This is a genomic window from Sandarakinorhabdus glacialis, assembly GCF_014643455.1.
Taxonomy (GTDB): domain Bacteria; phylum Pseudomonadota; class Alphaproteobacteria; order Sphingomonadales; family Sphingomonadaceae; genus Sandarakinorhabdus; species Sandarakinorhabdus glacialis.
In genome coordinates this window covers 1-54,195 of record NZ_BMJM01000010.1, presented here as the reverse complement: position 1 = coordinate 54,195, position 54,195 = coordinate 1, and the positions used below count along the sequence as shown (strand labels likewise).

At 66.8% G+C, this 54,195-nt stretch carries 58 protein-coding genes (1 of these 58 only partly in view); 27 read left to right on the top strand and 31 right to left on the bottom strand.

The window, feature by feature from the left end:
* From IEW98_RS13080 to IEW98_RS13065, 4 genes are all read left to right on the top strand, one after another.
* Window positions 1-514 carry the 3' end of an aminotransferase class V-fold PLP-dependent enzyme gene (locus tag IEW98_RS13080; protein WP_188763515.1) on the top strand. The gene continues 707 nt to the left of window position 1, outside the view, so only the last 514 of its 1,221 coding nucleotides appear in the window; its start codon lies off the left edge, out of view; its stop codon occupies window positions 512-514.
* Window positions 511-966: a DUF59 domain-containing protein gene (locus tag IEW98_RS13075; RefSeq protein WP_371870778.1), complete on the top strand. Its 456-nt coding sequence runs from the start codon at window positions 511-513 to the stop codon at window positions 964-966. Before IEW98_RS13080 ends, IEW98_RS13075 begins: the two co-directional genes overlap by 4 nt.
* The gene (locus IEW98_RS13070; RefSeq protein WP_188763436.1) at window positions 966-1,328 is read left to right on the top strand and encodes a HesB/IscA family protein; all 363 of its coding nucleotides are present in this window, start codon (window positions 966-968) and stop codon (window positions 1,326-1,328) included. Before IEW98_RS13075 ends, IEW98_RS13070 begins: the two co-directional genes overlap by 1 nt.
* A 183-nt stretch (window positions 1,329-1,511) precedes the next feature.
* Entirely contained in the window at window positions 1,512-1,787 is a 276-nt protein-coding gene (locus tag IEW98_RS13065) for a hypothetical protein (RefSeq protein WP_243450757.1), read from the top strand.
* 188 nt (window positions 1,788-1,975) lie between these two features.
* Here the strand turns inward: IEW98_RS13065 and IEW98_RS13060 are convergent, their stop codons facing one another.
* Entirely contained in the window at window positions 1,976-2,524 is a 549-nt protein-coding gene (locus IEW98_RS13060) for a SixA phosphatase family protein (RefSeq protein ID WP_188763432.1), read from the bottom strand.
* The gene (locus tag IEW98_RS13055) at window positions 2,521-5,265 is read right to left on the bottom strand and encodes an ATP-dependent DNA helicase (RefSeq protein WP_188763430.1); all 2,745 of its coding nucleotides are present in this window, start codon (window positions 5,263-5,265) and stop codon (window positions 2,521-2,523) included. The genes IEW98_RS13060 and IEW98_RS13055 overlap by 4 nt, the downstream gene beginning before the upstream one ends.
* A 155-nt stretch (window positions 5,266-5,420) precedes the next feature.
* Between IEW98_RS13055 and IEW98_RS13050 the strand changes: the two genes are divergently transcribed.
* The gene (locus IEW98_RS13050; protein WP_188763428.1) at window positions 5,421-7,004 is read left to right on the top strand and encodes a lysine--tRNA ligase; all 1,584 of its coding nucleotides are present in this window, start codon (window positions 5,421-5,423) and stop codon (window positions 7,002-7,004) included.
* Window positions 7,004-7,756 carry a hypothetical protein gene (locus IEW98_RS13045; RefSeq protein ID WP_188763426.1) on the top strand — a complete coding sequence of 251 codons (753 nt, stop codon included), beginning with the start codon at window positions 7,004-7,006 and terminating at the stop codon, window positions 7,754-7,756. Before IEW98_RS13050 ends, IEW98_RS13045 begins: the two co-directional genes overlap by 1 nt.
* 276 nt (window positions 7,757-8,032) lie before the next feature.
* On the opposite strand, the gene IEW98_RS13040 is transcribed toward IEW98_RS13045, so the two are convergent.
* Window positions 8,033-9,865, bottom strand: a complete 1,833-nt coding sequence (locus IEW98_RS13040) for a DUF885 domain-containing protein (RefSeq protein ID WP_188763424.1) — start codon at window positions 9,863-9,865, stop codon at window positions 8,033-8,035.
* Between the two features lie 161 nt (window positions 9,866-10,026).
* A complete protein-coding gene (locus tag IEW98_RS13035) occupies window positions 10,027-11,295 on the bottom strand; it encodes a metal-dependent hydrolase family protein (RefSeq protein ID WP_188763422.1) in 1,269 nt (422 codons plus the stop codon).
* A 213-nt stretch (window positions 11,296-11,508) separates the two neighbouring features.
* On the opposite strand from IEW98_RS13035, the gene IEW98_RS13030 reads away from it, so the two are divergent.
* From IEW98_RS13030 to IEW98_RS13015, 4 genes are all read left to right on the top strand, one after another.
* Window positions 11,509-12,825: an MFS transporter gene (locus IEW98_RS13030; RefSeq protein WP_188763420.1), complete on the top strand. Its 1,317-nt coding sequence runs from the start codon at window positions 11,509-11,511 to the stop codon at window positions 12,823-12,825.
* A gap of 65 nt (window positions 12,826-12,890) precedes the next feature.
* Window positions 12,891-13,223: a YMGG-like glycine zipper-containing protein gene (locus IEW98_RS13025; RefSeq protein ID WP_188763418.1), complete on the top strand. Its 333-nt coding sequence runs from the start codon at window positions 12,891-12,893 to the stop codon at window positions 13,221-13,223.
* Between the two features lie 127 nt (window positions 13,224-13,350).
* Window positions 13,351-13,965 carry a glutathione S-transferase family protein gene (locus tag IEW98_RS13020; protein WP_188763416.1) on the top strand — a complete coding sequence of 205 codons (615 nt, stop codon included), beginning with the start codon at window positions 13,351-13,353 and terminating at the stop codon, window positions 13,963-13,965.
* Window positions 13,966-13,984: 19 nt separating this feature from the next.
* Entirely contained in the window at window positions 13,985-14,563 is a 579-nt protein-coding gene (locus IEW98_RS13015; protein ID WP_188763415.1) for a class I SAM-dependent methyltransferase, read from the top strand.
* Between the two features lie 139 nt (window positions 14,564-14,702).
* Here IEW98_RS13015 and IEW98_RS13010 read toward each other — a convergent pair whose 3' ends face one another.
* Genes IEW98_RS13010 through IEW98_RS13000 form a run of 3 tightly spaced genes read right to left on the bottom strand, consistent with a single transcriptional unit; the run spans window position 14,703 to window position 16,809 of the window.
* On the bottom strand, window positions 14,703-15,371 hold the full coding sequence (locus tag IEW98_RS13010; RefSeq protein WP_188763413.1) for a TPM domain-containing protein: 669 nt from the start codon (window positions 15,369-15,371) through the stop codon (window positions 14,703-14,705).
* Entirely contained in the window at window positions 15,371-16,204 is an 834-nt protein-coding gene (locus tag IEW98_RS13005) for a TPM domain-containing protein (RefSeq protein ID WP_188763411.1), read from the bottom strand. The genes IEW98_RS13010 and IEW98_RS13005 overlap by 1 nt, the downstream gene beginning before the upstream one ends.
* A 5-nt stretch (window positions 16,205-16,209) precedes the next feature.
* Window positions 16,210-16,809: a LemA family protein gene (locus tag IEW98_RS13000; protein ID WP_188763409.1), complete on the bottom strand. Its 600-nt coding sequence runs from the start codon at window positions 16,807-16,809 to the stop codon at window positions 16,210-16,212.
* A gap of 141 nt (window positions 16,810-16,950) precedes the next feature.
* Here IEW98_RS13000 and mscL point away from each other — a divergent pair, with 141 nt between their 5' ends.
* From mscL to IEW98_RS12980, 4 genes are read left to right on the top strand one after another with little or no spacing between them, the layout of a single operon-like run.
* Window positions 16,951-17,382, top strand: coding sequence for a large conductance mechanosensitive channel protein MscL (gene mscL / locus IEW98_RS12995; protein WP_188763407.1), 432 nt, complete (start codon window positions 16,951-16,953; stop codon window positions 17,380-17,382).
* A gap of 16 nt (window positions 17,383-17,398) precedes the next feature.
* Entirely contained in the window at window positions 17,399-17,983 is a 585-nt protein-coding gene (locus IEW98_RS12990) for a hypothetical protein (protein WP_188763405.1), read from the top strand.
* A 19-nt stretch (window positions 17,984-18,002) separates the two neighbouring features.
* Complete coding sequence (locus IEW98_RS12985; RefSeq protein ID WP_188763404.1) at window positions 18,003-18,443, top strand: META domain-containing protein; 441 nt, start codon at window positions 18,003-18,005, stop codon at window positions 18,441-18,443.
* The gene (locus tag IEW98_RS12980) at window positions 18,444-18,863 is read left to right on the top strand and encodes an META domain-containing protein (protein ID WP_188763402.1); all 420 of its coding nucleotides are present in this window, start codon (window positions 18,444-18,446) and stop codon (window positions 18,861-18,863) included. It begins immediately after the preceding gene.
* An 80-nt stretch (window positions 18,864-18,943) separates the two neighbouring features.
* Here IEW98_RS12980 and IEW98_RS12975 read toward each other — a convergent pair whose 3' ends face one another.
* On the bottom strand, window positions 18,944-19,477 hold the full coding sequence (locus IEW98_RS12975) for an SH3 domain-containing protein (protein ID WP_188763400.1): 534 nt from the start codon (window positions 19,475-19,477) through the stop codon (window positions 18,944-18,946).
* A 46-nt stretch (window positions 19,478-19,523) separates the two neighbouring features.
* Here IEW98_RS12975 and IEW98_RS12970 point away from each other — a divergent pair, with 46 nt between their 5' ends.
* Complete coding sequence (locus IEW98_RS12970; RefSeq protein ID WP_188763398.1) at window positions 19,524-20,531, top strand: 2-hydroxyacid dehydrogenase; 1,008 nt, start codon at window positions 19,524-19,526, stop codon at window positions 20,529-20,531.
* A gap of 234 nt (window positions 20,532-20,765) precedes the next feature.
* Here the strand turns inward: IEW98_RS12970 and IEW98_RS12965 are convergent, their stop codons facing one another.
* A complete protein-coding gene (locus IEW98_RS12965) occupies window positions 20,766-22,184 on the bottom strand; it encodes an NAD(P)H-dependent flavin oxidoreductase (RefSeq protein ID WP_188763513.1) in 1,419 nt (472 codons plus the stop codon).
* Window positions 22,185-22,352: 168 nt separating this feature from the next.
* Between IEW98_RS12965 and IEW98_RS12960 the strand changes: the two genes are divergently transcribed.
* Together IEW98_RS12960 and IEW98_RS12955 are read left to right on the top strand one after the other, a co-directional pair.
* On the top strand, window positions 22,353-23,882 hold the full coding sequence (locus IEW98_RS12960; RefSeq protein WP_188763396.1) for a phospholipase D-like domain-containing protein: 1,530 nt from the start codon (window positions 22,353-22,355) through the stop codon (window positions 23,880-23,882).
* Window positions 23,883-23,926: 44 nt separating this feature from the next.
* The gene (locus IEW98_RS12955; RefSeq protein WP_188763394.1) at window positions 23,927-24,562 is read left to right on the top strand and encodes a CAP domain-containing protein; all 636 of its coding nucleotides are present in this window, start codon (window positions 23,927-23,929) and stop codon (window positions 24,560-24,562) included.
* A 191-nt stretch (window positions 24,563-24,753) separates the two neighbouring features.
* Here the strand turns inward: IEW98_RS12955 and pnp are convergent, their stop codons facing one another.
* From pnp to IEW98_RS12910, 9 genes are all read right to left on the bottom strand, one after another.
* Entirely contained in the window at window positions 24,754-27,123 is a 2,370-nt protein-coding gene (gene pnp, locus IEW98_RS12950; RefSeq protein ID WP_188763392.1) for a polyribonucleotide nucleotidyltransferase, read from the bottom strand.
* Between the two features lie 187 nt (window positions 27,124-27,310).
* Window positions 27,311-27,580, bottom strand: a complete 270-nt coding sequence (rpsO, locus tag IEW98_RS12945; protein WP_188763390.1) for a 30S ribosomal protein S15 — start codon at window positions 27,578-27,580, stop codon at window positions 27,311-27,313.
* Window positions 27,581-27,595: 15 nt separating this feature from the next.
* Window positions 27,596-28,498 carry a tRNA pseudouridine(55) synthase TruB gene (gene truB / locus IEW98_RS12940; RefSeq protein ID WP_188763388.1) on the bottom strand — a complete coding sequence of 301 codons (903 nt, stop codon included), beginning with the start codon at window positions 28,496-28,498 and terminating at the stop codon, window positions 27,596-27,598.
* An 85-nt stretch (window positions 28,499-28,583) separates the two neighbouring features.
* Window positions 28,584-28,877, bottom strand: coding sequence for a nucleotidyltransferase family protein (locus IEW98_RS12935; protein ID WP_188763386.1), 294 nt, complete (start codon window positions 28,875-28,877; stop codon window positions 28,584-28,586).
* A 34-nt stretch (window positions 28,878-28,911) separates the two neighbouring features.
* Entirely contained in the window at window positions 28,912-29,214 is a 303-nt protein-coding gene (locus tag IEW98_RS12930; RefSeq protein WP_188763384.1) for a hypothetical protein, read from the bottom strand.
* On the bottom strand, window positions 29,211-29,753 hold the full coding sequence (locus tag IEW98_RS12925; protein ID WP_243450756.1) for a GNAT family N-acetyltransferase: 543 nt from the start codon (window positions 29,751-29,753) through the stop codon (window positions 29,211-29,213). Before IEW98_RS12925 ends, IEW98_RS12930 begins: the two co-directional genes overlap by 4 nt.
* The gene (gene rbfA, locus IEW98_RS12920) at window positions 29,743-30,198 is read right to left on the bottom strand and encodes a 30S ribosome-binding factor RbfA (RefSeq protein ID WP_188763382.1); all 456 of its coding nucleotides are present in this window, start codon (window positions 30,196-30,198) and stop codon (window positions 29,743-29,745) included. The genes IEW98_RS12925 and rbfA overlap by 11 nt, the downstream gene beginning before the upstream one ends.
* 40 nt (window positions 30,199-30,238) lie before the next feature.
* Window positions 30,239-31,015, bottom strand: a complete 777-nt coding sequence (locus IEW98_RS12915) for a YkgJ family cysteine cluster protein (protein WP_188763380.1) — start codon at window positions 31,013-31,015, stop codon at window positions 30,239-30,241.
* Window positions 31,005-31,502 carry a YkgJ family cysteine cluster protein gene (locus IEW98_RS12910; RefSeq protein WP_188763378.1) on the bottom strand — a complete coding sequence of 166 codons (498 nt, stop codon included), beginning with the start codon at window positions 31,500-31,502 and terminating at the stop codon, window positions 31,005-31,007. The genes IEW98_RS12915 and IEW98_RS12910 overlap by 11 nt, the downstream gene beginning before the upstream one ends.
* Between IEW98_RS12910 and IEW98_RS16800 the strand changes: the two genes are divergently transcribed.
* Window positions 31,496-31,618 carry a hypothetical protein gene (locus IEW98_RS16800; protein ID WP_279380376.1) on the top strand — a complete coding sequence of 41 codons (123 nt, stop codon included), beginning with the start codon at window positions 31,496-31,498 and terminating at the stop codon, window positions 31,616-31,618. The two genes, IEW98_RS12910 and IEW98_RS16800, sit on opposite strands and share 7 nt — an antisense overlap.
* Window positions 31,619-31,843: 225 nt before the next feature.
* Here IEW98_RS16800 and infB read toward each other — a convergent pair whose 3' ends face one another.
* Genes infB through IEW98_RS12890 form a run of 4 tightly spaced genes read right to left on the bottom strand, consistent with a single transcriptional unit; the run spans window position 31,844 to window position 37,552 of the window.
* Window positions 31,844-34,615 carry a translation initiation factor IF-2 gene (gene infB, locus IEW98_RS12905; RefSeq protein WP_243450755.1) on the bottom strand — a complete coding sequence of 924 codons (2,772 nt, stop codon included), beginning with the start codon at window positions 34,613-34,615 and terminating at the stop codon, window positions 31,844-31,846.
* Between the two features lie 10 nt (window positions 34,616-34,625).
* Entirely contained in the window at window positions 34,626-35,411 is a 786-nt protein-coding gene (locus IEW98_RS12900; protein WP_188763376.1) for a DUF448 domain-containing protein, read from the bottom strand.
* A complete protein-coding gene (gene nusA, locus IEW98_RS12895) occupies window positions 35,398-36,957 on the bottom strand; it encodes a transcription termination factor NusA (protein WP_188763374.1) in 1,560 nt (519 codons plus the stop codon). The genes IEW98_RS12900 and nusA overlap by 14 nt, the downstream gene beginning before the upstream one ends.
* 4 nt (window positions 36,958-36,961) lie before the next feature.
* A complete protein-coding gene (locus tag IEW98_RS12890) occupies window positions 36,962-37,552 on the bottom strand; it encodes an LSm family protein (RefSeq protein WP_243450754.1) in 591 nt (196 codons plus the stop codon).
* A gap of 247 nt (window positions 37,553-37,799) precedes the next feature.
* On the opposite strand from IEW98_RS12890, the gene IEW98_RS12885 reads away from it, so the two are divergent.
* Together IEW98_RS12885 and IEW98_RS12880 are read left to right on the top strand one after the other, a co-directional pair.
* Entirely contained in the window at window positions 37,800-38,321 is a 522-nt protein-coding gene (locus IEW98_RS12885) for a hypothetical protein (protein WP_188763373.1), read from the top strand.
* 115 nt (window positions 38,322-38,436) lie between these two features.
* Window positions 38,437-38,892, top strand: a complete 456-nt coding sequence (locus IEW98_RS12880) for a hypothetical protein (RefSeq protein ID WP_188763372.1) — start codon at window positions 38,437-38,439, stop codon at window positions 38,890-38,892.
* Here IEW98_RS12880 and IEW98_RS12875 read toward each other — a convergent pair.
* Window positions 38,889-39,791, bottom strand: a complete 903-nt coding sequence (locus tag IEW98_RS12875; protein ID WP_188763371.1) for a tyrosine recombinase — start codon at window positions 39,789-39,791, stop codon at window positions 38,889-38,891. The genes IEW98_RS12880 and IEW98_RS12875 overlap by 4 nt on opposite strands.
* 29 nt (window positions 39,792-39,820) lie before the next feature.
* A complete protein-coding gene (locus tag IEW98_RS12870) occupies window positions 39,821-41,659 on the bottom strand; it encodes a hypothetical protein (RefSeq protein WP_188763370.1) in 1,839 nt (612 codons plus the stop codon).
* A 164-nt stretch (window positions 41,660-41,823) separates the two neighbouring features.
* Here IEW98_RS12870 and IEW98_RS12865 point away from each other — a divergent pair, with 164 nt between their 5' ends.
* A complete protein-coding gene (locus tag IEW98_RS12865; RefSeq protein ID WP_188763369.1) occupies window positions 41,824-42,390 on the top strand; it encodes a shikimate kinase in 567 nt (188 codons plus the stop codon).
* Window positions 42,387-43,490, top strand: a complete 1,104-nt coding sequence (gene aroB, locus IEW98_RS12860; protein WP_188763368.1) for a 3-dehydroquinate synthase — start codon at window positions 42,387-42,389, stop codon at window positions 43,488-43,490. The genes IEW98_RS12865 and aroB overlap by 4 nt, the downstream gene beginning before the upstream one ends.
* A gap of 84 nt (window positions 43,491-43,574) precedes the next feature.
* Here aroB and IEW98_RS12855 read toward each other — a convergent pair whose 3' ends face one another.
* Window positions 43,575-44,528 carry an alpha/beta hydrolase family protein gene (locus IEW98_RS12855; protein WP_188763367.1) on the bottom strand — a complete coding sequence of 318 codons (954 nt, stop codon included), beginning with the start codon at window positions 44,526-44,528 and terminating at the stop codon, window positions 43,575-43,577.
* A 27-nt stretch (window positions 44,529-44,555) separates the two neighbouring features.
* Window positions 44,556-46,169: an alkaline phosphatase D family protein gene (locus IEW98_RS12850; RefSeq protein ID WP_188763366.1), complete on the bottom strand. Its 1,614-nt coding sequence runs from the start codon at window positions 46,167-46,169 to the stop codon at window positions 44,556-44,558.
* Window positions 46,170-46,245: 76 nt separating this feature from the next.
* Here IEW98_RS12850 and IEW98_RS12845 point away from each other — a divergent pair, with 76 nt between their 5' ends.
* On the top strand, window positions 46,246-46,407 hold the full coding sequence (locus tag IEW98_RS12845; RefSeq protein ID WP_207792572.1) for a DUF2256 domain-containing protein: 162 nt from the start codon (window positions 46,246-46,248) through the stop codon (window positions 46,405-46,407).
* 24 nt (window positions 46,408-46,431) lie between these two features.
* A complete protein-coding gene (locus tag IEW98_RS12840) occupies window positions 46,432-47,208 on the top strand; it encodes a class II aldolase/adducin family protein (RefSeq protein ID WP_188763364.1) in 777 nt (258 codons plus the stop codon).
* Between the two features lie 62 nt (window positions 47,209-47,270).
* On the opposite strand, the gene IEW98_RS12835 is transcribed toward IEW98_RS12840, so the two are convergent.
* From IEW98_RS12835 to IEW98_RS12825, 3 genes are all read right to left on the bottom strand, one after another.
* Complete coding sequence (locus IEW98_RS12835; protein WP_188763363.1) at window positions 47,271-47,660, bottom strand: DUF2501 domain-containing protein; 390 nt, start codon at window positions 47,658-47,660, stop codon at window positions 47,271-47,273.
* A gap of 133 nt (window positions 47,661-47,793) precedes the next feature.
* Window positions 47,794-48,441 (bottom strand): immunity protein Imm33 domain-containing protein, encoded by a 648-nt coding sequence (locus tag IEW98_RS12830; protein WP_188763362.1) that lies wholly within the window; start codon window positions 48,439-48,441, stop codon window positions 47,794-47,796.
* Window positions 48,442-48,492: 51 nt separating this feature from the next.
* Window positions 48,493-48,870, bottom strand: coding sequence for a DUF423 domain-containing protein (locus IEW98_RS12825; RefSeq protein ID WP_188763361.1), 378 nt, complete (start codon window positions 48,868-48,870; stop codon window positions 48,493-48,495).
* 321 nt (window positions 48,871-49,191) lie between these two features.
* On the opposite strand from IEW98_RS12825, the gene IEW98_RS12820 reads away from it, so the two are divergent.
* Genes IEW98_RS12820 through IEW98_RS12810 form a run of 3 tightly spaced genes read left to right on the top strand, consistent with a single transcriptional unit; the run spans window position 49,192 to window position 51,550 of the window.
* Window positions 49,192-49,980 (top strand): exodeoxyribonuclease III, encoded by a 789-nt coding sequence (locus IEW98_RS12820; RefSeq protein ID WP_188763508.1) that lies wholly within the window; start codon window positions 49,192-49,194, stop codon window positions 49,978-49,980.
* 2 nt (window positions 49,981-49,982) lie between these two features.
* Window positions 49,983-51,050, top strand: coding sequence for a GTP cyclohydrolase II (ribA, locus tag IEW98_RS12815; RefSeq protein ID WP_188763360.1), 1,068 nt, complete (start codon window positions 49,983-49,985; stop codon window positions 51,048-51,050).
* A complete protein-coding gene (locus IEW98_RS12810; protein WP_188763359.1) occupies window positions 51,047-51,550 on the top strand; it encodes a L,D-transpeptidase family protein in 504 nt (167 codons plus the stop codon). Before ribA ends, IEW98_RS12810 begins: the two co-directional genes overlap by 4 nt.
* A 336-nt stretch (window positions 51,551-51,886) precedes the next feature.
* On the opposite strand, the gene IEW98_RS12805 is transcribed toward IEW98_RS12810, so the two are convergent.
* Both IEW98_RS12805 and IEW98_RS12800 read right to left on the bottom strand, forming a co-directional pair.
* Window positions 51,887-53,293 carry a sensor histidine kinase gene (locus IEW98_RS12805; protein ID WP_188763358.1) on the bottom strand — a complete coding sequence of 469 codons (1,407 nt, stop codon included), beginning with the start codon at window positions 53,291-53,293 and terminating at the stop codon, window positions 51,887-51,889.
* Window positions 53,286-53,960 (bottom strand): winged helix-turn-helix domain-containing protein, encoded by a 675-nt coding sequence (locus tag IEW98_RS12800; RefSeq protein WP_188763357.1) that lies wholly within the window; start codon window positions 53,958-53,960, stop codon window positions 53,286-53,288. Before IEW98_RS12800 ends, IEW98_RS12805 begins: the two co-directional genes overlap by 8 nt.
* Between the last annotated feature and the right edge of the window lie 235 nt (window positions 53,961-54,195).

Sequence of the window (54,195 nt, the reverse complement as noted above, 5' to 3'; positions counted from 1 at the left end):
TGCCGACCTGCTTGACTCGATGCCGCCCTGGCAGGGCGGCGGGGCGATGATCGAGACGGTGAGTTTCGAGAAGACGACCTATGCGCCGCCGCCGCAGCGGTTCGAGGCCGGGACGCCGCATATCACCGGGGTTATGGGGCTGGCGGCCGCGATCGACTATGTGCAAGCTATTGGGATTGAAGCGATTTCTGCGCATGAGGCGACTTTGGTCAAGGCGGCGCGGGCGGCGTTGTCGCGGATCAATTCGGTGACCTTGTTCGGGCCGGACGATTCGGCGGGCATTCTTTCGTTCGCGATCGAGGGGGTGCATCCTCATGACATCGGCACCATATTGGATGAAAGCGGCGTTGCCATTCGCGCCGGGCATCATTGTGCACAGCCGTTGATGAATGTGCTTGGTGTGCCGGCGACGGCGCGGGCAAGTTTCGGTGTTTACAACGACTTGGACGATGTGGCGCGGTTGGCGGCGGGTGTCGAGCGGGTCACGCGGATCTTTGGGACGGGAAGTAAGTGATGAGCGAGCGCAGCTTTTCGGTCGAGGAAGTCAGCGAGGCGGCGCCGGTGGACAAGGCGCCGCCGCTGCGGGCGATGGCCGAGCGGAATCCGGATTACCTCGAGGGGTTCTTGGCCAAGGCGCCCGAGGTGACGCCGGCCGATGCGCCGGGGGGCGAGCTTTATGACGAGGTCATCTTGGCTTTGCGGCAGATCTTCGATCCGGAAATTCCTGTGAATATTTATGACCTTGGCCTGATTTACGGGGTCGAGATCGACAATGGCCATGCCAATGTGACGATGACGTTGACGACGCCGCACTGCCCGGTGGCGGAGACGATGCCGGGCGAGGTCGAACTGCGGGTGATGAGTGTTCCGGGGATTGCTTCGGCCGAGGTCAATCTGGTCTGGGATCCGGCTTGGGATCCGAGCAAGATGAGCGACGAGGCCAAGCTCGAAATGGGAATGTTGTGATGGAACAAGCAGTTACGGCTCGCCGTCCGCGTCCGGCGCCGATTACGGTGAGCGATGATGCGGCGCGCCGGATTGCCGAGATCATCGCCAAGGCGCCGGGCACGCCGGCCGGGGTGCGGCTGACGACGCCCAAGCGTGGGTGCTCGGGACTGGCGTACAGCCTTGATTATGTTGACGCGGGCAAGCCGGGCGACGAGGCGGTGGCGACGCCGGGCGGAACCTTGTTCATCGATGGCGGGTCGCTGATGTATCTGATCGGCAGCCGGATGGACTGGAAGGAAGACGATTTCGCTGCCGGGTTTGTTTTCGAGAATCCCAATTCCAAGGGGAGTTGTGGTTGCGGTGAGAGTTTCACCGTCTGAGGGCGATTTGCGGGGATTTCGGAGGCGTTCCGGGCTAGTCGGCGGCCCGGTTGGAGATGGTCGGCGGGTTATTTTTACCCTTGAACCGGGCTTTTCAGGTATTTGGCGGGGATGTCGGCGGACATTGCCGCGTTTGGGGCGCCGTTTGGGCTGGGTTCAGGCCCGCGGTGTATGGATGTTTGCATGAAATTCTGGGTTTTGCCTTTGGGGCTTTTGCTGGCCGGGTGCTTGAGCACGGTGGCGACGATCGTGACCGCGCCGGTCAAGATTGTCGGTGCCGGGATCAATGTTGCGGTGGATTCGGTGACGACGACGCAGAACGAGTCGGATGAGGATCGCGGGCGCGCGGCGCGCAAGCGGGACGAGGCCGAGGCCAAGGCGGCGAAGGCTGCCGAGAAGCAGGCGCGGAAGGACGCGCAGGAGCGGTTGAAGCGGGATATGGAGATGGCGCCTTATTAGGGGGCGTGTTGGGTTGGGCGGCAGACTCACCCACCCCCGGCCCCTCCCTTGAAGAAGGGAGGGGGGCAGGAAGCAGGGACCCTCCCCCGACCCCTCCCTGAAGAGGGAGGGGGGAAGTGGAGTAAGATACCCCTCCCGGGCCGCGCAAGGGCGCGTCTCTCGACCTCACCCGCAGGGGGAGAGGTGATTTATTCGTCGGGGCCTAAGGTCGGGTCGAGGTCCCTGGGTCGGATGAAGTGGGAGAGGACGGCTTGGCCGCCGTCGATTTTCGACCAGGTGTCGATATCGAGGTCGAGGCGGGCGAGGGTGGCGGTGGGGTATTTGATTTCGGCTTCGTGGCGGTTGCGGCTGCCGGGGGGGACGAGTTCGAGGAGGAGGTCCTCGAGGCCGGGGTTGTGGCCGATCAGCATGGCGTGCTGGTGGTGGTCGGCGAAGCCGGCGATGAGTTCGGTGAGGGTGGCCGACGACGCCAGATAGATGCGGGTTTCGTAGATCGGGGCAAGGCGGGCGCGCATGCCGGTTTCGACGCCGTCGATGGTCTGGCGGACGCGGACCGCCGGCGAGGCGGCGACATGATCGAAATCGGGCATCTCGGCTTTTTCCTGCGCCTTGCGCAGCCATTTGCCGATGGTGGCGGCGGCAGTCCGGCCGCGGGCGTTGAGCGGGCGGTCGAAATCGCGCAGCAGCGGGTCGTCGTAGCCCGATTTGGCATGGCGCAGCAGTGTCAGCGTTTTCACTCGCGCTCCCCGGAAGCGTTCGGACTGTCGGTATTCGCCACTTCAATGGTGGGCGCTGACGGATTCGTAAAGCCGTGTTGGACGATCTTCACCGCCTCATCGAGGCTGACTCGGTCGATCGGGGTACCGGGGGGAAAGGCGGCGAGCAGCCGGGTCGGGACCGCCGGGCCGATGAGGACGAAGGTGCCGCGGTCGTCGGCGCGGCGGATGAGGCGGCCGAAGGCCTGGGCGAGGCGGCCCATGGTGACGCGGTCGTCGTGGAGGGTGCCGCCATTTGCCGCGCGCCTTGCGGCGTGGAGGACGGTGGGGCGCGGCCAAGGGACGCCTTCCATGACGACGAGGCGGAGCGAGGCGCCGGGGACGTCGACGCCATCGCGGAGCGCATCGGTGCCGAGCAGCGAGGCGCGGGGTTCGGCGCGAAAAATGTCGACAAGGGTGCCGGTTTCGATCGGGTCGACGTGCTGGGCGTAGAGCGGCAGGCCGGCGCGGGCGAGGGGATCGGCGATGCGGGCGTGGACGGCTTTCAATCGGGCGATGGCAGTGAACAGGCCGAGGGTGCCGCCGCCGGCTGCCTCGATCAGGCTGCGATAGGCGTGGGCGAGGGCGGGCATGTCGCCGCGTTTTATGTCGGTGACGATTAGCACGCGGGCGTTGTTGGCGTAATCGAACGGGCTGGCGGCGGCGAAATGGCTGGCGGCGAGCGAGAGGTGGCTGGCGCCGGTGCGGGCGTCGGCGTCGGACCAGCTGTCGACATCGGCGTCGACTCTAGAGCGCAGGGTAGCCGAGGTGACGAGCACGCCGTGCGCGGGTTCGAGGACGGCGCGGGCGAAGGGGCGCATTGGGTCGAGCCAGTGGCGGTGGATGCCGATATCGAGCTCGCGGCCCTCGATGCGGGCCAGCGCGAACCAGTCGACAAAGGCCGGGTCGGCGGCGCTGCCGAGGCGGGCGAGCAAGCCCGTCCAGGCGGCGATGGTTTCACAGCGCAACCGAAGCCCGGCGGCGGCGCCTTCGGTGCGGGCGCGGCCCTGGCCGTCGAGCCAGTCGGGGGGATCGTCGAGCAGCGCCTTGAGCCGGGCTTCGAGGGTGGCCATCGGGCCGGCGAGTTTGGCGAGCGCGAGGGCGGCGGCGGCGGCGGCTTCGATGACGTCGGGCAGGACCTCGGCGACTTCGGTTTCGAGGCCGTAGCCCGCATCGGCGTTGCCCTTGCCTTCGGCGCGGGTGAAAACCTGGGTGCGGACGGCGGCGAGCAGGGTCTCGATGGGGCCTTCGGGGGTGCCGGTGGTGATGCGGGCGAGCCAGCCTTCGGCGGGGAGGATTTTCGCCGCGGCGATGACGCGGTCGATGGCGTCGGCGCCTTCGTCGTCATAGCCGCTGAGTTCGGCGAGGCGCGCGGCCAACCCCCGGCGGCGGCCCTTGGTGGCGCGGTCGGGGCCGAGCAACCAGTGGCGCAGCTCGACGGCTTCGCGGCCCGACAGTTCGACGGCGAAGGTGGCGTCGGCGGCGTCGAACAGGTGATGGCCCTCGTCGAAGACCATGCGGGTCATCTGGACGCCTTCGGCGCGGCCGCGAACGGCATTGATCATGACGAGGGCGTGGTTGGCGATGACGAGGTCGGCCTGTGCCGAGGCGCGGGTGGCGCGTTCGATGAAGCAGATGCGGTAGTGCGGGCAGCCGGCGTAGATGCATTCGCCGCGGCGATCGGTGAGGCCCGAGAAGCTGGTGCGGCCGAACAGCGCCGGCAGCCAGCCGGGGAGGTCGCCGCCGACCATGTCGCCGTCGCGGCTGTATTCGGCCCAGCGCGCGGCGAGTTGCGCGAAGACCTGCGCGCGGTTGGAGAAGCCGCCTTGCACGGCATCCTCGAGATTGAGCAGGCAGAGGTAGTTCTCGCGGCCCTTGCGGACGACGACTTTCTCGCGCTTGGCGGCGGGGTCGGGGTAGGCGCGCGCGGCTTCCTGGTCGAGCTGGCGTTGCAGCGCCTTGGTGAAGGTGCTGAGCCAGACGGTGCCTTGGGCGTCCTGCGCCCAGGCGGCGGCAGGGGCGAGATAACCGAGCGTCTTGCCGATGCCGGTGCCGGCCTCGGCGAGGACCATGTTGGGCGCATGAGGCGTGCGGCGCGGCTGGAAGGCGGCGCCGGCGGCGCGGGCATAGGCTTGCTGGCCTTCGCGGATTTCCGAGCCGGTGCCGAGCATGTCGGCGAGGCGGGTGTCGATCGCGGGGTCGGTGAGGGCGATGGTGCGCGGGGCGGGGCGCGGGGCGGCTTCTTCCCATTTGGGCAGGGTCGTGAAGACCGAGCGTTCGGGGGCGTCGGGCTTGCGGATGCGGCGGGCAAGGGGCGCGGTCCAGGGCCAGCGTTGGCGGGCGAGCGATTGCAGGATGGACCAGGCGCCGTGGCGGTGGGGCCATTGAGGGTCGTCGGCGGTATCGAGCAGGGCGGTGGCGGCGCGGGCGAGGAAGCCAGCGTCGGAGTCGCTGGTGGGCGGGTCGATGTTCAGCGCAGTCGCCAAGCCTCGGGGCGTGGGAACGGCGAATTTTGCGGGGTGGATGAAGGCGAAGAGCTCGAGGAGGTCGAGGCCGGCGAGCTCGGGGTAGCCGAGGCGACTGGCGATGACGGGGGCGTTGAGGAGGAGGTGGGGGGTGTCGGCGGCGCGGCGGATGGCCTCGCCGCGGGACAGGGTGATGGTTTCGCCGTTGTGGGTGATCCAGACGCCGGCGTGGGTTGCGGTGAGGGCGGGGGGCGTCATGGGTGGGGGTGGGCCGCTGTGCCGGGAGGAAGATACCCCCACCCCGCTCGCGCGAGGGCGCGAGTCGCCCTCCCCGCAGGGGGGAGGGAGGTAGTGGGTTGCGCCTGGGGCGGTTGGTTGTCAGAAACCATCGGGTTAGTGACTAGCGGGAACAGATGAGCAACGCCACCGAACTTCGTGCTGCAGCACTCGAAAACAAGGCTTGGCCGTATGAGGAGGCGCGCAAGATCTTGGCGCGGTATCCGGATGGCTTTCCTGACAAGGGCGTGATTTTCGAGACGGGGTATGGGCCTTCGGGGTTGCCGCATATCGGGACGTTCGGCGAGGTTGTGCGGACGACGATGGTGCGGCGGGCGTTCGAGGCGATGGCGCCGGGGGTGAAGACGCGGCTGATTGCGTTTTCGGATGACATGGATGGACTGCGCAAGGTGCCCGATGGGATCCCGCAGCCGGAGTTGCTGCAGGCCAATTTGGGCAAGCCGTTGACGGTGGTGCCGGATCCGTTCGGGACGCATGATAGCTTCGGGGCGCATAACAATGCGCGGCTGCGGGCGTTTCTCGACGGGTTCGGGTTCGAGTATGAGTTTTTGTCGTCGACGGAATGCTATCGGTCGGGGATGTTCGATGCGGTCCTGCTGAAGATTTTGGCGAACTATGAGGCGGTGATCAATGTGATCCTGCCGACCTTGGGGCCGGATCGGCGGGCGACGTATTCGCCGTTCTTGCCGATCGATCCGGTTAGCGGAATTGTCTTGCAGGTGCCGATCGTCGACCGCGATGTGGCGGCGGGGACGGTTTCCTATGTGCGGCCGGGGATCAATGAGACGGTGACTGTTCCCGTCACGGGCGGGGCCTGCAAGCTGCAGTGGAAGGTCGATTGGGCGATGCGCTGGGTCGCATTGGGCGTCGATTATGAGATGGCGGGCAAGGATCTGATCGATTCGGTGCTGCTTTCGGGGCGGATCACGCGGGTGCTGGGGGCGGAACCGCCGGCGGGGTTCAATTACGAGCTGTTCCTCGATGCCGAGGGGCAGAAGATTTCGAAGTCGAAGGGCAATGGCCTGACGATCGAGGAGTGGCTCGATTATGGGCCGCCGGAGAGCCTTGCGCTGTATATGTTCCAGTCGCCGAGGAAGGCCAAGCGGCTGCATTTCGACGTGATCCCGCGGGCTATCGATGAATATGGCGACTTCCTGGCGAAGTATCCGGGGCAGCCGATCGAGCAGCAACTCGGAAATCCGGTTCATCATGTGCATGAGGGGATGCCGCCGGCGGTGGATTTGCCGATCAGTTTCTCGTTGTTGCTGAATTTGGCTTCGGTGGCGGCGACCGATGATCCGGCGAAATTATGGTCGTATGTGGCGCGGCAGGCGCCGGGGACAGGGGCGGCGACGCATCCGGCGCTCGATCGGCTGGTGCATCATGCGGCGCGGTATGCGCGAGATTTCGTGGTGCCGGGGTTGCGGCGGCGCGCGCCGGATGCGCGCGAGGCGGCGGCGCTGCGCGATCTCGATGCGCGGTTGGCGGCCGTGGGAACTGGCGCGGATGCGGAGGCTTATCAGTTCGAGGTCTATGAGGCGGGCAAGGCGGCCGGTTTCGAGAATCTGCGGGACTGGTTCAAGGCGTTGTACGAGACCCTCATCGGAAGCGCGCAAGGGCCGCGTATGGGATCGTTCATTGCCTTGTACGGGCTGGACGAGACGCGGGCGCTGATTGCGGAAGCCTTGAAGGATAGCTGATGCGGGTATTGATGGCGGCGTTGTTGCTTGGTGGGGCGAGCCCGGCTTTTGCCGATGCGGCGGCGTCGTTCAATGCCGGAAAATGGGCTCAGGCGACAAAGGAAGGCCGCGCCGAGGCGACGCCGGACAGCCTGGTGCTGGCCGGGCGCGCGGTGCTGACGCAGGCAGGCTATGGCACGAGTGACAAGCGCCAGGCGCTGGCGATGGTGGTCGAGGCCGAGGGCGATTTCGATGCGGCGCTGGTGAAGGCGCCGGCCGATCCGGGGGCGTTGTTCCAAAAGGCGGTTGCGATCGGGTATCGTGCCAAGCTGACCAAGTCCCCGGGGCTAGGCAAGGATTGCCGGGTGCGGTTCGAGGCGTGGCGTGCGGCGCATCCGCAGATGGCCGAGGGCTGGGCGGCGGTGGCGGGGTGGAACGCCGGGGCGATCTCGACGCTGGGGAGCTTCATGGCGAAGGCGGTGCTGGGGGCGAAGCCGGCCGAGGTCGAGCCGGGATTCGCCAAGGCGCGGGCTTTGGCGCCGACGAATCCGGTGCATCGGACGGTTTATGCGCTGGCGATGATGGATCTGGACAAGGGCAATGCGGCGAAGGCGGCGGCGGTGTTGCAGGGCGTGGGGCAGTTGCCGGCGCGGGATGGCTATGAGGCGTTGATGCGGGCGCAGGGGGTGCAGCTGGCGGCGGCGTTGAAGGCGGGGGATGCCAAGGCGGCGCAGGTGCTGGCGCGGCGGTTGCAGGCTTTTGGGGGGCTGTAGCGCAGGGCGGCCGGGCGCAGCGTAGCAGCGCACGGACTCGCCCAAGATCGGCCAGCGGGGCGGCGCGAGCGAAGCGCGGCGAACCCGTCCGACGTCGGCATGGGCTTTGCCCGTGCTTCTTGCTGGCTTTGTGGGTCGTTTTCGCTTGTGCCGGGGGGGCTCGGGACTGGACCCCAGCCTTCGCTGGGGTGACAGGTTTGTAGAGGTGGGGCTCTTCGTCGGCGGAGAAGGAACTGGGTCCCGGGTCTAGCCCGGGACGACAGCTTGTTGGGAAGGTCAGGCTTTCTTGGTGGCGATCCAGTCGTTGATCTTCTGTTCCAGCACCGCCATCGGCAGGGCGCCGGTCATCAGGACTTGTTCGTGGAACTGCTTGATGTCGAACTTGGGGCCGAGTTCCTTTTCGGCCTTGGCGCGGAGGCGGCTGATGGTGAGCTGGCCGAGCTTGTAGGCGAGGGCCTGCGACGGCATGGCGATGTAGCGTTCGACTTCGCTGGTGGCGTCGCTTTTGCCCATGGCGCTGTGGTCGAGCATGTACTGGATCGACTGGTCGCGGGTCCAGCGCTTGGAATGGAGGCCGGTGTCCACGACCAGCCGCATGGCGCGGAGCATCTCGTCGTCGTAGCGGCCCTGGAGCTGGTAGGGGTCCTTGAACATGCCGAGTTCCGGCCCGAGGCTTTCGGCGTAGAGCGCCCAGCCCTCGACGTAAGCGGTGTTGCCGCCGAAGCGCTGGAACGGCGGCAGGCTCTCGTTTTCCTGCGCCAGGCTGATCTGGAAATGATGGCCGGGGACGCCTTCGTGGAGGTAGAGCGTCTCGATGCCCGGCGTGGTGCGCGACGGCAGGTCATAGGTGTTGAAGTAGAAGACGCCGGGGCGCGAGCCGTCGGGGGTGCCGCCCTGGTAGCTGCCGCCGGCGTCGGTCTTTTCCTTGAAGGCGGGGACGGGGCGGATCTCGAGGCTGGTCTTGGGGATCGTCGAGAAGAGGTTGCCGACGACGGCGTCGACGCGCTTGCCGACGGCGTAGTAGCGGTCGGTGAGGTCCTGCTTCGACTTGGGCTTGAACTGCGGGTCGGTGCGGATGAATTCGAAGAATTCCTTGTTGGTGCCCTTGTAGCCGACCTGCGCCTTGACCGCTTCCATGCCCTTGGTGATGCGCGCGACTTCGGATAGGCCGATGGCGTGGATCTGGTCGGCAGTGAGGTCGGTCGTGGTGGTGGCGGCGATCTGGTATTTGTAAAGCGCGGGGCCGCCGGGCATTTCGGACAGGCCGGTGGTGCTGCGGGCGACGGGGAGATATTCGTTCTTGAGGAAGTCGCGAAGGCGGGTGAGTGCCGGGTTGACCTTGCCGCCGATCTCCGCGGTGTAGGCGGCCTTGAGCCGGGTCTGGTCGTTGGCCGAGAAGGTGGCTGGGAACTTGGCGACGGGCTTCATCATGACGGCCTCGTCGACGCCGGGGGCGAGCAGGTTGTTCAGCTGGTCGATGACGTTCTGGACGACGAGTTTGGGCTGGACGACGCCGGATTTCATGCCCTGGCGGAAGCGGACGATCGAGGCGTCGATGGCCTTGATGAAGCCGTCGGTGCGCTTGAGGCTGTCTTCATAGTCCTTGACGGTCTTGAAGGGGGCGGCGCCTTCGCCCGACGAGAGCTCGGGAAAGAAGGTGTGGAAGCCGGTGAAATGGTCGATCGGGCGGACGACGGTGGCGGCGAGAAGCGCCGGGTCGAAGCCCTTGAGATCGGTGCTGCGCTGCCATTTGAAAACGTCGTAGCTGACCTTGTCGTTGGCGTTGAGGGCGCTGCGGTCGATGGCGGCGAGGGCCTTGAGGTCGTCCTCGGCGGCTTTTTTCTCGGCGGCGAGATAGGCGTCGGAGATATAGTCGCCGAATTGATCGGCGCGGCGCATGTCGCCGCGGAACAGGCCCTGGATAGGGTTGCGGGCGAGGGTCGCTTCGTCGCTGTCGTTGAAGAGCTTGCGGAGGGTAGCGGCTGGGGTGTTCGCGGCTGGAGTTGCCGTAGGGGTTGCTGCTGATGCGGGCACGGCGGTTTGCGCCGCGGCAGGCAGGGCAAGGGCAGCGAACGCGGCGGCGAGGAGCAAAGCGGAACGATGACGCATGGGGAACTCCGGGATCAGGTGTGTAGCGGGTATAATACGGATTGGGTGTGGGGCAAGGGGGCGTTTTTTTGGGCGGGAGGGAGATGGGCCCCGGCCTTCGCCGGGGTGACGGCTAAGAAGAGACCGGGGTGACGGGTGAGGGGTGTCTGCCAGGAAAGTCCTCAGTCGATGACTTTGCCGCGGGCCATGACCCATTTCACCTTGGCGAGTTCGGTTGCGTCGGTGAGGGGGTCGCCGTCGACGGCGATGATGTCGGCGGCTTTGCCGGGGACGAGGGTGCCGGTTTCGGCGGTGATGCCGAGGAGTTCGGCAGCGCCGGAGGTCGCGGAGACCAGCACCGCGCGGGGAGTCATCTTGCCGTATTTGACCATCTGGGCGGCTTCCTCGCCGTTGCGGCCGTGTTCGTAGACGGCGCTGTCGGTGCCATAGGCGATGCGGACGCCGGCCTTTGTCGCCGCCTCCAATGCCTTGCCGCGCAGGGCGAGGGTTTCGCGGACTTTCTTTTCCACGGTCGGCGTGAAGATGCCCTTGCCGAGGCGGTCGTCGATGCCGACCAGCGCCATCAGGGTGGGGACGTACCAGGTGCGGTTGGCGACCATCGCCTTGATCGCGGCGGCGTCGGCGAAGGTGCCGTGCTCGATCGAATCGATGCCGTCGCGGGCGGCGGCCTCGATGCCGCGGGCGCCGTGGGCGTGGGCGGCGACTTTCAGGCCGAGGCCGTGGGCAGTCTGGGCGATCGCGGTCATCTCCGAGTCTGTGAAATGCTGGCCGAGGCCGCGGCCCTGCTGGCTGAGGACGCCGCCGGTAGCGGTGATCTTGATGACGTCGGCGCCGCGCTGCGAGGCTTCGCGGACGCGCGCGGCGCACTGGTCGGGCCCGGTGCAGGTGTTGCCCTGTGCGAGGGCCGCGTTGACTTCGGGGCGGTAGCCCGAGACGTCGCCGTGGCCGCCGATGATCGACAGCGCCGGGCCCGAGGCGAGGATGCGCGGGCCGGCGAACAGGCCCTCGTTGATGGCGTCGCGGACGGCGAAGGCGGTGAGGTTGGCCGAGCCGAGGTCGCGGACGGTGGTGAAGCCGGCGCGGGCGGTCTTGCGGGCGTTGGCGAGGCCGACGGCGACCTGGTGCTCGCTGGTCTCGATGGCCTCGTTCCAGAATGGCTTGTCGGGGTCGCCGGTGAGGTGGGTGTGGGCGTCCATCAGGCCGGGGAGGAGGGTGCGGGTCGATTGGTCGATGATCGTCGCGCCGGCGGGGATCGGGGCGGATGCGTCGTTGATCGCGGTGATGCGGCCGTTTTCTACGATGATGGTGGAGGCGCCGCGGGCGGGTTGGGCGGCGTCGGTGATGACGTGGGCGGCCTTGATGGCGATGATTTGCGCGGTTGCGGGCGTGGTGGCGGCGAGCAGGAGTGCTGCCAGGATCGGTTTTTGCATGGTGAGTTCCCCGGAATGTTGGCTTTGGTTAGCGGGTGATTGCGGGTTCGTTAAGGGCTTTATTTTGCGCGGGGAGACACCCCCACCCGGGCCGCGAAGGCGCGTCTCTCGCCTCCCCCCTCTAGGGGGAGGATTGCCGTTGCTTCGGAATTCTTGCATCGATGTAATAAGCTGCGAGTACAGGCGGCGCGATTGGCGGGTGGGAGTGCTGGTTTGACGATCAAGCGCGGCGTGTTGGCGGCTTTTGCCGCGCCTTGCCTGCCGATTGCGGCGGTCGGCTTGCCGGTGGTGGTCTATCTACCGCCCTATTATGCCGGCACGCTGGGGCTCGACCTCGCGGTCGTCGGGATGCTGTTTTTCCTGGTGCGGGTGGTCGACGTGCCGCTCGATCCGTTTATCGGGCATATGCTCGACCGGACCGAGACGCGCTTCGGGCGGTTTCGGCCGTGGATGGTGGCGGGCGCGCTGTTGATGATGGCGGGCGTGTTCGCGGTGTTCATGGCGAGCCCGGGGTTGAGCCCGATGCGCGCGTTCGGCGGGCTGTTCCTGATGTATGTCGGATTTTCGGCGGCGGTCGTGTCGCATACTGCGTGGGGGGCGGTGCTGTCGGACGATTATCACGAGCGCTCGCGGGTGTTCGGCTGGTGGCAGGCGAGCAACCTGGCGGGACTGTTGCTGATCCTCGCGGTGCCGCCGGCGGCGCAATATCTGGCGGGCAGCAATGATCCGTCGATCGGGGTGCACGCGATGGGCTGGGTGATCATCTGCACGCTGCCGCTGGCGGTGGCCTGGACGGTGCTGAGGGTGCCCGAGCGGGCGCGCAAGGGCGGCGAGCATCACCGGCTGTCCGACATATGGGGCGTGGTGAAGCTGCCGCTGTTGCGCCGGTTGCTGCTGATTGACCTGCTGTCGTCGCTGGCGCCGGGGCTGGGCGGGGCGCTGCTATTGTTTTTCTTCACCTCGGCGCGCGGCTATACGATGGCACAGTCGAGTTCGATGCTGCTGTTCTATTTTGCCGCCGGCATGGTGGCGGCGCCGTGGTGGGCGAAAATCGCGCGGCGCACGTCGAAGCACCGCGCAATCATGTGGGCGCTGGTGGTCTATGCGGTCATGCAGAGCCTGATCGTGGTGCTGCCGCGGGGCAATTTCTGGCTGGCGGCGGCGGGGCTGGGGCTGGCGGGCATTCCGGCGGTGGCGCCGGCGTTCCTGCTGCGGGCGATGCTGGCCGACCTGTCGGATGCCGAGACGGTGCGGACGGGACACGAGAAGACCGCGCTGTTCTATGCGGCGCTCGTGGTGGTGCAGAAGCTGGGATACGCGATCCCGGTCGGTGTCAGCTATGCCCTGTTGGGCCTGATCGGGTTCGAGCCCGAATTGACGACGCGCAATTCGCCGGATGCGATCCTGGGCCTGATAGTGTTGTTCGTGGTGCCGCCGGCGCTGCTGGCGCTGGCGGGCGCAGCGGTGGTGCGGGGTTGGCCGATCGATGCCGATACACAGGCACGCAATGCAGCTGCTTTGGCCGAGTGAAGCCGATTTTGGAACCGTAACGGGTCTGGATGGTTTTTGGGAATACTGTTCTGGAGAAAAAGAAGATGATGACGATCAAGATGACGGTCATGGCACTGGCCGCGGTAACGGCGCTTTCGGGTTGCACGACCGACCAGTACGGCAACCGCAACACCGAGGGTAATCGCGCCCTGACGGGCGCCGCGATCGGTGCGGCCGGTGGTGCGGCGGTCGGCGCGCTGACGGGCGGCAACGTGCTGGCCGGCGCGGCCCTTGGGTCCGCAGCGGGCGCCGTGCTGGGTGTGGTGACCACCGACAAGAACCGGTACGAGGATCGCAGCGGCCAGCGTTATTATTACGATGATCGCGGCCAGTATTATTACGATCGCGACAACCGCAAGCGGTACATGAACCGCTAGACCCTAGCGTTAGCCAGATCCCAGCGTTAAATTGTCGTGACCAGGGCGGCGGCGTGATTGACGCCGCCGCCGCTGCTGCTCATGGAGGGACCGCGCCGGCACCCATGCCCGGCTGGGGAGAGCCGCCATGAGACTGCACGATTCGATCGGACCCAATCCGCGCGTGGTCCGGATGGCGATTGCCGAAAAAGGCATGACCGTCGACCGCGTGACGGTCGACCTGTTGGCCGGCGAGAACCGGCGCGCCGAATATCTTGCCAAGGTGCCGCATGGCGGGCTGCCATGCCTCGAACTGGACGACGGGACGATCGTCAACGAGATCACCGTCATCATCGAATATCTTGAGGAAGTGCAGCCGGATGCGCCGATCATCGGATCGACGCCCGCGCATCGCGCCGAGACGCGCAAATGGACGCGGTGGATCGACCTGCACATCGCCGAGCCGTTGACGACGGCGTTTCGTGCTGTCGAGGGCCGGCCGCTGTTCAGCAACCGGATGAGCTTGCTGAGTGCGGACGCGGCGGCCGAGTTGAAGGCCATCGTCCAGGAGAAATACCTGTTTCTCGACGCGCAGATGGCAGGGCGGACGTTCGTGTGCGGCGAACGGTTCTCGCTGGCCGACCTGATGCTGCTGGCGTTCGTCGAGTTCGGTGCCAGCGTCGGCCAGCCGATTCCGGCAGCAGCGACATGGTTGCCGGAATGGCATGCACGCGTTGCTGCCCGGCCCAGTGCAGCGGCTTGAGACGATCGAGAGCGCCCTTATGACCGTCCAGCGCGGGCGGCCGCGCTTGTTGTTCGCACGCAATTTTTTCGCCAATCCGCGCGGCGTCGGGTCGGTGATCCCGAGCTCGCGGCGGCTGACCCAGCGGATGATGGCGGCGGTCGATTGGACGACGGCGCGGACGATCGTCGAATATGGGCCGGGGACGGGCGTGGTGACGCGCGCCGTGCTGGCGCGCATGGCGCCCGAGGCACGGTTGTTCGCGTTCGAGACCAACAGCGAGTTCGTCGCCTATCTGCAGCGCTCGATCGCCGATCCGCGGCTGACGGTTATCGATGGCTCGGCGGAGACGGTGGCGGCGGTGTTGGCGGCGGCGGGGCTGGCCAGCTGTGACGCGGCGGTTTCGAGCCTGCCGTTCTCGATCATGCCGACACGGGTGCGGCTGCGGATCGTGGCGGCGACGGCGGCGGTGCTGGTGCCGGGGGCGCCGTTTGTGGGGTATCAATATTCGACGCGGTGGGTGCGCGAATTGCGGCGGGCGTTCGACCATGTGACGGTGCGGTTCGAGCCAAGGAACTGGCCGCCGGCGTTTGTTTTTGTGGCGCGGCGGGAGGGGTAGGGCGGCGGCTGCTTCGGCGGAGAGTGGGATTTGTTTCGTTCGGGAGTTGCTTGGCACTCCGGTTTGGGTGCGATTCCGGTGATTGGGAGATGGGCCCCGGCCTTCGCCGGGGTGACGGCCGAATTTAGGTCGCGTGATGTCAGATTTCGATGAGGTGGTCGGGGAGTTCGTTGATGTCGTTCGACACCGGCGGGAAGTGGGCGGCGAGGACGTCGCCGGCGAGGTTGATGGCGGCGACCATGCCCTGGGCGGGGTCGCCGGCCTTGATGCCGGTGATGAGGGCCGCGACGGTGGCGGCCCAGTGCTCGGGGGGGACCTTGGCGTAGATGGCGGTGTCGGCGATGACTTCGGCGATGTGTTCGGGTTCGTCGACGTAAATGAGCACGCCGGTGCGGCCGGCGGTGGCCTCGAGACCGCGCGCCTTGAACTGCGTCAGCGCGGCGCGGTGGACGCGGTCGCGGCGCAGGCCGTGCGGGGTCAGGCGGCGACCGAGGCCGGTGTAGTAGAGCAGCGCGAGGACGGCGGCGAACAGCAGCGTTTGTGCAGCGACGAAGATCTCGATGTTGCGCAGGGTGGTAGTGGCGGGGTCGACGGCGTCCCAGTCGAGGAACAGCGTCGCGGGTGACCAGCCGAGATAGACGGCGAGGACGGGCAAAGTGAGCGCGGCGACAGCAGCAGCGGTGAGCGCGGTCGCCGGATAATGGTGATCGGCGGTCGACACGATGACGACGATCTCGCCGGAGGTCATGGCCTCGGCAGCACTGATCGCGGCGCTGACCTTGGCGCGGTCTGTTGCGTTGAAAAGCATTACCAGCTGCCCGACGATCCGCCGCCGCCGAAGCTGCCGCCGCCACCGCCGCCAAAGCCGCCGCCACCACCGAAGCCACCGCCGCCGCTCCAACCGCCACCGCCGCCCCCCCAGCCGCCGAGGCCAGGGCCCCAGATCACTGCGGAGCCGAGGCCGCGGCCGCGCTTGCCGCGCCGCATGGCGATGGCCAGCCAGAAGACGATGATGATGATCCAGACGATGGCGCTGAGGCCGACGCCGCCACTGGCGGGTTGCTGTGCGGTCTGCTGGGCCTGGCTGGCCTGGAGCGCGGCGGCGGCTTGCTGGTCGGCGGGAAGTTCGAGCAGCTTGGCGATGGAATCGGTGCCGGCGACGATGCCGCCCGCGAGGTCGCCGGCCTTGAAAGCCGGGCGAATGTCGCGGCGGATGATCTGCGAGGTTACCGCATCGGTGAGCACGCCTTCGAGGCCATAGCCGACCTCGATGCGGATCTTGCGCTCGGTGGGCGCGACGAGGAGGATGGCGCCGTTGTTCTTGCCCTTTTGGCCGACGCCCCAGCTGCGGCCGAGCTGGTAGCCATATTCGTCGATTTCATAGCCCTGGAGGCTGGGCACGGTGGCGACGAACAACTGGATACCCGTGGTCGTTTCGAGCGCGGCGAGGCGGGTGTCGAGGCTGGCTTTTGTTGCGGCGGGCAGGAGGTTGGCCGTGTCGGTGACGCGGCCTTCGAGCTTGGGGAACGCCGGCGCGGCGAAGGCGGTCGACGCCATCATGAACACCGCGACGATGATCGACAGGATCAGCGCGATCCGGCCGAGCTTGTCGGCAACCCGGTTGTTATGGTCCGAATCCATGGAGATCAGAAGGCGACGGCGGGCGCGGTTTCGGCGTTGACGGTCGTTGCCTTGAACGGTGCGATCGGCTTCGAGCCATAGATGACCTTGGCGGCGACGATCGACGGGAAGGTACGGATTTCGGTGTTATAGCCCTGGACCGCCTCGTTATAGTCGCGGCGGGAGACGGTGATGCGGTTCTCGGTGCCTTCGAGCTGCGACTGGAGCTGCAGGAAATTCTCGTTGGTCTTGAGGTCGGGATAGGCTTCCTGCAGCTGGCGCAGCGGCACGAGGGCGGCGCCGACGCGGCTTTGGGCGGCGGCATAGGCATCGACGGCGGCAGGATCGCGCAGCTGCTCGGTGGTCAGGGTAATGCGGTTGGCGCCGGCACGCGCCTCGGTGACTTCGCGCAGGACATTGCGTTCCTGGGCGGCGGCGCCCTTGACGCTGGCGACGAGGTTGGGGATCAGGTCGGAGCGGCGCTGATACTGGTTCTCGACGTCGCCCCACTTGGCCTTGACGTTTTCTTCCTTGGTCGGGATGGAGTTCATCCCGCAGGCCGACAGGCCGAGCGCCATGCCGGCGACGAGAACCAGGTTTACGGCGCGGTGGGCGAGAATGGCCATGTGTCAGTCCCCTTCAAAACCATCATGGCGCGCGATTGTTGCGGATTTTGCGTTCCGTGTCGGCGCGCGCCGTGGCACAAGTGTGTACCCATGCCAGCGCATAGATAGTGCGGCTGGCCGCGTTGCAACAGGGATTTATTGATGTTTCAGGAGTTCAGGACGTTCCTCGCGCGGGGCAACGTGCTCGATCTGGCGGTGGCGGTGGTCATCGGCACGGCGTTCGGGGCGATCGTGACGTCGTTCACGCAGGACCTGTTGATGCCGGTGATCGGGCTGTTGACCGGCGGCATCGACCTGAGCAGCAATTTCTTCGTGTTGGGAAATATCCCTGCGACCTATAGGGGGTCACCGAATGATTATGCGGCGTTGAAGGCGGCAGGCGTGCCGTTGTTCGGGTTCGGTGCGTTCGTGACCGCAGTGATCAATTTCCTGATCGTCGGGTTCGCGGTGTTCCTGCTCGTCAAGGCAGCCAACAAGGCGATGAGGCCGGCGGCTGTCGTGCCGCCGGGACCGACGCCGAGCGAGGTCCTGCTGGCCGAGATCCGCGACGAGCTGAAATCACGCAAGCCCTGATTGCATGATCGCGGCGATGACGATGCGGTGTTGGTTGCTGGCGGCGGTCGTGGTCGCCGGGCCCGGCGCGGCGCCCCCGCCTGTGGGGCCGACCGCGACGCCGCAATTGTCGATCTTCGGCGATCGCTTCTATCGGGGCGACGCGAAGGTGTTCACGGCGGACGAGGGCGATATCCGGCTGGGGTATGCGCCGCGCAGCGTCAAGGCGGTGGGGCGCTGGCTGGTCTGTTCGGAAGTGCGGTTCGGCGGGCGCTGCATGGAAATCAACCGTGACTATCCCGTCGATGCGGGGCTCGGCATGGCGTTCAACATCCGGTCGTTGCGGCTGTTGGCGGACGGCAGCGGGGCGGGCCGGCCGGCGCCGAACGTGGCGCCCGACGGGCCATCGATGGGGGGCATGTCGGCGAAGTTCTTTCCGGCGCCGCATTATGGTGCCGAGCGCGCGCTGGCGTGCGTCAACGGCGATCCGGACATGAAATGTGCGGCGGAAACGGCGACCGACCTGTGCAAGCGCGCGGGGTATCGGAGCGCCGAACATTTTGCCCTGCAGGCGGAACGAGGTTTATATTATCTCGCGGACGTGCTTTGCGTACGCCGGTAACCGCGAAGGGTAATCGGCCATGAAGACTGTATTGATCGCTGGCGTGTTCCTGCTGGCGGGGTGCACCGCGACGGGTGAAGCGGCGAAAGTCGCGGGCCAGGCTTTGGGCGGCTCGCTCGAGGGTGGGCCGTGGTTGATCACGTCGGTGAATGGCGCGGCGGTCGATCCTTCGGTGCGCGCTGACATTACCTTCGAGCCGGGCGACCAGAATACCAGCGCCGTGTACGGTACCGGCGGCTGCAATCGTTTTCGCGGCGGCTGGAAGCAGAATGGCACTGTCATCGACCTCGGGCCGCTCGCGGGCACCAGGATGATGTGCGAGGACAAGAAGATGAAGGTCGAGGGCCCGGTGATGAGCGGGCTCGATGCGGCGACGGCGGTGGTGTTTGCGGCCGATGGGACGGCGACGCTGACGGCGCCCGATGGCGGCGTGGTGTCGATCCGGCGCGAGAAGAAGTAGTTGCGCATCTGGGCGGCGGCCTGCGCCGGGCTGGCGGCGGCCTGTGCGTCGATGGCGCCGCCGGGATTGGCGTCGCCGTATGTCGTTGCGCTCGATGGCGGGCCGTGGGTGGCGGAGGACATCGATGGCGGTGGGGTGATGGATTACGCCCGGCTCGATGCGATTTTCGACGCGGCGGGCGGCACGTTTTCGGGGCTGGCGGGGTGCAACCGGTATCGCGGGGCGATGAAGCAGGGGGCGAAGCTGCGACTGGGGCCGATGGTGGTCGGGCAGGAGCGGATTTGTGGGCCGGCCTTGCGGGACATGGAGGGAAAGTTCATCGCGGCGCTCGAGGGGGCGCGGGTGGTGGAGATGGATGCGACGGGGGCGGTGTTCTTGCGGGGTAAAGATGGCCGGGTGGTGAAGTTGCGGCGGGAGTAGGGGGGCAGGAAGATACTTCTCTCCCCGCTCGCCGAAGTGGGCGAGTCGCCCTCTCCCTCAGGGGGAGAGGGTAGAGGGATTTAGCCGTTGATGGCTTCGTTGGGGTAGGTGCCCCAGAGGTGGTTGCGCAGGATATAGCCCGAGCGGCCGCCGTTGGAGACGCGGCACCAGACGTTCTCGCAAAGGGTGATGGTGACGACGGCGCCGGGTTCGATGCGCCAGGCGACGCGGGATTGCAGGTCAGGGGCGGTGTAGAGGGTGCGCGGGCCGCTGTCGGCGGCCGGGGTGATGAAGCCGGTGCGTTCCCCCGTCAGCAGCGACTTGTTCATCCAGCCGATGGTGCCCTCGGGATCGCGGACCTGGCGCCAGATGCCGTATTCGCGGACGATCTCCAGCGGTAGGCCGCGGCGTTTGTATTCCCAGGCGATCGGGAAGCGGCGGTCGTCAGGGCCGGTGCGCATCATCGCACTGTTCGATTTCAACGAGACGAAGCGCGGCACGGGGAGGTCGGTGGTGCCGTCGGCGCGTTCCTCGGCGGCAGCCGGAAGCGCGCAGGCAAACCCGATCAGAAGAATCGCTGCGGTGGATTTCAGGGACAGGACGGAATGGCGCACGGCCATGTCTTGACGCACCGGGCGGCGCGGGGCAACCCTTTGCAGCATGGCAGCCGCATCCACCGTTCGTCCTCGCCCCAAGGTCATCGTGACGCGGCGGTTGCCGCAGGCGGTCGAGACGCGGATGGCCGAGCTGTTCGATGTCGAATTGAACCTGACCGACGAGGCGTTTTCGCAAGGCCAGATGGCCGATGCGGTGCGGCGCTGCGACGTGCTGGTGCCGACGGTCACCGACGAGATCGATGCCGGTGTGCTGGCGGCGGCGGCGGAGACCGGGCGGTTGAAGCTGCTGGCGAATTTTGGCGTCGGGGTCGATCATATCGACCTGTCGGCGGCGCGCGCGGCGAAGGTGGTGGTGACCAATACGCCCGGCGTGTTGACCGACGACACCGCCGACATGGTGATGGCGCTGATCCTGAGCGTGCCGCGGCGGTTGGCCGAGGGCGAGAAGCTGGTGCGGTCGGGCGAGTGGCGCGGCTGGTCGCCGACGGGGATGCTGGGGCACCGGATAACCGGCAAACGGCTGGGCATCATCGGCATGGGCCGGATCGGGCGCGCCGTTGCGACGCGGGCGCAGAGTTTCGGGCTGACGGTGCACTATCACAATCGCCACCGGTTGCCGGCCGAAATCGAAGCGGAACTGGAGGCGACGTGGTGGGACAGCCTCGATGCCATGCTGGCGCGGGTCGACATCATCACGATAAATTGCCCGCATACGCCGGAGACGCATCACATGATCGGGGCGGCGCAGTTCGCGCTGATGCAGCGGCAGGCGTATATCATCAACACGGCGCGCGGCGAGATCGTCGACGAGAATGCGCTGTGCGAGGCGCTGGCAGCAGGCAAGATCGCCGGCGCCGGGCTCGATGTGTTCGAGAACGAGCCGGCGGTGGATCCGCGGTTGCTCGATTTGCCGGGCGTGGTGCTGGTGCCGCACATGGGCAGCGCGACGTTCGAGGGGCGACAGGCGATGGGCGAGAAGGTGATCGCCAACATCCGGGTGTGGGCGGATGGGCATCGGCCGCCGGATCAGGTTTTGGAGGGGTGGGCCTGAGCGCGGCCGACGCATAGCGGAGCTATGCGCGGACTCGCGCCAGGCCGGCCGGCGGGGCGGCGCAGGCGAAGCGCGCCGAACCCGTCCGACGGCGTGGGCTTTGCCCACGGTCCTTGCTTGCTTGCTTGATTGCTGCCTTTGCCCCGCACGCTCGCTTTACCGGCGCGATTGCCTCTCGCTCCGCAATGGATGCTGAAACGAGTTCAGCATGACGAAAGCAAGAGAAGTCGCCCCCTACGCCCCGGTCAGGATGCGGTCGAAGAGCTGCTTGACGGTCGGCACGAAGCCGTTGGAATAAAACGGATCGGTGGCGAAGCGATAGGCGCTGTGGCCGCCGAACATCAGGTTCTGCTCGGTATCGCCGCCATGCGAGATGTCCTGCAACGTCTTCTGGATGCAGAAGCTGCGCGGGTCGGCGAGACGCCCGGTGGTGTTGGTGTCGTTGTCCGCCCAGCTCGAAAAACCGCATTGCGACAGGCAGCCCATGCAGTCGGCCTGGTCCTTGCGGATGATGGTCTTTTCGGGCGCGGTAACGAAAACCAGCGTGTTGTCGGGGGTCTTCAGCGCATCGGTAAAGCCGGCGCCGAACCATTCGCGGGCGCGGAGCAGGTCGTCGCGGGTGACATAATAGCTTTTGCGGCCGACGCCGACATCGAGAAGATACTGGTGGTCGCCGGTCGCGGTGGTCGAGAAGGCGACCTGGCGCTCGGAGCGCGATTCGAGATTGCGCAGGAACGGGTTGCGGACGGCGCTGCTGTAGAAGCCGGTCGGCGAGAAATTGTGGAGCAGGATGTCGCCCTTGCTGAGCGTCATCAGCCGCTGTTTCCAGCCTTCGGGGATCGGACTTTCCTGGGTCAGCAGCGGCCGGGTGCCGAACTGAAAGACGATCTGCCCGAGTTCGGGATTGTCGATCCAGTCGGTCCATTCGCCGAGCGCCCAGACGCCGCCGGCCATGATGATCGGCACGCTGTCGGGGATGCCCGATTCGCGCATCGTGGTGCGGACGTCGCGGACGCGGGGGAAGGGGTCCTGCGGCACGCGCGGATCCTCGGCGTTGGACAGGCCGTTATGGCCGCCGGCTAGCCAGGGATCTTCGTAGACGACGGCGCCGAGCCATTCGGGCGCCTTGGAATAGGCGCGTTTCCACAGGGCGCGGAAAGCGCGCGCGCTGCTGATGATCGGGTAATAATAAACGCCGTGATGAGCGGCGATTTCCGACAGCTTGTACGGCATGCCGGCGCCGCAGGTGACGCCGTTGACCAGACCCCTGGTGCGGCCGAGGACGCCTTCGAGGATACGCTGGGCGCCGCCCATTTCCCACAGCACGTTGATATTGATAGCGCCGAGGCCCCGCGAAAGTTCGGGGGCGGCCATTTCATAGGCGCGCTCGATCTGTTGGACGGCGCCTTCGATGGCATAGTCGACGAGTTCTTCGTGGCGCTCGCGGCGGGTCAGGGCGCGGTAGATTTGCGGTATGATGCGGCCGGTGGGGTCGTAGCTGTCGGCGTTGACCGCCGAGATCGTGCCGACGCCGCCGGACATGGCCCAGGCACCGGACGACTGGTGGTTGGTCGCCGCAACGCCCTTGCCGCCTTCGACCAGTGGCCAGACCTCGCGGCCGCCCATGGATATCGTCTTCAGTCCGTTCAGCATCGTCATCCGATCATTCACCGGTCGCCCCCGCGACCGCACCTGCTAGCTATACGGTAATGCCGCGGTAAAAGCGCAGGAAAATGCAATGCATTGCAATTGCGTAACGGTTTTTGGCGCAAATTAAGGTCTGGATGGCGCTGGCGGCGGGAGTTCGTTATGAAATGTGCCATGCTAGCCATTCCAGCGCCGTCACATCCTGTCCTCAGGGCCGGGGAAACCTGCTGGCGGATCGGGCGCGCCGACCGGATGCGGGTGATCATCGATGCGGTCGAATATTTCAAGCAGTTGCGCGCGGCGCTGTTGACGGCGCGGCATTCGGTGATGATCGTCGGCTGGGATTTCGACACGCGGATCGAGCTGGATCGCGATGATGCCGGCGACGGGACGATACCGAACCAGGTCGGGGCGTTGATCGACAAGGCGGTGGCGGACAATCCGGAATTGCAGGTTTACGTCCTGCGCTGGGACCTGCAGTTCGTGAAGACGCCCCTGCGCGGGGCGACGCCACTCGTGGTGCTCGACTGGGTGACCGGCGACCGGACGCATTTCAAGCTCGATGCGCACCATCCGATCAGCGCGTGTCATCACCAGAAGTTGGTGGTGATCGACGATGCGCTGGCATTTTGCGGCGGGATCGACATCACCGACGGGCGCTGGGATACGCCGGAGCATCTTGATGACGAACCGCGGCGGCAGGGGCCGGCGGGCAACGACAATCCGCCGTGGCACGATGCGACGGTGGCCTTGCATGGCCCGGTGGCACAGGCGCTCGGCGACCTGGCGCGGAGCCGGTGGCAGCTGGCGACGGGTGAGATGCCGGCAGCGCCGCCGCCGGGGCTAGATCGTTGGCCGGCGACGCTGGAGCCCGATTTCTGCGACGTCGACGTCGGCATTGCGCGGACCAGTCCCGAATATGAAGGCGCGCCGCTGGTGGCCGAGATCGCGGCGCTGTATTTGGCGGCGATCGCTTCGGCGCGGAACAACATCTATCTGGAAAGCCAGTATTTTTCGGCGCCGGTGGTGGCGGAGGCGATTGCCGCGCGATTGCGTGAGGCGGATGGCCCCGATGTCGTCATCGTCAATCCGCGCACTGCCGATGGCTGGCTCGAGGCAAAGTTCATGGATTCGGCGCGGGCGGTCTTGCTGGCGCGGTTGCGGGCGGCGGATGTTCATGGCCGGCTGCGCTTCTGTACGCCGGTGACGGCGGGGGGCGATGATATCTATGTCCATGCGAAGGTGCTGGTGATCGACGACCGGCTGCTGCGCGTGGGATCGTCGAACATCAACAAGCGCTCTCTCGATACCGATACCGAATGCGACGTGGCGATCGAGGCGAGCGGCGACAATGCCGATGTCTGTGCGAACATTGCCCGGATCCGCAATGCGCTGCTGGTCGAGCATTTGGGGATTTCAGTGGCAGACTGGGAGGCGGCGTTGACGGCGGCGGATGGCCGGCTGGTGGCGGCTCTCGATTCGAAGCTGCGGCCGTCGGGACGGACATTGGCACCGTTCGAGCCCGAGCCGTTAAGCGCTGTCGAACTGGCGCTGGCGGAAACGCAGGTCAACGATGTGGGCCCGGAGGCGTTTGCAGCGAGCCTGGTGGCGCAATTGGCCAAGCCGCTGCGGCGGTTCGTGCCGTGGGCGGCGCTGGCGGCGGGATTGGCGGCGGCGGCGTTTGTGCGGGTGCGGCGAACCTGAGACCGTGCAGCAATAGTTCAGGCTCGGGTGTGTCTGCTGGGGTGATGAACAGGACGATTATGATGCTGGCGATTGCCGGCGCGGTGGTAGTGGCGGCGCCGGTGGTGGCGGCTTCGTTGCCGGACGGCGTGCTGGCCGAGCTCAATTTTGCGCGGACACAGCCGCAGAATTATGCCGGGGCGCTGCGGGCATATCGCCAGAAGTTTCGCGGCAATGTCGTCGAGGACCGGCGCGAGGGGGTGAGCGCGGAAACCGCCGAGGGCGTGCGCGCCGTAGATGACGCGATTGCGTTCCTGGAGCGGCAGGGACCGTTGCCGCCGCTGTCGCGGGGCGATGTGCTGGCGGTGTCGGCGCGCGACCATGCGGCGGCGCAAGGCAAGCGTGGCGATGTCGGGCATCTCTCGGCGGATGGCGCGACGCCCGGGCAGCGGGCGGTGCGGCGCGGCGGGGGGATCTATGTCAGCGAGACGATTTCCTATGGCTCGGCGACGCCGGTGTCGGTGGTGCGGCAGTTTATCGTGGACGACGGGGTGGCGGACCGGAGCCACCGGCGGCTGATTTTTACGCCGAAGATGCGGTTTGCCGGGGTGGGGTGCGGAAAGCACCGGATGTTCGGGACAGTGTGTGTGGTGGATTTCAGTGCTTCGAGGGATGGGAAGCCGGTGGCTGGGGGGCGGTAGATTCGGGGGTATCGGTTCCCCCACCCCGCTCGGCTGGGGCCGAGTCGCCCTCCCCTCAAGGGGGAGGGAGGTAGAGAAAAGGCCGCCCTTTTGGGGCGGCCTTTTTCGTTTGGGAGAGGGGGACGAAAGAAAGTAAGGACCCGCCCCCGACCCCTCCCTAGAAGTAGGGAGGGGGGAAGTAAGTAAGTAAGTTAGTCGCGGGGGCCGGTCAGGAAGTCCGGCAGGCTGCCGCCTTCGTTGGCGTCCTCCCGAGGCGCACGCTCGGGACGTGGGCCGCGGTCGTCACGGGCACCTGCGTCACGGCGTGGGCCGCGATCGCCACCATCACGGCGTGGGCCGCGATCGTCGCTGCGTGGACCGCGGTCGCCTTCGCTCCGGGGACCACGATCACCGCCGTCGCGGCGGGGGCCGCGATCGTAGCGGGGGGCGCGTTCCTCGCCGCCTTCACGGGGCGGGCGGGTGTCGGCGATTTCTTCACCGGTTTCCTGGTCGACGAGGCGCATCGACAGGCGGACCTTGCCGCGATCGTCGATGCCGAGGACCTTGACTTTGACGGCCTGGCCTTCGCTGAGGACGTCCTTGACGACCGAAACGCGCTCGTTCTTGATTTCGGAGATGTGGACGAGGCCGTCTTTGGCTCCCATGAAGTTTACGAACGCACCGAAATCGACCATCGAGACGATCTTGCCGGTGTAGATCTTGCCGACTTCGGCTTCCTGGGTGATGCCTTCGATCCACTTGCGGGCGGCGGCGATCTTTTCAGGATCCGACGAGGCGATCTTGACGGTGCCGTCGTCGTCGATGTCGACCTTGGCGCCGGTCGTCGCGACGATTTCGCGAATGACCTTGCCGCCGGTGCCAATGACGTCACGAATCTTGTCCTTGGGCACCTGCATCGTTTCGATGCGCGGCGCGTGGGAGGACATTTCCTCGCGGGTGTGGTCGAGACCCTTGGCCATTTCGGCAAGGATGTGCTCGCGGCCGTCCTTGGCCTGGTGGAGCGCGACCTTCATGATTTCTTCGGTGATGCCGGCGACCTTGATGTCCATCTGGAGGGCGGTGATGCCTTCCGAGGTGCCTGCAACCTTGAAGTCCATGTCGCCGAGGTGATCTTCATCGCCGAGAATGTCGCTGATGACAGCGAAATCCTTGCCTTCGAGGATCAGGCCCATGGCGATACCCGCCACAGGGCGCGTCAGCGGAACGCCGGCGTCCATGAGGGCAAGCGAGGCGCCGCAGACGGTCGCCATCGACGACGAGCCGTTGGACTCGGTGATGTCCGAGAGAACGCGGATCGTGTACGGAAAGGCTTCCTTCGTCGGCAAGACACCGTTGACGGCGCGCCAGGCGAGCTTGCCATGGCCGATGTCGCGGCGGCTGGGGGCGCCGAAGCGACCGACTTCACCGACCGAATATGGCGGGAAGTTGTAGTGGAGCATGAAGCGCTCGTAGCGCAGGCCGTCGAGGCCATCGATCATCTGCTCGGCGTCGGCGGTGCCGAGCGTCGTGGTGACGATCGCCTGGGTTTCGCCGCGGGTGAACAGCGCCGAACCATGGGTGCGGGGCAGGAAGCCGACGATGGCTTCGATCGGGCGGACGGTGGTGGTGTTGCGGCCGTCGATGCGGATGCCGTCCTTGAGGATGGCGTTGCGGACGATGCTGCCTTCGACCTTCTTGACCAGCTTGGACGCCTTCAGCGCTTCGGCGGGAGCCGAGCCGGCGAAGAGCTCCTTGACGGTGGCCTTGGCCTTGCCGAGCGCCGACTGGCGATCCGACTTGGCGATGATCTTGTAGGCATCGGCGATGGTGTCGCCGACGGCATCCTTGATCTTGGCGAGGGTGCTGGTGCTGTCCTCGAGGTGCAGGTCCCAGGGCTCCTTGGCGGCGTCTTCGGCGAGGCGGATGATCGCCTCGATGACGGGCTTGCCATGGTTGTGGGCGAACATCACGGCGCCGAGCATGACCTCTTCCGAAAGCTCCTTGGCTTCGGATTCGACCATCAGGATGGCGTCATGGGTGCCGGCGGCGACGAGCTCGAGCGTGCCTTCCTTGACCTGGGCCTTGGTGGGATTGAGGATGTACTGGCCATCGATATAACCGACGCGGGCGGCCGAGACGGGGCCCATGAAGGGCACGCCCGACAGGGTCAGCGCGGCGGAGGCGGCGATGAGCGCAACGATATCGGCTTCGTTCTCGGAATCGTACGAGAGCACCTGCGCGATGACGAGGACTTCGTTGTAGAAGCCTTCGGGGAACAGCGGGCGGAGCGGGCGATCGATGAGGCGCGAGGTCAGCGTCTCATGCTCGGTGGCGCCGCGTTCGCGCTTGAAGAAGCCGCCGGGGATGCGGCCGGCTGCCGAATATTTTTCCTGGTAATGGACGGTGAGCGGGAAGAAATCCTGGCCTTCCTTGACGCTCTTGGCAGCCGTGACGGCGCAAAGGACGACGGTTTCGCCGTAGGTGGCGAGAACCGCGCCATCGGCCTGGCGGGCGATGTGGCCGGTTTCGAGGGTCAGCTTGCGGCCGCCCCATTCGATTTCCTGCTTGTGGATGTTGAACATGGGTTCGTCTTTCGTGTGCGCGCTGCGGCCCTATTGCCGAAGCGCTGTGCGGGCTGTTTCAGGCCCGCGGCCTTGTGGCAGTCGGCCGCGTGGTGCGGTCCTTGCTGCGTCCGACACCGACGACCATCGCCGGTGTGCGAATAGAAGAACGGCCCCGGCCAATTCTAGATGGGCGGGGCCGTCCGGGTTACTTGCGAAGGCCGAGCTTCGTGATGAGATCGGTGTAGCGCGACTGGTCGATCTTCTTGAGATAATCGAGCAGCGAGCGACGCTTGTTGACGAGAACCAGAAGACCACGACGCGAGTGGTTGTCCTTGGCGTGGGTTTTGAAATGCTCGGTGAGGTTGGCGATCCGCTCTGTCAGGATCGAAACCTGAACTTCGGGCGAACCGGTATCACCGGTGGCGCGGGCATTGCCCTTGATGACTTCGGCTTTGCGTTCTGCTGTAATCGACATCGGATACTCCTTGAATCAAAGATTGAATCCGCGAAGAACCCGGACCGCTTCTGGGTCGATCTCGACAAGCGCCACAGGAACAGCACCGAGGCAGGCGAGATAGGTGCCGGGTGAGGCGGGGTGCCCGAAAAGCCTGCGCCCCTGTCGGAGTGCCGCCGCCTGTTCGGGATCGATGGAGAGAGCCGGGATGTCGTCCAGCCCCGCCATCAGTGGCAGGAGAACCTGTTCTACGCCGGGCTCTTGCACGAGAGAGGCGAATTTGTCCAGCGATATTGCCTGATCGAGGGTGAATGGGCCGGCTTTGGTGCGGCGGAGCATGGTGACATGGCCGACGGTGCCGAGGGTGAGGGCGATGTCGCGGGCGAGGCTGCGGATATAGGTGCCCTTGCTGACGCTGGCGCTGAGGGTGGCGGTGTCGCGAGTGGTGGCGACGAGTGCCAGGCTGTGGATGGTGATGTGGCGGACGGCGAGTTCGACATGCTCGCCGGCGCGGGCGAGGGCGTAGGCGCGCTTGCCGTCGACCTTCAGGGCGGAATATTGGGGCGGGACCTGGGCGATGAGGCCGGTGAACTGGGGGAGGATCTGTTCGATTTCTGTGAGTGCCGGCCGGCGGTCGGAGGTGGCGGTGACTTCGCCCTCGGCGTCTTCGGTGGCGGTGGCGGCGCCCCATTGGACGGTGAAGTCATAGGCCTTGGTCGCATCGAGCATGCGGCCGGCGAGCTTGGTGGCTTCGCCGATGGCGATCGGCAGGACGCCGGTGGCGAGCGGATCGAGGGTGCCGCCATGGCCGATGCGATCGGGGCGGATGCCGATGCCGCGGAGAATGCGCTTGGTGGCGGCGACGCCCTGGGCGCTGGAGAGGCCGAGAGGTTTGTCGAGGATGAGCCAGCCGTTGAGGGTGGGAGGTGAGGTGGTCAATCTTCGGGTGTCTCTGCGGATGTGAAGGTTATAGCCGGATATCGAACAGCGGCTGTCGCTGGGCCTTCGAACATTAGACCGAGCATCAGAAGATGCGCTGTGCTTCGGCTTCGATGCGAGGGCGAAGATAAGAGTGGAGCGAGCCGCGAGTCATGACATCGGCCTTGTGGTCGAGCAGTGCCTCGAGCGTGTCGCGAATTTCCATGACGCCGAACAGGCTGAGGCGGGGATCGGCGGGGTCGAAGAACAGGTCCACGTCGCTGTCGGCATTGGCCTGGTCACGGGCGGTGGATCCGAACAGGTATAGCGATGCGATGCCGGCGGCGCGGAGCCGGTCGGCGTTATCGGCGAGGATGGAGGTGGCTTCGGCGCGGCGCATTATGGGCTCTGTTAGCATCAAAATGCTGGGAAAGTCACTTCGGCTTTGGCGGCGGGCCGGGGACGGCGGTGAGGGTCTTGATCGGGCAGCGGCCGGCGCGCGTGATGAGCTGGGAGCTGGCATCGAGGCGGCCGCCGGGGCCGGTGCGGAAGCCGAGTTGTTTGCCCAGGTTGAGGATGACGCATGGTCCACGGGTGTCGGCGCGGTACCAGTTATGGGCGCGGTCCTCGAGATAGATGGTGCGGGTGCCGGCGACTTGCCACGACAGGATATTGCCCTGGTCGACGCGCGGGATGGTGACGTTTGCGGCGGCGGCAAGGATCAGCAGAGCGATCATTTGAGCAGGTCCGATTCTTCACCGGGGAGGAGGGAGAAGACGGCGGTGTCGCGGACGTGTCCGGTCCAGGTGATCTTGTTTTGGCGCAGGATGCCGTCGAGCCTGGCGCCGAGCTTGCGGACGGCCGCCTGGGAACGCGTGTTGCGGACATCGATGTCGAAGACGATGCGGACGATGCCGCAGGCGCGGGCGTGGGCGATCATCAGGCGCTTGAGCGCGAGGTTGAAGCCACTGCCGCGCACCGACGGGTGGAGGAAGGTGCCGCCGATGGCGACGCTGCGATTGTGCGCGTCATGGCTGTACCAGCTGGTGCAGCCCACGAGCGTTGCGCCGTCGAAGATCGCATAGACCTGCCGCGCACCTTGCAGCATGATCACGAACTCGCGGTCGAAATGCGCACCGACGAGCGAATACGGGTACATTTCCCAGATTTCGGTGTCGGCGGCGGCAGCGGTTCGCAAGGCCTCGCGGTGGGGTTCGGCGAGGGGTTCGAGACGCAGGTCGCCGTCGGCAAGCGGGATGTAGAGCTCAGTCATCATCGCCGCGCGCGGCGGCTTCCTCGTCGCGGATGTCCGACAACCGGCGCGGTTTTGCGTTGGGCTCGAGATCACGGGCGATCGTCGGCCGGCGCAGGATGGCGTCGATGCGGGCGCCGGCGTCGAAGCTTTCGTCGGCGCGAAAGCGCAGGTCGGGGGTGTATTTGGTCGCGAGTTGCCGCGCCACTTCGCCCCGAAGATAGCGGGCGTGGCCGGCGAGGGCCTTGACGACGGCTTGGTCGTCGCCGCCGCCGAGCGCCTTGATGAACACCGTGGCGTGGCGGAGATCGGCGGTGACGCGGACCTCGCTGACCGACACGATCGTGCGCTGGAGGAGTTCGTCGCGGAGTTCGCCGCGGCCGAGGACTTCGGCGATGGCGTGGCGGACCTGCTCGCCGATGCGCTGGAGGCGGATCGAGCGGCCTTTTTCGTCTGGAGTGGCTTTCATGGCGCGGCTTTAGCAGTCTTGGGCCATGACTGGCAAAGACTCAGGTCGACAGCTTGGCGAGCACGTCGAACACGGCTTTCACAAGCGAGGGGCCGTTGTGCATGGGCGGCGGCGCGGGGTTCTTGGCCGCCCAGTCGAGGGCGTCGGCGAGCAGTACGCGGCGACTGCCCTCCATGACGGCCTCGCTGGCAATCAGTGCCTGGCCGAGGCTACCGCCGAGACGAACCGGGCTGACGTTGTCGCGGGTCGGCCATTCGCAGTTTTCGGCGGGCGAAGTGACCAGATATTCGCGGCAGGCGAGCGGACGAACCGGGTGGATCGAGCGGTTTTCATCGATGAGAAACGGGCAGGGCACGCGGGCAAGGAGATAGGCCATGCCGAACGCCAGCCGATCCTCCATCGTCGCCTCGGTAAAGGCGGCGGGGCCGTGATCGACGCCGGCATCGTCCAGTGCCCGGCGGGCAGCGGCGAAGCGGGTTTCGACTGCATTGCGGTCGGGCTCGGGCATCGCGGCGACGTGGCGGGCGACGGCCCGAGCTTCGGATGGGGCAACCGGGACGGCCTGGCGACAGCAGGCGCCGCAGCCGGCGCGGCACGAGATGGACTTGCCTTCGGCTTCGAGGATGGCGACGGCGCGCGCGCTCATGGCCCCGAGAAAGCCCTGAAAGATCGGCAATAGTGGTTCGAGATCGGTGTTGTCGGTGGGCACAGTGACGGTGATCGGGATGAGATCGTCGCCGATGCGGATGGTGACGTTGCCGGTGGCGGCGGGGCCCGGGACCAGTGTCGCCGACAGGATGACGGGTTCATGCTGCATCGGGGGCACCCGGAAGTTGGGCGATCGTGCTCAGCGCCAGTTCGATGCCGGGGTATTCGGGTGTCGGGGCGGGGTGCTCGGCGGCCCAGGCGAGGGCGTTGATGAGGAGGACGGTGCCATGGCCTTCGAGCTGCTTGCCGCGGCGGGTGAGGGCGGCCGAGGCGTGGCCGGCAAGCGGGACGTCGCGGATGGTGTTTTCGGCAGGGTCCGAGCAGAAAATGGCGGGCGAGGTGACGAGGTATTCGCGGCAGGCGAGCGGGCGATCGGGGTGAATGGTGCAGTTTTCGTCGTCGAGAAACGGGCAGGCGACGGCCATCCGGAAGTAGCTGCGGCCATAGGCGTCGCGGTCATGAGCATTGAGCGCGGCGACATCGGGGGCGTGTGTGGTCAGCCCGGCGGCGGCGAAACGGCTGCGCGCGGCGGCGAAGCGGGCGGTCAGCAGGTCGCGGCGAGGCTGGGGCGGCGGCAGCTTCGCGGGCGATGCCACGCGCGGTCAATTCATCGATGATGGCGTGGAAGATCGGCAGCAGCGATTCGAGCGGCGTGGGGGTGAGCGAGGCGGTGAGCAGCGCCTGGACGGTCTCATCGCCGATCTCGAGGTGATGTTGCCGGTTATCGGGTTCATGCCGTCGCTGGGGGCGGCATGAAGGGTCAGGACGATTTGTTCCATCGCCGTAACTTAACGCGGGGCACGGTGGCAGCAACAGATCCGAAGAATTTGCGGCGGCCGGGGCGTGCTGCTCCGACCGCCGCTTTTCTGGTGCGGGTGGGAACACCCTCACCCGGCGCGCTGGCGCGCGTCTCGCCTCTCCCGCAAGCGGGAGAGGGTTAGAGGGTGCGTTCCCGGCTCTCGACTTCGAAGGTCTCGATGACATCGCCGGGCTTGACGTCCGACGAGCCTTCGATGGTGATGCCGCATTCGAAGCCCGATTTGACCTCGGCGACGTCTTCCTTAAAGCGGCGGAGCGAGGCGATGGCACCGTTGTAGATGATGACATCGTCGCGCATGACACGTGCCCGCAGCGCCTTTTTGATGAAGCCTTCGGTGACGCGGATACCCGCGGCCTTGCCGGTCTTGCCGGCCTGGAAGACTTCGAGGACCAGGGCGCGGCCAACGACGTTTTCGAGGAGTTCGGGACCAAGCTGGCCCGCCATCGCTGCCTTCACGTCGTCGATCAGGTCGTAGATGACGTCGTAGTATTTCAGCGCCACGCCATCGCGCTGAGCGATTTCGCGGGCCTTGGCATTGGCACGGACGTTGAAGCCGATGATCGGCGCGCCGCTGGCTTTCGCGAGCGTCACGTCGGATTCGGTGATGCCGCCGACCGAAGCGAGCAGGACCTTGGCCTTGATGAGGTCGGTCGAGATCTTGTTGACCGCTCCGGCAATGGCTTCGGCCGAGCCTTGGGTATCCGCCTTGATGACCAGCGGATAGACTTGGGCCTTCGCCTGGCGCAGCACCGAGAACATCGTCTCGAGGTTGGCCGGTTCCTGCTCGATGCGCTTGGCGTTGATGACGCCGGCACGGTATTCGGCGACCTCGCGGGCCCGGGCTTCGCTTTCGACGACAGTGACGGGATCACCTGCCGATGGCACGCCGGTGAGGCCGAGGACTTCGACCGGCGTCGAGGGCAGCGCCGACTTCACGCTGGCACCCTTGTCGTCGACCATGGCGCGAACCTTGCCCCATTCCGAACCCATCACGAAGATGTCGCCGGTCTTCAACGTCCCGCGGCGGACGAGGACGGTCGCCAGCGGACCCTTGCCCTTGTCGAGGCGGGCTTCGATGACATTGCCTTCGGCCGGACGATCCGGATTGGCCTTCAGCTCGAGGATTTCCGACTGGAGCATGATCTTGTCGATCAGTTGATCGAGGCCGGTTTTCGCCGTTGCCGAGACTTCGACATCTTGGACTTCGCCGCCCATCGATTCGACCTGGACGTCGTACTGGAGCAGCGCCTGACGGATTTTTTCGGCGTTGGCACCGGCCTTGTCCATCTTGTTGATGGCGACGATCATCGGCACGCCGGCAGCCTTGGTGTGCTGGATGGCCTCGATGGTCTGCGGCATGATGCCGTCATCCCAGGCAACCACGAGCACGACGATATCGGTCACCGACGCACCGCGGGCGCGCATCGCCGTAAAGGCTTCGTGGCCCGGGGTATCGAGGAAGGTGATCTTGTGCTTGTCCTTGGTCAGGATCTGGTAGGCGCCGATGTGCTGGGTGATGCCGCCGGCCTCGCCCTTGACGACATTGGTGCCGCGCAGGGCATCGAGCAGCGAGGTCTTGCCGTGATCGACATGGCCCATGATGGTGACGACAGGCGGCCGTTCGGCGAGGTGATCGTCGACATCGACGCCGCCGACCATGCCGATTTCGACATCGGAATCGGAAACGCGGACGATGTTGTGGCCGAATTCGGTCAACACCAGCTCGGCGGTGTCCTGATCGATTTCATCGACGGCGGCCGAGGGAACGCCCAGGCGGGCGAGCAGGCGGACGACGTTCGAGGTGCGCTCGGCCATGCGGTTGGCGAGTTCGGAGACGGTGATGCGATCCGGGACGGTGACGTCGCGGACCTGCTTGGCCTGTGACCCCAAACGGCCGCGTTCCTTTTCGCGCGAACGGCGGAGCGCCGCGAGCGAGCGGGTGCGGACGCTGTCGTCGGAATCAAGCGCCTTGGTGACGGTCAGCTTGCCCGACTGGCGGCGATCGTCGCCGACCCGAAGGCGTGCTGGCTTGGCGGCGAGCTCGGGCTTGCGGCCGGGGAGGGCCCGGACGCGCAAGCGTTCCTCCTCCTCGTCGAGTTCGACAAGCGTTTGCGGCGTGTCGCTGGCGACCGGATCGGGGCGCGTGGCGAGTTCTTCGGCGGCGTTGCGCTTTTCCTCGAGGCGCAGGCGCTCGACTTCGGCAGCACCGACGCGGGCGGCTTCCTCGCGGATGCGGGCTTCCTCGGCGGAGCGCAGCCGATCTTCCTCGGCCTGGCGGAGGAGGAGGGCCTGGCGTTCCTGGCGGGTCAGCAGGTCGACGGGAGCCGGACGGCGGGGTTCGGGAGCGCGGGCCGCCGGACGCACGGGGGGCCGTGCGGCAGGGGTAGCGGCGACCGGACGCGGTGCGGGTGGTGCGGCGACCGGGGGTGCCACGGATGCCGGGGCCTCGACCTTGGGTTCGGGAGGCTTCGGCGCCGGAGCGCGCTCAACCGGGCGGAACATGATCGGGGCTGGCGCGGCGCGTGCGGGCTCGGCGGCTGGAGCGGATGCTTCGGCGACGGGCTCGGGGCCGGCGACAACAGGCGCTGGTGCCGGCGTCGGTGCTGGAGCCGGTTCCGGCGCGCGGGCGACAGGTGCCGGCGCGACAGGTGCTGCGATTGGCGGGGCAACGGTCACCGGTGCCGGCGCTTCGACGACGGGTGCCGGCGGCGGGGTTTCGACGGGCACGGGATCGCCCGGGCGATGCAGGACGCGTGCACGCTTCACTTCCACGACCACCTGCTTGGTGCGGCCATGGCTGAAGCTCTGTTTCACCTTGCCGACTTCGACCGCCTTGTTGAGGCCGAGGGGGGCACGCATGCCGAGCTTGGGTTTGTTGTCATCACTCATACGGTCGCGCCTAATGCCTTTTCGGTCCGGCTTCGGCAAGCGCCGAACCGGTTGTGTTGCTCTCGGAGTCGGTAGAGGCCGCTTCCGTCTGTTCGTCTTCGTCGTCTGCTCGGTCCACCTTGATGCCGTTGAAGGCGGCCCAGCGTTCCAGCGCCTCGATGACCCGGGCTGCGCTGGCGGCGTCGGATATCGCGGCATGTACTACATTTTCGCGGCCAAGGGCCATCGACAATCGGTCGCGTCCCACCGGCAACACGATGGAGACCGTCCCCGGCGAAGCGCCGCGGCGGCGAGATTCGAGCTTGCCCATGCCGTCGGCTTTTGCGTCTGCCGCGTGGAGCAACAGCCGGACCTTGCCTTTCAGGATTGCTTCCCCGACCCGCTCATGTCCCCAGATGAGGTTGCCGGACTTGTTTTCCAAGCCCAGGCGATCGAGCGCGCGGCGTTCGAGGCCGGCGGCGATCTGGTCGGGGAGGTTGTCGGGGACCTTGAGGCTGTTCGACTTGAAGGCGCGGGCGAGGGCGCCCTTGAATTTGCCGCCACCTTTTCCGGACGCCATTGCGGCTTCGAGCAAGGCACGATCGGCGACGATCCAGGCACCGCGACCGGGCAGTTTCGTCGACAAATCGGCGGCGACCTGCTCGTCGGGACCGACGGCGAGGCGGATCAGCACGCTACGCGGGCCGTGGACGCCGGTCAGGATGCAGCGGCGCTCGGGCAAAGCTATGCCGTCAGCGTCCACTGCGGGCGCGTCATCGACTGGAATGTCGGACGTCAGATGTTCATCGTGTTCCATCCGCGGGTGCGACCTCCGCGGCAGAATCTTCTGCTTCAAACCAGTGCGCGCGCGCCGCCATGATGATGCGGTTGCCGTCGTCTTCCGAGATGCCGAAATCCTTGAGGATGCCGGTGTTCTTGGCGACGAGTTCATCGGTGGCGAGATCGCCGAGATCGTCGAGGGTCTTGATGCCCTTCTTGCCGAGCGCGACGAGCATCGCTTCGTTCAGGCCTTCGATGGCGGCGAGATCGTCGGAGACGCCGAGTTCCGAGCGTTCGGCGCGGGCAGCGGCTTCGCGGCGTTCGAGTGCCTCGATGGCGCGCTTCTGCAGCTCGCCGCCGAGATCTTCGTCGAAGCCTTCGATCGACGCGATTTCGGACAGGTCGACGTAAGCGACCTCTTCAAGCTCGGAGAAGCCTTCGGCAACCAGCAGCTGGGCGAGGGTTTCGTCGACATCGAGTTCGGATTCGAACATTGCCGATTTCTCGGTAAATTCCTTCTGGCGGCGCTCGGATTCGTCGGCCTCGGTCATGATGTCGATCTGGCGACCGGTCAGCTGCGAGGCGAGGCGAACGTTCTGGCCGCGGCGGCCGATGGCGAGCGACAACTGGTCATCGGGGACGACGACATCGATGCGATTGTCTTCCTCGTCCATGACGACCTTGGAGACTTCAGCGGGCTGGAGCGCGTTGACGACGAAGGTTGCGACGTCGGGCGACCAGGGGATGATGTCGATCTTTTCGCCCTGGAGCTCTTGGACAACCGCCTGGACGCGGCTGCCCTTCATGCCGACGCAGGCGCCGACTGGATCGATGCTGGAATCGCGGCTGATGACGCCGATCTTGGCGCGGCTGCCGGGATCGCGGGCGACGGCCTTGATCTCGATGATGCCGTCGTAAATTTCAGGGACTTCCTGGGCGAACAGCTTCTTCATGAAGTCGCCGGCGGAGCGCGACAGGAAGATCTGCGGGCCGCGCGCTTCACGACGCACGCTGCTGATCAGCGCGCGGACGCGGTCGCCGGGCTTGAGGACTTCGCGGGGGATCTGCTGGTCGCGGCGGATGACGCCCTCGGCCTTGCCGAGATCGACGACGACGTGACCGAATTCGGCGCGCTTGACGAGGCCGGTGATGATCTCCCCGGCGCGGTCCTTGAATTCTTCGTACTGGCGGTCGCGCTCGGCATCGCGGACCTTCTGGACGATGACCTGCTTGGCGGCCTGGGCGGCGATGCGACCGAACTCAACCGGCGGCAGCGGATCGACGATGAAATCGCCGAGGGCTGCGGTCTTGTCCTTTTTGAGAGCGTCCTTGAGCGAGACCTGCTTGAAGAAATCCTCGGGCTCTTCGACGACTTCGAGGACGCGCCACAGCCGGGTTTCGCCGCCCTTGGGATCGATCTTGGCGCGGATGTCGTTTTCGGCGCCATAACGGGCCCGGGCGGCGCGCTGGATAGCGTCCTCCATGGCTTCGATGACGATCATGCGATCGATCGACTTTTCACGCGCCACCGCATCGGCGATGGCGATCAGTTCGGCGCGGTTGGCGGTGATGGCAGTGGCCATGGTGTCAATCCTCGGCAGTGTTGTCGTTGCTGGCAGCGTTGTCGTCGGTATTTTCGTCTTCGGGTTCTTCGATGACTTCGTCGGCGTCGTCCGAATCGATGCGCCTGGTTGCGGCGATCAACTTCGGCGTCAGCACCAGCTTGGCCGAGGCGATCGCTGCGAACGGAATCGCAATCGGCCCGATGGTCTTGACGTCGAGCGTCAGTATATCATCTTTGAGCGCGCCGATCACGCCGTGCGCGCGATTGCGGCCGTCGACGACGGGATCGAGTTTCATCCGCACTTCATGGCCTTCCCAGCGCTCCCAATCGGCGCGGCGGGTCAGCGGGCGGTCGATGCCGGGCGAGGAGACTTCCAGCGCATATTCGGATTCGATCGGGTCGGCTTCCTCGAGCGGCAGGTCGAGCGCGCGGCTGATGGCGGCGCATTCGGCGAGCGTCAACTGGCCGGTCTTGGGGTCTTCGGCCATGATCTGGAGGGTCATGTCGCCGGCCTTGCCCATCAACTGGATGCGCACGAGATCGAAGCCAAGTTCAGCGACCACGGGGGCGATGATGGCGTCGAGCTTTGCGGCGAGGTCGTTCGTGTCGGTCAAATGAGGTCCGTTTTCCTGAAGCGGGTGACAGCGATCCGGCGGCGGGCGGGAGCGTTCCCGGCCGACCTCCATGCGGTTACCCATGTAGAGATAGCGGCGATATAGTCCGGCGAGCGGTAATCGGCAAGCGGCGACTGCGTTATTCGGTGCGGGGCGGGGTGTGGGGAACAAGGCGAGGTCAGGTTCGTTTAGCGCCGGTAACGGCCGTCGCTATGGTAGCCGACGCCGACCGGCTGGAGAGATTTCGATGACGATGATGAGCAAGAACTGGCGCACGATGCTGGTGGCCGCGCCGTTGCTGGTGTTGGCGAGCGCTGCGGCGGGCCAGCAGACCAACCCGCCCAAGGAGCGCAGCGGCATCGACAAGGTGGGCGACACCGTCGAGAATATCGGTGCCAAGCCGCTGAAGGACATGAACATCATCAAGGACAAGGTCGATCCGCGGATCGAGGCGGCAATGGAGGAGCCCTATTCGCTGAAGGGCATCAAGACCTGCGCCCAGTTCAAGACCGCGATCACGACGCTGACCGGGGTTCTCGGGCCGGACGTCGATTCGCCGCAAGCCCAGCGGAAGGACCAGACCCCGGCGGAGTTCGCGCTGTCGCTCGGCGAATCGGCGGCTGGAAGCATAATTCCGTTCATGGGCGTGGTGCGAAAGATCTCGGGTGCCGATGCGCGCCAGAAATATGCCCAGGCAGCGATTTATGCAGGGTCGGTGCGGCGCGCTTATCTGAAGGGCACGGCTCGGCAGAAGGGCTGCAAGATCTAGCCACTGGCGGCACGTGGTCCGCGCCTGTAACGTTCCCTTGTCGGTTGCGGCCGCAAGGGAACGCATGATGGTACGGGTTCGATGTTCGATAGTCGCGGCGGCGATTTGCGCATTGGTGGCAAGTAGCGCCGGCCTGGCACAGACAGCGTCGCCGTCGACGACGCGGCAGGTCACCGATACGGCCGGGCGGATCGTCACGGCGCCGCTGCGCGACCTGAATGTAAAGAAGGATCCGATCCCGCCGGTGTTGCTGGCGGTGATGGATGCACCGTATTCGCTCACCGGGTTGACCAGCTGCGCGCAGTACAAGGCCGAGATCGACCGTCTGACCAAGGTGCTGGGGCCGGATGTCGATTCCCGGCAGGCGACCGGCGCCAGCGAGACATCGACCGAGTTCGTGCTGGGGACCGCGGAATCAGTGGCCGGCAGCCTCATTCCCGGCACGGGCCTCATCCGGAAGCTGTCGGGCGCCGATGCAGCGAGGAAACATGCGCAGGCGGCGGTGCTCGCTGGGCAGTTGCGGCGGGCGTTCCTGAAGGGCCGCGCCGGCGGCCGGGCCTGCAAGATCTAGGGTTTGCGGTCAGCGAGCGGGTGGCGGGCGTTGACGAGTTCGACGAGCGCCTTCGATGCGACATGGGTATAGATCTGGGTAGTGGCGATGTCGGCGTGACCGAGCAGCATTTGCAGGGTGCGCAGGTCGGCACCGCCTTCGAGGAGATGGGTGGCGAAGGCGTGGCGCAGCACGTGCGGGCTGACGCGTTCGGGCGGGATGCCGGCGTCGGCGGCGAGGGTCTTGACAAGCTGGTAGAGGCGCAGCCGGGTCAAATGCTTTCCGCGTGAGGTGAACAGGAACTTGACCTCGATGGGGACGTGGGCGGCATAGGCGGCGACGGCGGCTTCGGCACGGTTGCCGATGGGGACGAGGCGTTCCTTGCCGCCTTTCCCCGCCAGGATGATGAAGCCGCGGCCGGGGCGGACGGCGTGGCGGGGCAGCGAGACGAGCTCGGTAGCGCGCAGGCCCGAGCCGTAAAGCAGTTCGATGAGCGCGGCGAGGCGCAGGGTGCGGGGGTTTTGCGGCGCAGCGGCGAGGTGCTCGGCGAGGGCGGCGAACAGGCGGTCGACATCGCGCGGATCGAGGGTCTTGGGCAGCGGGCGCGCCATGGCGGCGTTGGCGAGGTCCTTGCCGGGGTTGTCGGCGCGGATGCCTTCGGCGGCGAGGAAACCGAAGAATTGTCGGATGGCGGAGGCTTTTCTGGCAGCAGAAGCGCGCGCGAGTGTGGCCCATTGCGACGAGAGCACGGCGAGGTCGGGCGCGGCGGCGGTGCCGAGCTGTCCGCCGAGCCAGTCGCTCGCCTGTTCGAGGTCGCGGCCATAGGCGAGCAGGGTGTTGCGCGCCGCGCCGCGTTCGGCGGCGAGCATGTCGAGGAAGAGGGCGATGAGCCGGGCGTCGGAGTGCCCCGGCGTCGTCATCCCCGGGGTGGCTTTTGATGGACGCGCGGTCACCCGCGCGTCAGCGCTTCCGCCGCGATGAGACGCGCCTCGGTGGTGCGGCCGCTGCGGACGAGCGCCTGGACGATGTGGTGGAGGTGGAGCGGCGGCACGTCGGCCCAGGGCCCTTGCAGGCCCGTCGCGGCAAGCAGCGTCACTTCGCCGGTGCGGCGGGCGCGGCCGGCGGCGTCGATGGCGCGGCTCCAGCTGTTGGTGTTGCGCGGTAGCAGGTCCGTGCGCAGGCCGTCCCAGTCGCTGCCCGTGGTCACGCCGAGGCCGGCGAGGGCGGCGAACAGCATCGCAGCGCGGCGATCGTCGGCGCCACTGGTCGAACGCCAGTCGCGAAATGCCGACGGGGTGACTTCGACGGTGCCGGTGCCGGCAGCGAGGAGCGCCCAGGCCTGGGCGCGGACCTTGGCGGCGGCGTCGTCGGCGACCGGCCACCAACGCGCCGCGGCAACGGTGTCGCCCGCCGCAAGCAGCGCGGCGATGATCTGGGCGCTGTCGGCGGCGCTGCCGGCGGTGGGCGACAGGCGCGCCGCCGCGGTGGCCGATTCGAGCAGGCCGGCATAGGGATCCTCGCCCTCGGCCCAGATGGCGCGCAGGGCAACGAGGCGGTCGCCCAGGCGCGTGCCGGCCGAGGCGATGCGCAGGCGGTCGCCGCGGCTGTCGGCGTTGCCGGGTGCAGCTGCAGCGCCGGCAGCGTCGGGAGTGGCGGCGTCGATGGCGATGGCGCCGGCGAGCTCGGCGGCGGACATGCTGCCCTGGACGGTGGCGGGGCCGATGGCGGCGCGGCGTGCCTCGGGATCGAGGTTGGGAGCGCGGACCAGCCAGCCGAAGCGCGCCGGGCCGAGTGCGGCGAGGGCGTCGGGGGGGACCATGACGCCGGCGGCGGTGGCGACGCCGAAGCGGAACAGCGTCAGCGGCGGTGCCTCGTTCCAGTCGATGTTCGACGCGCGCCCGGCACCGCCGACGAGGGTGGCGATGCGTTCGGCGAGGCGGAGGTCGAAGCGGTCGACGCTTTGCTCGTCGTTGCCCAGCGCGTCGAAGATGCTGGCGGCGGTGGCGTCGTCGCCCTGGAGGGCGGCGCACATGCCGACGGCGAGCGGCCATAGCGGGTCGCGCGACAGCATGCGGGCGGTTTCGGCGATCGGGCAGAGGCCGCCGATATCGGCGGCGGCAAGCGCGGTCTGGCCGGCGATGCGGTAGAGGAACGGACTGTAGCGATCGATGGGAACGCCGTCGACAAGGGCCTTGGCGCCGTCGATCTCGCCCATGCGGAGCAGCAGCGAGGCGCGCGCCGCGACCCAGTCGCCGGGGCCGATGCCATAGGGGGTGGTGCTTTCGCTGAGCAGCGCGCGGCGCAGGGTGATGCTGGCCCAGCGCGACGCGATCGGCGCGGTGACGCGATTGGCGAGGCCCGACAGGAAGGTGCCGCGCGAGCCGGTGAAGGTGGCGATGCCATAGCCGCCGATCTCGGGCGTCAGCGGCCCGAAGACGGTGATGTCGCGGCCGGTGATCTGGGTGGCGAAGGGATCGACGGGCTCGGGGGGCAGCGGCACCGGCGGGGCGAGCAATGGCGGCAGCAGCGGCGGCGGCGCGGGGGCAGGGGCGGCACCGGATTCATAGACCGGAGGGCCGGTGTCGGCTGGTGCGGCGGGCGCGGGAGCCGGACTGTCGAAGACGTCGGGGAGAAGCGACTTGGGGCCGGCGTTGCTCGGCTGCTGCTGTTGCGGCTGGGCTTGCGGCACGGCCGGGGCTTGCTGGCCGGAGGCCGGATGGGCGAGCCCGAGGGTCAGTGTGGCGGCGGCGAGGACGGCAGGCCGCAGGGCAATCCGCATGTCAGCCATTGCTCCTGAAGATGTTTCGCAATGCCTGGCCTTTCCGGAGAACTCGTTTGTGGCGGCAGCTTTCGCCCGCGTCGGACAGGTGTATAGCGGGGGGCGACATGGAGTGCGACGCCAAAATCCCCCCTGATCCGCCGGCACCCCCGCCGGCACCCCTGCCGCCGCCCATGCCCACAGGTTCGGCGCTGTTGAAGGCAGCGGCGGCGCGGCCGGTGACGCTGGTCGGGCTGATGGGCGCCGGCAAGACCACCGTCGGGCGGCGGCTGGCGGCCCGGTTGCGGCTGCCGTTCGTCGATGCCGATGCCGAGATCGAGCTGGCCGCCGGGCTGAGCGTCTCCGAGATTTTCGAGAAATTCGGCGAGGCGCATTTTCGCGATGGCGAGCGCCGGGTGATCGCGCGCTTGATCGATGGCGCCCCCAAGGTGATCGCCACCGGCGGCGGGGCGTTCATCCAGGACGATACGCGGCTGCTGATCCTCGAGCGGACGTTGACGGTGTGGCTCGATGCCGATGTGGCGACGCTGGTGGAGCGGGTGCGGCGGCGCAACACGCGGCCGTTGCTAAAGGGCCGCGACCCCGGCGAGGTGCTGCACGAGCTGGCGCGGGTGCGGAACCCGATCTATGCGCAGGCGCCGATCCGGATCGCGAGCAAGTCGTTGCCGCATGGCGACACCGTCGAGGCCATCGTCGCGGCGCTGGCGGCGGCGAATATGAGCGAAGGAATCCCGGCGTGATTGTTGAAGTACCCTTGGGCAAGCGAGCGTATCCGATCCATATCGCGCCGGGCCTGCTCGCCAATGCGGCGCCGCTGCTGGGGCCGCTGGCGCCGCGCGGGCGACTGGCGCTGGTAACCGACAGCAATGTCGCGCGGCTGCACCTGCCGGCGTTTGCGGCGGGGCTGGCGGCGGGGGGGATTGCCGTCGACGAGATCGTGCTGGCGCCGGGGGAGGCGACGAAGGACTGGGCGACGTTGGCGCAGGTGACCGAGCGATTGCTGTCGCTGGGCGTCGAGCGCGGCGATGCGGTGGTGGCGCTTGGCGGCGGGGTGATCGGTGACCTGACCGGGTTTGCGGCGTCGATCCTGCGGCGGGGCTGCCGGTTCGTCCAGGTGCCGACGACGTTGCTGGCGCAGGTCGATTCGTCGGTGGGCGGCAAGACCGCGATCAACGCGGCGGCGGGCAAGAACCTCGTTGGGGCGTTCCACCAACCGGCGCTGGTGCTGATCGACCCGAGCGTGCTGGCGACCTTGCCGGTGCGCGATTTGCGCGCCGGTTATGCCGAGGTGGTCAAATACGGCCTGATCGGCGACCCGGGATTTTTCAAATGGTGCGAGGCCAATGCGGCGGCGTTGCTGGCGGGTGACGCGGGCTGTCAAGCCGAGGCGGTTGCGGTGTCGTGCCGGGCCAAGGCCAAGGTCGTGGCGGCGGACGAGCGCGAGACGGGTGACGTGCGGGCGCTGCTTAATCTGGGGCATACGTTCGGCCATGCGTTCGAGGCGGAAGCGGGGTTTTCGGACCGGTTGCTCCACGGCGAAGGGGTGGCGCTGGGGATGGCGCTGGCGTTCGACCTGTCGGCGGCGCGGGGGCTTTGTCCGGCCGAGGATGCGGCGCGGGTGCGGGCGCATCTGCTGGCGTGCGGGTTCGTGCTGAGCCCGAAGGCGCTGGGATTCGAGGTGAGCGCGGCGACGTTGCTTCACCATATGCGGCAGGACAAGAAGATGAAGGCGGGGACGCTGCCGTTCATTCTGGCGCGGGGGATCGGGCAGGCGTTCGTGGCGCGCGATGTGCCGCTGGGGGATGTCGAGGCGTTTCTGGATGGGGTTGTGGCGGAGTAGGCTTTCGCGGCGAGGGGCGTGAACCCCCACCCCGCTCGGCTGGAGCCGAGTCGCCCTCCCCGCAGGGGGGAGGGAGGCAGCGACCTATTTCGATTCGAAACGGTCGCTTGGGGTGAGCTTTAACGTCTTGAGCGTTGCAGCGTCAGTTTTGTCGCCAAGAAGCTCGGCGCCCCAGAAGGCGTTGGTGGCGGAGATGACGGCGTCGTGGATGTGAATGTCGGTGGCGGTCGGGGAACTGCGGAGGTTGCCGGCGAAGACCATGTGGTCGCCATCCTTGAAGACGATCAGGTATTTCTGGCCGGGTGGCATGCCTCGATAGGGCCCGATGCGCTGGGCTTCGGCGGCGAGGCGCTGGGCTGCGGCCTTGGCGTCCGATTCGGGGGTGGGTTCGCCGCGGCGGGCGGGGACGCCGTCCTCGGTGCCGGTGATCGACAGGAAGGGAATGGTGATGCCGCCAAAGGCTTCGCCGAAATTGGCCTGGGTCAGTGCCGAGGGGCTGAGGGCGATGGCGGCGTCGATGCGGGCGTCGCGGAAGGGCGCCTTGCCGAGAAAACGCTGCCCGGCGACGCCTTGCGCCGTCCAGGCACCCATACTGTGGCCGGCGATGCCGATGCGAGTGAGGTCGAGCCGGGCGAGGTTGCACTGGCCTTCGCGGGGGCGCCGGGCGAGTTCATCGAGGATGAAGCCGACATCGCCGACTCGGGCGTGGAGTTGCTGCGCCGAGGCGGCGGCGCGGATACGGGCGCGGCGTTCCTGCGGGGTGCCGGGAGCGCGATAGGCGGCGGCGTCGCTGCCGGGGTGTTCGAGGTGGACGACGGCGAGGCCGCGATCGGTCCAGGCCTTTGCCCAGAGCGAGCCGCCGGCGATGCCGCCGCCGAGGCCGGGGCTGAACAGGATGAGCGGCACCTTCGCGGTCCCGTCGGGCAAGCGGATACGAACCGGCAGGTCGCGGTCGCGCGCCGCGTCGTGCCAGACGGCATCGCAGGTCTGGCCGGCAGCGGGGGCGGCAATCAGCAGGGCAAGCAGGAGACGAAACATCCTGCCTACCCTGCACGTTCCCGGCGGCTATGCCAGTTGCATCTTGCGCTCGCCGCGGCGGACGGTGGCGGCTTGCCCGGCGCTGACGGCGAGGCTGCGATCGCTGATGGTCTGCATGAAGACCCAGTCGCAGCGGGCCTGGTCGGGGGTGAAGGCGACGGTCATGTAGCCGCGGCGGCTGGTGTCGCACCAGGTCATGCCGGGGCTGGCGGCGACGACGGCGTCGCGGATTTTCGCCGGGTCGGCCTTGAGCGCGCTTTCATAGCCGGGCGAGGTGACGGACTGGCCGGCGAACTCGACGCCGGCGGGCTTGCCGCCGTGTTCGAGGTTGAACGCCCAGGCGTTGTGGCTGTCGCCGGAGACGACGACCATGTCGGCATCGGCGTCCTGTGCGGCCTTGAGCACGCGGGCGCGGGCCTGCGGGTAACCCGACCACATGTCCATCGCGGCAGAAATGCCGGCGGCCGAGGCGGCGAGGCCGGCCTTGATATAGCCCTGCGCGCGCGGATTGGCGTCGGCGGCGAGGAATTCGAGCGCGTTTTTCGGCGTGCGGACGTCGCCCATGACGACCTGCTGGGCCACGAACTGCCATTTCTGGCCGGTCCTTGTCGAGGCCTTGAGGTTGGTCTTGAACCAGCTTTCCTGCGCGGTGCCGAGAAGCTGCCGCGAAGGATCATTGAGCGGCCCGTCGCGGAAGGCGGCTACGGCAGCGGGACCAGCCTTCAATGCGGTGCCGATATCGAGCTGCTGGTCGCGGCCGGTGACGCGGGTGTCGAGGGTGATCAGGCTGACAAGGTTGCCGATATCGTAGCGGTGGTACAGGCGATCAGGGCCGGGCAGCCATTCATGGTGGACCTGAATCGCGGCAGCCTTGCGGGCGGCGAAATCGCCCTCGTCGGGCTGGTGATTCTGGGCGCCGTTCTTCCAGGTGTCGTTGGTGAATTCATGGTCGTCCCAGATGGCGACCATCGGGAACAGCCGATGCAGCTCCTGCAGGCCGGGATCGACGCGGTAGCTGGCATAGCGCTGGCGATAATCGTCGAGGCGGATCATCTCCGTAGCAGGCTCGATGTCGCGGCCGGGCATGGTCTCGGCGGCGCTCGGGTAGATGCCGCGGGCATATTCATATAGATAATCGCCGACATGGACGACGAGGTCGATGTCGTCGCGGGCGGCGGCATGGGCATAGGCGTTGAACCAGCCGAAGGGTTTGTTCGAGCAGCTGAACACCGCGATGTTGAAGCGCGCCAGCTTGCCGGTCGGCAGGGTGCAGGTGCGGCCGATGGGGGACGTGGTGCCGTCGGGCGCAGTGAAGCGGTAGAAGACCCAGCCCTCGGGCAGCCCGGAAATGCGGACTTGCGCCGTGCCCCAGGTGGCGGGGCCGGCGATGGCTTCGCTGCGCTTGATGATCTTGCCGAAGCCCTGGTCGGCGGCGACTTCGACCTTGAGCATCGTCGCCTTGCCGTCGGCGGCGGCGTAGCGGGTCCATAGCTTGATCGAGTCGGGGGCAGGATCGCCCGAGGCGACGCCGTGAGTGAAGCCCTTGTCGGCCCAGATCCCGGCGAGGGCGGGGCGATTGGGCAGCAGCAATCCGGCAGCGGAAGCGGTCAGGAAGGCGCGACGATCGAGAGCAAGACGCATTGATATACCCCGGACTATGATGCGCGCTGCGTAAGCGGTGTTTGTGACAATCAGGGGACGCTAGACCTTGCCCAAGATGCGCCGCAAGGCCGATCTGCCGACCAAGGCCTGCGTCGTTTGCGGGCGCGATTTTAGCTGGCGGAAGAAATGGGCAAAGGATTGGGACGAAGTGCGCTATTGTTCCGACGCATGCCGGAGCGGCACATATTCACAGGCGCGCGTAAAAGCGCCAGAATGAAACGACTTGTTGGGGAGTTGAACGATGGCAACGCAGTTGAAGCCGGTGACGGGCCTACGCGAGCAGGTCTCGGCGGAGGAATGGGCGATCAGGACCGACCTGGCGGCGGCGTATCGGCTGGTCGCGCTTTATGGCTGGGATGACATAATCTTCACCCATCTGTCGGCGCGCGTTCCGGGCCCCGAGCATCATTTCCTGATCAATCCGTACAACCTGATGTTCGAGGAGATCACCGCGTCGTCGCTGGTCAAGATCGATGTCCATGGCGCGCCGATCATGGAAACGCCCTATGTCACCAATCCGGCGGGCTTCGTGATTCATTCGGCGATCCACATGGCGCGCGAGGATGCCGGTGCGGTCATGCACGTGCATACGAAAGCGGGGCAGGCCGTCAGCGCGCAGGCCGATGGGCTGATGCCGTTGACGCAGACCGCGATGCTGATCCGTAACCAGGTGACGTACCACGAGTATGAAGGCGTCGCGACGGACCTGGAGGAGCGCGAACGGCTGGTCGAGGACCTTGGGGCGAAGAACGCCATGATCCTGCGCAACCATGGCACGCTGGCGGTCGGCAAGACGGTGGCGGAGTGTTTCCTCAACCTGTATTTCCTCGAGCGGGCTTGCGAGGCGCAGGTGATGGCGTTGTCGGCCGGGCCAAACGGGCTTTACAATCCCCCACAGGGCACGCCGGAAAAGGCCGCCGGGCAGGGCGAAAAGGGCCTCGGGATGGTGGCGAACTTGCTGGCCTGGCCGGCGCTGTTGCGCAAGCTCGACCGGCTGGATTCGAGCTTTCGCGATTAGGACGCGAACCCCTGCTCGCCGGTTGGCGAGCAGGCGGTAACCCGGCGGCGGCTTGTCCGCAGCTAGATTAGTGACTTGGCATCTTTCAGGACCATGTCGCAGGCCTTGGTCTTCAACGAGCCGGTCAGGCTGTCGAGCGAAAGTGCCGACTTGCCGGTGCCGAGCTGCCCGGCTTCGCCGGTCTTGTAGTCTGCCGACGAGGTGACGCCCGGCTTGCCGGTCAGCTTCGACAATACCGAACTCGCATCGCCGCCGCCGAGGACCTTGTTCTTGACGCAATAGCCAAGAACGCCGGCGGCGTTGCCCGCGCTCAACTTCGACATGTCGGGGAGCCCGCCGGTCAGGCCCGACAAGGACTTGGTGCTGGGCATGGCCGGGAGCTGCGCCTGCGCCGCGCCAAGCCCGCAGACCAGCGACATCGACACAGCGGCGACCGATAAAAAGTGTCTCATGACTTCTCCTCGAGGCATGACGTATTGTCCAACTTCAGGCGCCGGCAATCAACCGACTTTGTTCTCGCTCGTCATCGGTCCGCGCCGTTGCCGACGTCCCTGGCTGTCAGGGCACGATCATGGACCCGGCTGGTCAATTTTCTGCGTTGTAGGTTCCGGTTGCAAATTCGCGCAGGAACCCGGAGCCGATGGGAGCGTCGATCAGGCTTAACCAGCTGTCGTCCCGGTTGAGCACGGCACCGACGGCGACATATTGCGCTTTGCGCGCATCCAGTTCGGCAGGGCTTGCTTCACCCTGCCTGCCGCGGATGCGCCAGCCACTGTCCGGGTATCTGTCATCACCCTGCTGCATGTCAGGCTTGTCGCGGTAGAGATATTCGACCGGTTCCGAACCGTCGAGAACGCACTCGTCGACGAGGCAGCGCTCCCAATATTCCCGGCGTTCCGTTGGTCGCGGCGCCGTTTCGGGGTGAGCCCATTCAATCGAAAGGATGTGATGCCTGCCGAAGCTGATCGGGTCACCGACCTTGAGCGAGGATGTCGTCTCAAACGCCTGGTTGCCGAGGCCCCCCACGAGCTCCGTGCCTTCGACTGATTCGACGGTAACCCACATTCGCTCCACCGGCCATTCTTCGGTGTCGTGCGTATACTCGAACATCAATTTGACCAGGTCGCCCTGTGCCACGGCCGCGACTTCAGTGGGGCTCGGCAGGAAGAAGGTGTAACGCGATTCTGCTGCAACAGGGCGTGGATCGAGCAGGATAGAGGTCGGGGCGGTCATCCCCTTGTTGTAACGGGCAAGCAACCACCGACAAGCGGCCTCTTCCAGGAACTACGAATCTTTGCTGTCGTTCTTGCCGGTCAGGGCGATGATGGCGATCCATAGCCAGCCGAGCAGCATCAGGGTGCCGCCAATCGGGGCGAGGGCTGCTGCGCCGCGCGGGGCGCCGAGGGCGAGGGCGTAGAGGCTGGTGGCGAAGAGGAATGTTCCCAGGGCTAGAAGCCAGGTGGCGGCGCGGACGGGGCGGGTGCTGCGCCACGGGAGCAGGGCGAAGATTGCGGCGGCGTGGGGGAGCTGGAATGTCACGCCGGTGCGGATCCAGTCGCGGGCTTGCGGGTCCTCGATGGCATGGGCGGCGAAGGCGCCGAATGCCAGGGCAAGGACCGCGTTGAGCGCGGCGAAGGCGGGGAGCAGGCGGGGGCTGGACATGGCGGGCGTCTTGCCCGGATGTAGGCGCGAAGCAAGCCGTGCAGGACAGGATGTCGCGGCCTCAAAAGATTTCGGGCCAGCGAGAGTTTTCTGAATGCCGTTCATGCCTGGTCAATGTTCCGGGCGCCATTACAGATAGGCGGGTTGACGCCGCCGCCGGAGTTTGCCCCCTGTTATCCGGTGGTTTGAAACGTCTTCCCGTTGCGTGACGAGCGCAAAAATGGCCCCTGCTCCATGCCCCCGGAGCAGGGGCCTATTTTGTTCCGGGGCCTGATCATCGCGGTGGGTGACGGCCGGGTCCGCATCGCCTACATCGGCGGCATGACGCTGAGCATTGCCACCTGGAATATCAATTCGGTTCGTTTCCGCCTCGATATCGTCGAGCGATTTCTGGCCCAGCATGCGCCCGACGTCCTGTGTTTGCAGGAGACCAAGGTCATCGACGGTGAGTTCCCGCACCAGATGTTCGAGGATCTCGGCTATCGCTATCGCCTGCTCAATGGCCAGAAGATGCATCACGGCGTCGCGACGATCTCGCGGATCCCGATGACCGAGGAGCGCCGATTCGACTGGCAGGATAACGGCGAGGCGCGGCACATCGGGGCGCGGCTGGCCAACGGACTGCTGGTCGAGAATGTCTATGTGCCGGCCGGCGGCGATGTGCCCGATGCGCGAATCAACCCCAAGTTCGGCCAGAAGCTGGCGTTCCTCGAGAGGATGACGCGCTGGTCCGAGGGCCTGCGCGATTCGACGGTGATCGTCGGGGATTTCAACGTCGCGCCGCTGGAGTGCGACGTCTGGAGCCACAAGGCGCTGCTCGGCGTGGTCAGCCATACGCCGATCGAGGTCGAGGCGCTGGCGGCGTTGCAGGCGAGCCATGACTGGGTTGACCTCGGCCGGCATTTCATCGCGGCGCCGGAGCGGCTGTTCACCTGGTGGAGCTATCGCGCAACTGACTGGAAATTGTCCGACCGGGGGCGGCGGCTCGACCATATCTGGGCGTCGCCCGACGTGGGGCGCCAGGCGACGAAGTTCGAAGTCCTTGAAGACGCGCGCAATTGGGGCAAGCCATCCGATCATGTGCCGCAGATCGTGACGCTTGAGCTGTGACGATGGCGCCCGGCTATGCAGCGGAAGCAGCGGTCGATGCGCTGCGGCGTGGGCGGATTGTCGGGGTTGGCGGGCTGGCTGTGTTGTCGGCGGAACTGGCCGATTCGGTATCGCTGAAGGCGCTCGAGGTCGCGGGGCGGGCGGGGCTGGTGATCACGGCGCGGCGGGCGGCGGTGTTGAAGCTCGCCAACCAGATCGGCGCTGCGGTCGGCGATGCCGAGCCGGTATGGGTGGAGCGGCCGACGTGGCTCGACCTGCCGGGGTCGCGCGCGGTGGCCGATCCGGTGCTCGACCTGGCGACGCCGTTGAAGGGTCCGTTCACGACGCGGGCCTTGGGGGCAGATGCCGAATCGGCGCGGGCGGCGATCGTGCTGGCGAAACACGCGGCGCTGCTGCCGGCGGTTTATGCGGTGCCTTTGCGAGGGGTTGCGGCGGTCGTGGTGACTGGCCTGGCCGATGTGCTGGGGTTGCCGGCGGCGGCGGCGGATGTGCGGATCTCGTCGCGGGCGCGGCTGCCGCTGGCGCTGGCCGAAGCGACCGAGGTGGTGGCGTTTCGGCCGTCGGATGGCGGGCCCGAGCATCTGGCGCTGGTGATCGGTGATCCTTCGCGCAGTGGCCCGGTGCTGGTGCGGCTGCATTCGGCGTGCCTGACCGGCGATGTGCTGGGCAGCTTGAAGTGCGATTGCGGGCCGCAGCTGCACGCGGCGCTGGCGGCGATCGCGGCGAATGCGGGGGGTGGTATCCTGTTGTATTTGCAGCAGGAAGGCCGCGGCATCGGGCTGCTCAACAAGCTGCGGGCGTATGCGTTGCAGGACCAGGGGTTCGATACGGTCGACGCCAATACGCGGCTGGGGTTCGAGCCGGATGAGCGCGATTTCGGGCTGGCGGCGGCGATGCTGACGCAGCTTGGGGTGCGGTCGGTGTCGCTGATGACCAATAACCCGTTGAAAGTGGATGGTTTGGCTTCGCATGGGCTGGTGGTCGAGCGGATCGAGCATAGCATGGCGCCCAATCCGCATAATGTGGCCTATCTGGGGACCAAGCGCGATCGGCAGGGGCATCTGCTTTGAGGCTGCTGGCCGATGTGGCGGCGGGGACGCTGACCGGGTTCGGCGAGACGGTGGCGGCGGTGTTCGGCAAGGGCGGGTCGTTGCCCGCGGCGGACAAGCGCGAGGGGGATGGGGCGACGCCGCTGGGCATTTGGCCGGTGAGGACGGTGTTGTTGCGACCGGATCGTGTTGCCGGGGTGGTCACGCGGCTGCCTTGGCGGTGGTTGCGGGTCGATGATGGCTGGTCGGACGGGGTAGGGGATCCGGCGTATAATCGGCCGGTTCGGCATCTGCATGGGTTCTCGGCCGAACGGCTGTGGCGGGACGACCATGTCTATGATTTGATTGTTGTTTTGGGGCATAATGAGGCGCCGGTGGTGGCGGGGGCGGGGAGTGCGATATTTTTGCATTGTACCCGGCCGGATCGGGCGGCGACGGAGGGGTGTATTGCGGTCGAAAAGGGGGATCTGGAGCGGTTTGTGGGGATGATGGCGGCTGGGGACAGCGTTACGCTGGTCTAGTTTTTTTGGCGTCGGGGGTTTTTGAGAATGTTGTGGGTTTTCTATGGGGTTGACCCCGAGAAGTTCACTGGGACGCGAATTTTGGTTCGCGTTGGGGTGGGAGGTGGGTTCAGGGCCGAGTTTGTTCCGCTACACTAACCTGTTCGGTTAATTTTGTCAAGAGAGTGTTTGTGGCGGCGGGGGACCACCCCCACCCGGGCCGCGAAGACGCGTCTCTCGACCTCCCCCCTTTAGGGGGAGGACAAGTAAGGGGGGCGTTTACGGCGCGGGGAGACACCCCCACCCGGGCCGCGTGAAGACGCGTCTCTCGCCTCCCCCCTTGAGGGGGAGGACCAGTTAGGGGGAGGGGAAGTTTATTGTGACTTTGAGGCCGGGGTTGTTGTCGCTTAGCGTCAGGGTGGCGCGGTGGACGCGGGCGGCGATGGCGACGAGGCTGAGGCCGATGCCGGTGCCGGGGCTGGCAAGGTCACGGTCGAGGCGGGTGAAGCGGTCCTGGACGCGCAGGCGGTCGGCTTCGGGGATGCCGGGGCCGGTGTCGGTGAGCGTCAGCCTTGTATGTCCGGGGGTGGTTTTGACCGAAATCTCGACGGTTCCGCCCTCGGGCGTGAACTTCAGGGCGTTGTCGAGCAGGTTTGCGGTCATTTGGGCAAGGAGCGGCCGGGCGCCGGTGAGGGTGGCCGGTTCGAGGTCGGCGGTCAGCTTGATGTTCCTGTCGTCCGCCAGCGGCCGATACAGGTCGATGGCTTCGGCGACGATGGCTTCGAGCGATAGCGGCGCGAAGGTGGCGGTGGCTTCGGCGCGAGCGAGGCCGAGGGCGCCGTCGATGATGTCGAGCAGCGCGTCGAGGTCGCGGCGCGAGTCGGCGAGGATCTCGCCGGCGTTGTCGCCGGCCTTCATGTCGGCCAGTTCGAGGCGGGCGCGGATGCGGGTCAGCGGGGTCTTGAGGTCGTGCGCCATGCCGTCGGTGCTCGCCCGCAGCGCGTCGGTCGTGGCGCGGAGCGAGCCGATGAGGCGCTCGACTTCGGCGAAGACGAGGTTGAAGGTTTCGGCGAGGCGGTCGTATTCGTCGGCGCGGGGCGAGACGGGGACGCGTTCATCGAGGCGGCCGGCGAGGAAGCGGTCGCCGGCGTCGGACACCTGGTCGACGAAGCGCAGGCCGCGCCGGCTGTACCACCAGCCGAGTGCCAAGCCGAGGACGCCGGTGACGAGCAGCGACCAGAACATCGACTTGAGCCATTGCTGACGGAGCGCGGCGCGTTCGTCGGCGAAATTGCCGACCAGCAGGCGATAGCCGCCGCCGAGCGCGACGGCGCGGGCATCGACCCAGCGGCTGCCGGCGCGGCCGCGGGTGTTGACGACGCCGGTGGTGAAGCTGTGGAAGCCGGGGCGATCGACTTCGAGTGGCCAGGCGAGGAGGTTGCCGGCGAGCGGCGTGCCATCGGGGGCGGCGAGCAGGTAGAAGAATTCGTTGAGGCGCGGCAGTTGCTGCTGGCGGTTGATCGCGCCGGCGACGCCGTTCAAGCCGTCGTCGCGGTAGCGGGCGACGAGGCTGGTGGCCTCGTCGTCGACGAGGGCGCGCATGCGGGCTTCAACGAGGCGGGTGGTTTGCAGATACTGGACGGTCATCGCGGCGCCGGTGGCAAGCAGTGCGATCAGGGTGATCCAGAGGGCGCCCCGCAGCGCGGCGCTATGCGCTCGCGGCCTGAAACGTGCAGCGCTATGCCATTGCGGGTTTTTAGGCATCTAGGCGGTAGCCGGCACCGCGGACGGTGTGGAGCATCGGCGCTTCGCCGGGGGCGTCGATCTTGGCGCGCAGGCGGCCGATATGGACGTCGATGACGTTGGTGCCGGGGTTGAAGGCATAGTCCCAGATCGCCTCCATCATCATGGTGCGGGTGACGACCTGGCCGGCGTGGCGCATGAGATATTCGAGGAGCTGGTACTCCTTGGTGAGCAGCTCGATGCGGCGGCCGCGGCGGCTGGCGGTGCGGGCGAGGCGATCGAGCGACAGGTCGCCGGCGGTGAGCGTGTCGCCGGGGGCGGTAGGGGCGTGTCCACGGCGGACGATGGCTTCGAGGCGGGCGATGAGCTCGCGGAAGGAAAAGGGCTTGGGGAGGTAGTCGTCGGCGCCGGCTTCGAGACCGGTGACGCGGTCGTCGATCTGGCCGAGGGCGGAGAGCAGGAGGACGGGGGTGCGGTTGGCGTTGGCCCGGAGTGCGCGGAGCACCGAGAGGCCGTCGAGCAGGGGCAGGTCGCGATCGAGGACGATGGCGTCGTAGCTGTTGGTGAGCGCGGCGGTGAGGCCGTCGACGCCGGTGGCGGCGTGGTCGCAGCTGTGGCCGAGCTCGGTGAGGCCCTGGCGGAGGTATTCGGCGGTCTGCGGGTCGTCTTCGATGAGGAGCAGCTTCAAGGGGAGGGCTCCTGCGGGTGGGCGTGCCGGTGTTCTATCGAAAAGGTTCGTCATGCTGAACTTGTTTCACCATCCATCGCCGGGTCAGGCGCAGGTTGTGCCGGCGGCATGATGGATGCTGAAACGAGTTCAGCATGACGAAGGTGGGCTAGGGGGAGTCGGGGATGGCTTATGCGGTTGAGGGGGGGGCTGGTCGGGGCGCGAGTTTGAGAGGGCGGGAGATGGGCCCCGGCCT

Excerpts from the sequence above, each read along its gene's own strand:
- IEW98_RS13020 (WP_188763416.1), top strand. The coding sequence starts at position 13,351 with ATGAGACTGCACGATTCGATCGGACCCAATCCGCGCGTGGTCCGGATG.
- IEW98_RS16800 (WP_279380376.1), top strand. The coding sequence starts at position 31,496 with ATGCCACGCGCGGTCAATTCATCGATGATGGCGTGGAAGATCGGCAGC.
- IEW98_RS12960 (WP_188763396.1), top strand. The coding sequence starts at position 22,353 with ATGCTAGCCATTCCAGCGCCGTCACATCCTGTCCTCAGGGCCGGGGAA.
- pnp (WP_188763392.1), bottom strand. The coding sequence starts at position 27,123 with ATGTTCAACATCCACAAGCAGGAAATCGAATGGGGCGGCCGCAAGCTG.
- mscL (WP_188763407.1), top strand. The coding sequence starts at position 16,951 with ATGTTTCAGGAGTTCAGGACGTTCCTCGCGCGGGGCAACGTGCTCGAT.
- IEW98_RS12925 (WP_243450756.1), bottom strand. The coding sequence starts at position 29,753 with ATGATGACTGAGCTCTACATCCCGCTTGCCGACGGCGACCTGCGTCTC.
- IEW98_RS12935 (WP_188763386.1), bottom strand. The coding sequence starts at position 28,877 with ATGCGCCGCGCCGAAGCCACCTCCATCCTCGCCGATAACGCCGACCGG.
- ribA (WP_188763360.1), top strand. The coding sequence starts at position 49,983 with ATGGCGCCCGGCTATGCAGCGGAAGCAGCGGTCGATGCGCTGCGGCGT.
- IEW98_RS12990 (WP_188763405.1), top strand. The coding sequence starts at position 17,399 with ATGACGATGCGGTGTTGGTTGCTGGCGGCGGTCGTGGTCGCCGGGCCC.
- IEW98_RS12845 (WP_207792572.1), top strand. The coding sequence starts at position 46,246 with ATGCGCCGCAAGGCCGATCTGCCGACCAAGGCCTGCGTCGTTTGCGGG.
- IEW98_RS12870 (WP_188763370.1), bottom strand. The coding sequence starts at position 41,659 with ATGGCTGACATGCGGATTGCCCTGCGGCCTGCCGTCCTCGCCGCCGCC.
- IEW98_RS13055 (WP_188763430.1), bottom strand. The coding sequence starts at position 5,265 with ATGACGCCCCCCGCCCTCACCGCAACCCACGCCGGCGTCTGGATCACC.
- IEW98_RS13065 (WP_243450757.1), top strand. The coding sequence starts at position 1,512 with ATGAAATTCTGGGTTTTGCCTTTGGGGCTTTTGCTGGCCGGGTGCTTG.
- IEW98_RS12930 (WP_188763384.1), bottom strand. The coding sequence starts at position 29,214 with ATGATCGCTCTGCTGATCCTTGCCGCCGCCGCAAACGTCACCATCCCG.
- IEW98_RS12900 (WP_188763376.1), bottom strand. The coding sequence starts at position 35,411 with ATGGAACACGATGAACATCTGACGTCCGACATTCCAGTCGATGACGCG.
- IEW98_RS13000 (WP_188763409.1), bottom strand. The coding sequence starts at position 16,809 with ATGGCCATTCTCGCCCACCGCGCCGTAAACCTGGTTCTCGTCGCCGGC.
- IEW98_RS13045 (WP_188763426.1), top strand. The coding sequence starts at position 7,004 with ATGCGGGTATTGATGGCGGCGTTGTTGCTTGGTGGGGCGAGCCCGGCT.
- IEW98_RS12835 (WP_188763363.1), bottom strand. The coding sequence starts at position 47,660 with ATGAGACACTTTTTATCGGTCGCCGCTGTGTCGATGTCGCTGGTCTGC.
- IEW98_RS12805 (WP_188763358.1), bottom strand. The coding sequence starts at position 53,293 with ATGCCTAAAAACCCGCAATGGCATAGCGCTGCACGTTTCAGGCCGCGA.
- IEW98_RS13010 (WP_188763413.1), bottom strand. The coding sequence starts at position 15,371 with ATGCTTTTCAACGCAACAGACCGCGCCAAGGTCAGCGCCGCGATCAGT.
- IEW98_RS13015 (WP_188763415.1), top strand. The coding sequence starts at position 13,985 with ATGACCGTCCAGCGCGGGCGGCCGCGCTTGTTGTTCGCACGCAATTTT.
- IEW98_RS12875 (WP_188763371.1), bottom strand. The coding sequence starts at position 39,791 with ATGACGACGCCGGGGCACTCCGACGCCCGGCTCATCGCCCTCTTCCTC.
- rbfA (WP_188763382.1), bottom strand. The coding sequence starts at position 30,198 with ATGAAAGCCACTCCAGACGAAAAAGGCCGCTCGATCCGCCTCCAGCGC.
- IEW98_RS12830 (WP_188763362.1), bottom strand. The coding sequence starts at position 48,441 with ATGACCGCCCCGACCTCTATCCTGCTCGATCCACGCCCTGTTGCAGCA.
- IEW98_RS12965 (WP_188763513.1), bottom strand. The coding sequence starts at position 22,184 with ATGCTGAACGGACTGAAGACGATATCCATGGGCGGCCGCGAGGTCTGG.
- infB (WP_243450755.1), bottom strand. The coding sequence starts at position 34,615 with ATGAGTGATGACAACAAACCCAAGCTCGGCATGCGTGCCCCCCTCGGC.
- rpsO (WP_188763390.1), bottom strand. The coding sequence starts at position 27,580 with ATGTCGATTACAGCAGAACGCAAAGCCGAAGTCATCAAGGGCAATGCC.
- IEW98_RS12820 (WP_188763508.1), top strand. The coding sequence starts at position 49,192 with ATGACGCTGAGCATTGCCACCTGGAATATCAATTCGGTTCGTTTCCGC.
- IEW98_RS12825 (WP_188763361.1), bottom strand. The coding sequence starts at position 48,870 with ATGTCCAGCCCCCGCCTGCTCCCCGCCTTCGCCGCGCTCAACGCGGTC.
- IEW98_RS13025 (WP_188763418.1), top strand. The coding sequence starts at position 12,891 with ATGATGACGATCAAGATGACGGTCATGGCACTGGCCGCGGTAACGGCG.
- IEW98_RS12885 (WP_188763373.1), top strand. The coding sequence starts at position 37,800 with ATGACGATGATGAGCAAGAACTGGCGCACGATGCTGGTGGCCGCGCCG.
- IEW98_RS13040 (WP_188763424.1), bottom strand. The coding sequence starts at position 9,865 with ATGCGTCATCGTTCCGCTTTGCTCCTCGCCGCCGCGTTCGCTGCCCTT.
- IEW98_RS12985 (WP_188763404.1), top strand. The coding sequence starts at position 18,003 with ATGAAGACTGTATTGATCGCTGGCGTGTTCCTGCTGGCGGGGTGCACC.
- IEW98_RS12865 (WP_188763369.1), top strand. The coding sequence starts at position 41,824 with ATGCCCACAGGTTCGGCGCTGTTGAAGGCAGCGGCGGCGCGGCCGGTG.
- IEW98_RS13035 (WP_188763422.1), bottom strand. The coding sequence starts at position 11,295 with ATGCAAAAACCGATCCTGGCAGCACTCCTGCTCGCCGCCACCACGCCC.
- IEW98_RS13050 (WP_188763428.1), top strand. The coding sequence starts at position 5,421 with ATGAGCAACGCCACCGAACTTCGTGCTGCAGCACTCGAAAACAAGGCT.
- IEW98_RS12855 (WP_188763367.1), bottom strand. The coding sequence starts at position 44,528 with ATGTTTCGTCTCCTGCTTGCCCTGCTGATTGCCGCCCCCGCTGCCGGC.
- IEW98_RS12850 (WP_188763366.1), bottom strand. The coding sequence starts at position 46,169 with ATGCGTCTTGCTCTCGATCGTCGCGCCTTCCTGACCGCTTCCGCTGCC.
- IEW98_RS13070 (WP_188763436.1), top strand. The coding sequence starts at position 966 with ATGGAACAAGCAGTTACGGCTCGCCGTCCGCGTCCGGCGCCGATTACG.
- IEW98_RS12840 (WP_188763364.1), top strand. The coding sequence starts at position 46,432 with ATGGCAACGCAGTTGAAGCCGGTGACGGGCCTACGCGAGCAGGTCTCG.
- IEW98_RS12970 (WP_188763398.1), top strand. The coding sequence starts at position 19,524 with ATGGCAGCCGCATCCACCGTTCGTCCTCGCCCCAAGGTCATCGTGACG.
- IEW98_RS12955 (WP_188763394.1), top strand. The coding sequence starts at position 23,927 with ATGAACAGGACGATTATGATGCTGGCGATTGCCGGCGCGGTGGTAGTG.
- IEW98_RS13005 (WP_188763411.1), bottom strand. The coding sequence starts at position 16,204 with ATGGATTCGGACCATAACAACCGGGTTGCCGACAAGCTCGGCCGGATC.
- nusA (WP_188763374.1), bottom strand. The coding sequence starts at position 36,957 with ATGGCCACTGCCATCACCGCCAACCGCGCCGAACTGATCGCCATCGCC.
- IEW98_RS12915 (WP_188763380.1), bottom strand. The coding sequence starts at position 31,015 with ATGCAGCATGAACCCGTCATCCTGTCGGCGACACTGGTCCCGGGCCCC.